The sequence below is a fragment of the Paenibacillus agricola genome (assembly GCF_011440305.1).
GTDB lineage: Bacteria > Bacillota > Bacilli > Paenibacillales > NBRC-103111 > Paenibacillus_S > Paenibacillus_S agricola.
The window spans coordinates 460,930-518,600 of record NZ_JAAOIW010000004.1; the positions used below are offsets into that span (position 1 = coordinate 460,930).

The window sequence follows — 57,671 nt, forward strand, 5'->3', positions numbered from 1 at the left end:
GCCTTCAAGCACCTTATAAGTCTCGCTGTCACCGGATTTTAAAACCGTTTTGCCATCTACGCTGTAGACATTCAGTGTTTGCTCGCTGTCGCCGCCTTTAATTTTCACGTCTGCACTAACTGCCTGGCTATCCTTATTTCTTTTGACCGTGGCATTGACCCCGACCAAGCTTTTGCCATTATCCTGCACAGTAACAGCGATCGCCTGCGTCATGCTTTTGGCGGACACCGTTGTTTTTATCGCGGTTTTGTAAGAATCATAGCCTGAGCTTTCCGCCATTCCTGCATATGCCGAAGTGATCAACAGAAAAGTTCCTACCGTAATTCCCGTTCCCATCAACGCTAATTTTTTGTTCATGCTTAAATTCCTCCTAAGTATCGTTTAGTAGCCTTATTTCCCCTACAGCTTTATTGTAAGCTACAATTCGCAACTGCCTCTAAAGCGTTCCTTAAGCTAAGCTAAAACAATTCTTAAAATTGTATAAACTTCCTACCAATCGAGGATAACCCCGAGACAGTTCGGCTTGTTCTCGACAATCATCTGCCAGGCAGCTGCCGCTTGGTCAACCGGAAAACGATGGGTAATTAACGATGATGTTTGCAGCCAGCCCTCGCTAATACCGTCTAATGTACGGTCCATACGCTCCTTCGTCCAACCGGATGGTGTGTGAAGCGTAATTTCCTGGTTGCGCAAAGTTTGGATATCGATAAGGCCGGATTCTCCAAGAAAACCTGCCGAAACCCAATGGCTTTCTCTTTTCATCCTGGATCGAAGCTCTGAGACTGTAGACATGGCTCCAACCGAATCCACCACAATCGAAATATGCCGATCATCTGCCCATGCCTCTTGGATTGCAGGATGTCGCATGTTAATTCCACGTATGTCTTGAGGCAAGTAGGCTAAACGTTCATCATGCCTGCCTAGCACGATAACTTCCGCTCCCCGGTGAAGCAAGGTTTGTGCAGCCCACTGCCCGACAAGTCCGTCTCCAATAACAACTGCGATATCTCCGGTATGTACGGGTGGGCGGCTACCACAATTGTAGCCTACCTGCGTCAGCACCATGCCTGCGTAATCCAGTGAAGGCTTCCCTTCTGGAAGCTTCCATACCTGATTAGCCGGTGTTACCGCTGGGCTAATATGGCCGGCATGCCGGAAAAACATGCCAGATACATGGCTAGTAGAAGCAAAAACACGGTCACCCGGCTGCAGATGATGAACCTCGGAGCCGACGGATCTGACAATGCCCACCTTCTGGTAGCCGGCAATGTTCGGAAATGGCCATGGATCAACGCCTTCGCGGTAAGCTTGCTCTCCAGCAATGCGTTCTCCCCTCAAATAAGAACTCTCCGTGCCGATACTGATCCATGAATGCTCCACATCGATAACTACATCCGTACTGCCAGGCTCCTGAACATCCACAATCTGTACAAAAACCTGCAGCTTATTAGTGAATACAACCGCTTTCGCTTTCATTGTTTATCCCCCTAAGTTTTTCTGCTTCATTAAAAGCTTGGACTGGTTTACCCCTTCAGAAGCGACCCCACATGTTGGCGCAAAAAAACAGCTATTCCACAAATTTTGTGCAATAGCTGCTTGCTTGTGTAATAGCTCTTATCGAAATCCATGTTCCCAGGCTTAACTCAAATCAAACTCCATCAGATCGCGTGCCATCGTAATTTTGCCAGTGAAAATATCTCTAACGCCCTTCATATATGCTTCCTCAGCCTCTTCGGTTTCCATAGGAGCGGGAATATGGTGGGTTAGCACCAAATGCTTCACACCGGCTTTTCGGGCGATTTCTGCTGCTTCTAGCGTCGTCGTGTGGTATTTGGCCGGGTTGGAAAGTCCGACCGCTTGCTCAGGGAATTTCTCGATTAACGCATCAAGCCATTCCTTATTGTAGGACTCGTGGATGAGTAGGTCGATGCCTTCACTGTAGGCAACCATGTTATCAACCGGAATCGTATCACCTGAAATAACAACCGCTTGCCCGTTATATTCAAATTTATAGGCTAATGCCGGATAAACGGGCTTGTGGTCAACCTCAAAGGCAGTAATTTTAATGCCATCGCTGTCAAACACGACACCTTCGTTGCATTGCACATATTCAATATTGGCGCCTACATCTGTCGATTTATTATAATTCACTCTTAAATTCACGTCAAAATCGAATGATTCCCGCATTTTACCGATAATTTCTTGGGTTGTGGTTGGCCCGTATACTTGCATGGGAACCTTGCGCCCCTCAAATACACGATCCGCAATTACATGCGTCCGCCAGCTACTAATGAATACATCAAAAAAACCGGAGTTATGATCACTATGATGGTGGGTGAACAGAACATCCGATATGCGTTGCGGCATGACCCCTGCCTTAATCATTTGATCAACTACGCCCCCGCCACAGTCAACTAAAAACGTTTTGGCACCTGCGAATACAACAGCTGCAGATTTGGCTCTGCCATAAAAGCTGCGAGGCGTTCCTGTACCTAACAAAATAACCTTCAAATGCTCATGAAAATTGGGAACCAGCTTTCCTTGCGGTTGAATAAACATTGAATTATGCACCTCGATAAGTTGATTTCGCGTTAATGCCCGCATGGCTTTAGTGTAGAGATATTAGGTCCCTTTTGTCAAACATGAAAATTGTCGGCCAACATCAGCTTGAGTGCTTGGACCGCTGCCGTGGGCTCCCCTTCTTTTAATGATACCATGAGTGATGTGGATCGAATCGGCCTTACCTATGGACTGATAGCTGCATGCCAGCTTCTGTGGCGGAAACACCTCTTGGCAAGCGGTTGAACAGCTTGCGCCCTACTGCCCGCTCCAACAGCTGAATATGCATGGTGATCTTGCTGGCGCAAGCTGGAGCTTTTTGCTGACACCTGTGCTGGTTGGAGCCTTGCTCTTGGTGCTGATTGGCTATATGTACCATAAGGCTATGAAAACCCATTATCCCAAACATTGGTGGTAAGTAGCCATGTAATCTTTGATAAATTTGCCCAATCTGTCATATTCCCTAAATCCCCGCATATACATAGACTAATGCGAATTTATCGGCAAGCTGCATAGGCGAAGGGATATAGGCGAAGGGATAGGTGAAAGACCATGTGGAAAAGTGTACTTAAGAAAAAAGAATGGGAACTTCAAGTCAATTCGGAGCGCAAATCAATTGCTTTACATATTTCCCAAGCTCCGGGCTCCAGCGAAATTGTATCCGTGCGTTTGAACGAATCGGAATTGTTCGAGCTGATGCATGCCTTTTTATCGATCAACCGATTATTCAATAATGAATCGATGTATGATGAGGAGCTTGAGCAGAAAGGCTCAGCTTCATAAGGCTATTACCAAGCCTTTGCGATCTTCATATTCATATGAATATATAAAACAGCTGGTTCTTTAGCTGTTTTTTTTGCATGTTAGGCTCAATCATAAAATCTATTGAAAGAATATTCTGCAAACTATTGACTGCGAACAAATGTTTGGTATAATGGGTTTAAGAACATTCGTTCGTAATATGAAAGGGGTGTAGGATATGAAGGTAACTAATGTAAGATTTATAGAACGTGATTTTTACAAACAAATGATTGAAACTAATAGCGATCTACTCACAAATAACCAAATCGAAAAAATTCTTAATACCGCTGACAGCTATTGGCTCGATCTCACATTCAAATTTTTTGAGGACGGGTCCTTAACGATCATCGATAATTATACAGAACTACATTTCCCTTTAAGCAACCTTAAAGGAGCTGCTTTCGACTTCTACGTCAAACAAAGAATCACAATGATTAGAGCCAATCTTGAAGCCAAGATATTGCAAACCGCATAGATAGGCCTGTTTACTCCCGTCAATCACCAGCATCCCCAACCTAACACTCCAAGCCGCGCCATTCATGAATTAATAGATGCTTGCTTTTAATCATAAAAGCCGACTACCCAAAGGCAGCCGGCTTTACTCTAACCTATTATCTATCGTTTATTGCTACTCGACTTGCCTTCTTGACTCTAAGCTTTTCCATTTATTGCCGCTCAACTCATCGCTCTCAATCACTTAGCTCATCACTTATCGATTTATCCACTTATCCTATTGCTAAGCTTTTTTATAGGATTACTTAAATCCAATGACACTGCCAATTCATCTCTGTACTGCATTTCCTGAACCAAATAATGAGCTACCGCATTATCAATATTCGTTCCGATAATCTGGTCAGCGATCACCTTAAGCTCCAGCTTTGCATTGCCCACAGCTACTTTCCGGCCTGCCTCCTGTAGCAGTCCAATATCATTGAGATTATCGCCGAAGGCAATCACCTCATCAGTCGAACAGCCAACGCTCCGCGCCCACATTTTCAACCCATTGCCTTTGTTCGCCTGAATGTCGCTGAACTCCAGAAAGTAATGGTCTTCAATGTACGTATCCGCCATGAAATGAATATGGATCCGTCCGGCATATGCAATTTGAACGGCATCTAGCAAAGGCTTAAGCTCATCATAATGACCAATATACGTAAGCAGAAGCGTTTGAATATTGTCGGGGCAGCTCAAGTCGACAATTTCCCTGAACCTGACATCACCAGGCCGGCTCATGACGAATTGCTTGTAGCCCATGCCCACCAAGGATTCATGGAGCACACGCTCCGCACCTTCTTCATCCAAGCCGAACAGCAACGGGCATAACCCAAACTGCTTGCCTAACCTGATCAATTCATTGGTCAAAGGCAAATCCAGAAAAACACCATCCAATACTACTTGCCCCACCGGATCATAAAGCAGCGCCCCGTTGTATAAGACCATCGGATACTTCCAAGGGATTTCACCAGCCACCGCTTGCGAGCTGGTATAGCTTCTTGCAGTCGCATAGCTGATTATATGGCCTTCAGCCAGTAGTTCTGTTAAAGTTTCCATTGTATAAGAAGAAAGGGTTGCATCTGGCTGTAGCAGCGTTCCATCCAAGTCCGTTAACGCATATATTTTTTTCATCATATATGTGCACTCCCCTTCCATATACAAAACCAACGCTCTCTAACAAGCGTTGGCTTCTGTGTTTATTTCACTAGTTGATTATACAGGGAAGCGTACTGCAGCGCCGATTTGCGCCAGCTGAAATCCTTCTTCTTGATATTGGATAAAATTTTACTCCAAACTAACGGTTCATTGTAAAGCTTAACCGCCCGGTTCACCGTATAAAGCATATCGTGGGCATTATAATAGGAAAAGCTAAAACCAGTGCCTATTCCGGTTTCGTCATCATAAGCAATAACCGTGTCCTTTAAACCGCCTGTTTCACGCACAATCGGTACGGAGCGATAACGCATGGCGATCAATTGCCCAATGCCACATGGCTCGAATTGCGACGGCATTAAGAACATATCGGAGCCCGCATAAATTTGCCGCGCCATCTTCTCATTGAATGTTATATGCGCCGACATCTTGTCCGGGTAACGGTCAGCTGCCCAACGGAATAATTGTTCATATTGGTATTCACCCGTTCCTAGAATAACCCATTGGGCGTCAAGCTCCATTAGCTCTTCAATAACATGGGCAACAAGCGAAAGCCCTTTTTGCTCCACTAGACGGGTAACAATACCAATCATCGGAATATCCTTGTTTACCGGAAGCCCCAGCTTTTCCTGCAGCTTCGTTTTGTTCAACTGTTTTTTGATAATGGAATCCCGATAATTCACTTCCAAATGCGGATCCGTCATCGGATCCATTTCCTCATAATCAATACCGTTCACAATTCCATGCAGCCTATGGCGCTGGCTTTTAAGCAGCCCATCCAAATTTTCGCCAAAATAAGGCGTTTGAATTTCCTGGGCATAGGTAGGGCTAACCGTTGTAATGACATCCGAGTACAGCAATCCGCCTTTTAAAAAGCTCGCTCCACCATGCAGCTCCAGCGCAAACCCGCCAAAATGCTCAGGTCCCAGCGTGAAGAAGTCCATAAACTGTTCTTGGCCGAACACCCCTTGATACTTCAGGTTATGTACGGTTAGCACGGTTTTAATATGGGCATATTCCGGCTGGTAGCTGAAATGGGCTCGATAAAGCACAGGTACCATACCCGTCTGCCAATCATGGCAATGAATAACATCCGGCATAAAATCAATATGGGGAATACAATCCAATACAGCCCGGCAAAAAAATGCAAACCGTTCCGCATCATCGTTATATCCATAGCAGCCACTTCTCAGAAAATAATTCTCATGGTCGACAAAATAGAAAGTAATGCCCTCATGCTCCAGCTTTAAAATCCCACAGTAAAGGTGTCTCCAGCCCATTTGCAGGGTGAATGTAGCTACGGTTTCCATTTTTTCTTTAAAATGTGCCGGTATCTCTCCATATTTAGGCAGTATCACTCTGACATCCATTCCCTGACGGACCAATTCCTTGGGAAGTGATCCGATAACGTCTGCCAAACCACCTGTCTTGGCAAAAGGTACGGCTTCCGATGCGGCAAATAACACTTTCATGGGGCTCCCACCACTCCTTGTAGGCGTGTACGGATCACCTGGATCACTTCACTCGCTTACCAAGGTCCGTACACGCTTATTTTCTCTATATAACTTTCGTTTTCGAAGCAATAAAGGGCGATTGCTTATCTCCAGTAAGCACACGGCCTCTGCTAATAAATACATCTTTATCTAAAATAGCATTTTCTATAATGACATTTTCTTCGATTTCGCAGTTTTGAAGGATAATACTGTTTTTGACATAAGCACCTTTGCGGATTTTGACACCACGGAATAAAATGCTATTTTCCACCTTGCCTTCAATGATGCAGCCGTTAGCGATCAAGGCATTACGCACCAAGGAATGCTCTGAATATTTGACAGGAGGTTCATCCTTAACCTTCGTATAGATGAGATTTTTTTGGAAAAACAGCTCTCTCCATACCTTCGGGTTCAATAGCTGCATGCTATGCTTGTAATAGCTTTGAATGGTATTTACAATTCCTGCATGCCCTTCGTGTAGATAGCCGTATACACCCAGCTTGTCGATGTTTTTCATGATGCCATCACGCACCAAATGGTCATAGCCTTGGGATAAGCAGGATTCGACCATATCTAGCAGCAATTCCTTACTCATGATATATATTTCCATCGAAATGTTATCGGTACGCAGACGGCCATTCTGGTCTTCCATTACGGTGACTTTGCCATCCTCTTTAACTGCCATCCGGCGGAATTTGGCGAATTCCTCATCGTCCGCATGCTTATAGACTACAGTAATATCGGCATTTTTCTCCAAATGGTAATCCAGCACATCATTCAAATCAATATTGCAGACGATATGGCTACGGGAAATCACCACAAATTCCTCACGGCCTCTATAAAAATAATCGCGGTGGCTATAAAATTGGAATAAATCCCCGCGGGACATACCCGTTGAATCCTGCATAACCGCAGGCAAGATGAACAAACCGCCACGTTTGCGATCCAGATCCCATTCCTTGCCGGAGCCCAGATGATCCATAAGGGAACGATATTTGTGCTGTGTAAAAACTGCTACATTTTCCAAGCCTGAATTGATCATATTCGATAAAGTAAAGTCAATTAACCGATATCTGGAACCAAACGGCACCGAAGCAACGTTCCGAGAATAGGTAAGCTCCTCCAGACCATCCGGCTCATTCACAAGATTGATTACACCCATCATTCGCTTCATTCCACTCACCCTTTCATGTTGGCCTTCGATGGTAAACTAATCAATTCGTTCCCGCCGATCAAGGTAATATCCTGATTGTCGCCAGGTTGCCCAATGACGCAGCCATCTTCTATAACTGTACCGTCACCAATAATGGCTTTATATATTTTTACATTATTTCCTATTTTTACGTTAGGCATGATGACGGAATCCTTAACCAAGCTATGCTCGCCAACCTCTACCCCATAAAACAAGACCGAATGGTCGATTTCACCAAATACACTGCAGCCTTCATTAACCAACGAACGGCGAATTTGGGCAGTTGGAGCGATATATTGGCCCGGTTGGCAAGGATTTACGGAATATATACGCCATTCCTTATCGTTCAAATTGAACTCTGGCTCTTTCTCAAGCAGATCCATATTGGCTTCCCATAAGGATTCGATGGTACCCACATCTTTCCAATAGCCTTGGAACGGATAAGCCATCAGCTTTTTTTGTTCGCCCAGCATTAAGGGAATAATGTCTTTACCGAAGTCTTTGCTGGAATCCGCATTGTCTTCATCCATGTATAGAAATTCCTTCAATACTTTCCAGTTAAAAATATAAATACCCATAGAAGCCAGGTTACTCTTAGGCTCTTTCGGTTTTTCAGCAAACTCTGTAATTCGGTTTTCATCATCTGTACTCATGAGACCGAAGCGGCTTGCTTCCTCCCATTTCACTTCAATTACGGCAATTGTTGCATCGGCTTCCGTATTTTTATGGAAATCCAGCATCACATCATAGTCCATTTTGTAGATATGGTCACCCGAGATGACCAAGACATATTCGGGGTCGTATTGATCAATATAAGCCACATTGCGGAAGATCGCATCAGCGGTTCCTTTGTACCAGTCTCCGCCTTTTTGCTCCATAAACGGCTGTAGCACCGTAACGCCACCATGCTTACGGTCAAGATCCCAAGGGGTTCCAATTCCAATGTAAGTATTTAAGACTAAAGGCTGATACTGCGTTAGCACGCCTACGGTATCAATCCCTGAATTGGTGCAATTGCTAAGTGTAAAATCAATAATTCGGTACTTGCCACCAAAGTGTACAGCTGGCTTAGCGAGTTTATTGGTAAGAACACCCAACCTTTTCCCTTCGCCGCCTGCAAGCAACATCGCTACACATTCCTTTTTACGCATTGACACTAACCCCTTTCTTTTTTTGTGGTGCTTGCTTTGCGGTGAGTCTTCACAGGCTTCAGCACAACAACCGCGAGTGGCGGGATGGTCAATTTGAGACTGTAGGGTTGGTCATGCCAAGAAATCATCTCTATCTTCAACTTCCCCATGTTCACTTGCCCGGAACCGCCATAGGCTGGCATATCGCTGTTGAAAATTTCGGAATATTCTCCTGAAAGCGGAACACCAATTCGATATTGCTCATGGACTACAGGAGTAAAATTGCAGATAATAATTAAAAAGTCATCCGGATCGCTTGATTTTCTCATAAAGGTCGTAATGCTCTGGCTGCTGTTATCCGCATCAATCCAAGAGAACCCTTCGGGCTGGTGGTCCAGCTCCCACAACGATTGTTCCTTCAGGTACAGATGATTCAAATCCCGTACGTAATGCTTCATAGAGCGATGGCTGTCATAATCAAGCATCTCCCAATCGAGATCCTCCAGATCCTTCCACTCATCGAACTGTCCGAATTCACTGCCCATAAACAGCAGCTTTTTACCCGGATGCCCGATCATATAACCAAGCAACAAACGCAAATTCGCAAACTTTTGCCAATAATCGCCTGGCATTTTGTTAAGCAGCGACTTTTTGCCATGCACCACCTCGTCATGCGACAGGGGAAGCACAAAATTTTCGTTGAAGGTGTACATGAATGAGAAGGTAAGCAGGTTATGGCTCCCGCGGCGAAAATATGGATCTATCTCCACATATTTAAGCATATCATTCATCCAGCCCATATTCCATTTGAAATTAAAACCCAAGCCGCCATCATGCACAGGTGTTGTGACTTTCGGCCAATTACTGGAATCTTCCGCCATCATCAGTGCATGCGGATAGTGGGCAAAAATTGTCGTATTCAGCCTTTTGAGAAATTCAACAGCTTCGGGATTCTCATCTCCACCGTGCTCATTGGTAATTCGTTCCCCATCCGGCCTCCCCAGATTCAAGGAAAGCAAGCTTGCCACCGCATCGACACGCAATCCGTCGATATGGAATTTATCCATCCAGAACAACGCATTGGAGATGAGAAAGCTGCTAACCTCCGGCTTCGTAAAATCAAACATAAGCGTGCCCCACTGAGGCTTTTCAGCTTTAGACGGATCATTGTATTCGTACAAGGGCTCGCCGTCAAACTGCCTTAACCCATGCTCATCCTTAACAAAATGCCCGGGTACCCAATCCATAATGACACCAATGCCGCGAAGATGGCAACGGTCTACGAAGTACATGAAATCCTGTGGGGTGCCAAATCGGCTTGTTACTGAATAATAGCCTGTAGCTTGATAGCCCCATGAACGGTCGTAGGGATGCTCGGCCAGCGGCAATAATTCCAAATGGGTGTAGCCCATATCCACCACATAATCGATTAATTCATCAGCAAGCTCACGGTATGTATAATACTCGCCGTCCTGCTTTTTTTTCCAGGTCCCCATGTGCACTTCATAAATGTTGAGCGGCCTGTTATAGACAGATTGTGTTTCTTTCTGTTTAAACCAGGCCCCATCCTGCCATTGGTAGTTTTCTAAAGAGCATACCCGAGAGGCGGTTCCGGGCTTCAGCTCGGAATAAAAAGCGTAAGGATCGGCTTTGAGTGCCGTTATCCCTTGGGCATTGACGATCTCATACTTGTAATACTCACCTTCTTGGACATCAGGAATGAACAAGCTCCAAACGCCCCATATACTCACTTTACTCATTTGATGCAAGCTACCATTCCAATTATTAAAATCTCCGATGACTCTAATCTCTAATGCATGTGGTGCCCACACGGCAAATCGGACGCCAGCCTTTCCCTCATTTTCGATGAAGTGGGCTCCCAGCAACCGGTAGCTTTGGTATAAGCTACCCTCATGAAACAAGAAAAGGTCGTCCGGACCGGGGATTAAGCTCATCATGGATCATCCATCCCCTTATATGGTTAATTGTAGCTTCTATAAAGACAAATACTACATCGGAGTGCAAATTCCTTTCTTCCCTTTCCAAATTCTTCGTAAATTCTAAAATAGCCTCTTAGTTTCTTAGAACCCTACTTCCTTTTACCCAAAAAAGCAGGAATTCCACGATTGAAGTGGAATATATTCTAGCTACACATAGAAAGGTGGATATTCGTAATGAATGACAAGGTTAAAGGGCTTGTACTAGGCCTTACTATCGGTGTTATGCTGACAGGATCAATCGCATATGCCAGTGGATCACAAATCGAAGTTTATTTCAAAAACATCAAGTATATGTTCGATGGCTATGAGAAGAATCCTACGCTTGAGCAAGGAGAAGGCTTTATTTACAATGGCACCACCTATGTTCCGCTCCGGTATATCAGTGAAACGCTAGGTAAAGAGGTGCAGTGGGACGGTGACACAGAAACGATCTGGGTTGGTAAAAAAGCCGATTTAAATGCGGTCGTTGCCACTTACCAAGGCGGTCAAGTCACGCGTGGTGCCTTCGAGAAATATTTAGCGATCACGCTCCTGTTAAATCCGGATAATGCCAAGTATGAGAATGACGAAGCCTTCAAAAGCTATATGCTGAAGCAAATGATTGGACAACACATACTCGCCAGTCGTTTGGCTCCAGAGGTTAAAGCATCACTTGCAGCAACTATCGAACAAAACATGGTTGATTTGAACAACTACTTGCAATCTAAAGGCGACACCAAAGCACTTTTGACTAAAGGCAATGTAGTGGATGCCGACCTGCGTAGCTATGTGGACATGGTTATAAGCGCACAGAAAGCATTGGAAGCTTCTGTAACGGAGGAAGATCTAAAAGCGTTGTACGCCACAGAGCTTAGCAATAAAAACGAGAACCTGATCTCCGCTTCCGTTCGCCATATTCTTATTAACGCTAACGATGAAAAAGGCGTTGCACGTACCAAGGAAGCCCTCGACCTGAAGCTGAAGGAAATTCAGGATAAGCTAAAAAGCGGTGAGGATTTTGTAGCTTTAGCCAAGCAATATTCCGAAGATCCGGGATCCAAGGAAAATGGGGGTTTATATGCAGATGCCAGCGTAGTCCAATGGGTTGATGGCTTTAAGCAGGCCGTAATCTCTCAGGAGCTGAACAAAGTTGGCGAGCCTGTACAAACGGAGTTCGGGTACCATATTATCCGTGTTGAATCCCGTGGCACACTTTCCTTTGACTCTGTGAAGGAAGGCCTGAAGCAGTCACTTGTATCGGAGCGCACCAAACAATATAATGAAAAAGATTTACCTGCACTGATTCAAAGTATCACATTGCCAAAACCATAAAAAATAGCAATAATGCCTGAAGGAAGGTTACTTATTATGTTTGCAGCACAGGATTGGAAAGATTACGAATTGCTTGATACGGGTGATGGCGAAAAGCTGGAGCGGTGGGGAAACATTATTCTTCGCCGTCCAGACCCACAAATTATTTGGCCGCTAGACCAAACCAATGGGTCATGGAGCCAAGCAGATGCCCATTACCATCGCAGCTCCAGCGGCGGCGGCCAGTGGGAAACTAGGAGCCAGCTGCCTGACCGTTGGACCATTGCTTATGATAAATTACAGTTTCATATTAAACCCACCAGCTTTAAGCATACGGGCTTATTCCCCGAGCAAGCTACAAATTGGAAATGGATGATTGATAAAATCCAGGGAGCCGGGCGCAATATAAAGGTTCTAAACCTGTTTGCTTACACTGGCGGCGCTACAGTCGCTTGCGCTTATGCTGGAGCAGAGGTTTGCCACGTTGATGCTTCTAAGGGAGTCGTGCAATGGGCAAAGGAGAACGCCCAGCTATCCGGGCTTGGCGATAAGCCTGTACGCTTTATTACCGATGACGTATTCAAATTTGTTCAACGCGAGCAGCGCCGCGGCAGCCAATATGATGCGATTATTCTGGATCCCCCCTCTTACGGGCGCGGCCCCAATGGTGAAACCTGGAAGCTGGAAACGGATTTGTACCCTTTTATCGAATCCTGCCTAGCTATTATGTCGAACCGCCCTTTGTTTATGCTAATTAATTCCTATACAACAGGAATTTCAGCAACCGTGCTCAAAAATATTCTTGCTCTGTCGCTAGGTAAAAAGCACGGTGGCACGATTACTTGTGGAGAAATCGGACTGCCGATTACCGCCTCCAAGCTTATGCTGCCATGCGGTATTTTAGGCCGTTGGGAGGCGTAGCCTTTGTCACGCGATTCCCATATATCTATTCCCATTTTGTATGAAGATAATCATGTGATCGTGGTCGTTAAGCCGGTGAATGTACCTACACAAGAAGATGATTCCCACGATCCTGACTTATTAACGCTTATTAAGCAGGATTTAAAAATCCGGTACGAGAAGCCTGGAGCTGTATACCTCGGCTTGGTGCACCGGCTTGACCGTCCAGTCGGCGGCGTTATGGTATTTGCCAAAACCTCCAAGGCTGCCTCCAGGCTTTCGGATTCCGTCCGTACGCGAACCATCCGCAAAACCTACACGGCCGTTATCCATGGAGTGCCCAAACAAGCGCAAGCTTCTTTGCGCCATTATTTGTTGAAGGATACCAGCACCAACATGGTCTCGGTCGTCTCTGCGCAAACAGCAGGCGCCAAAGAGGCGATCCTGGATTATGAGGTGCTCGCCCATCGCGAAGGCGTGTCCCTTGTCAGCGTCGAGCTGCACACGGGCAGGCCACATCAAATCCGCGTCCAATTCGCGGCGATTGGCTGCCCTCTTGTCGGCGACCAACGCTACGGTGCCCATATGACGAAGCCTGGGCAGCAAATCGCCCTTTGGTCGACGACGCTTGGCTTTGACCACCCGACGACCAAAGAAGCGCTTAGCTTTAGCTCTGCGCCTCCTGTGGAGTATCCATGGAGGCTTTTCCACCCTCCCTTGTAGGGAGGGATCCAAAGGGCTATGCCCTCTGGACTCCCCTTGGTGCGGCGGTTTGACTTTGGTGTTCTCGGGGCGCTTTCGTCCCTGCGGGACACGCTTGGCTATCTGCTTGAGAGTCATTCGCTCCTTTGGAACATCATTTACTTTAAAATCTAAAATGATATTTCCATAGATCCATATGCTTCTAGCAAACTCTCTATCACAAAAAACCATCTTTCCAAATGGAAAGATGGTTTTTTGTGATATCAGCTAGTACTAAGAACTTCTGTGTTAATAGTCTAGACGTTTTCTTGCATGATTGGGTGTAGCTTTTCATCTTTAGTGAACCAAAGCTTGTAGGTAAGCAAGCCAAGAAACATACTGCTTAACGACGCTGAGGCCATGAGGATAAGAACAATCAAAATTTGGTAACGAACGGCTTCAACGGGATCTGCCCCCGCTACAATCATCCCGGTCATCATGCCCGGCAGCTGCACCAGCCCAATTGTTTTCATGCCATCAATCGTAGGAATCATGCTGGATTTCACAGACCTTTTCAAAGTTTGCTGAATCGCTTGCCTAGCCGTCGCTCCGAGTGATAGCAACGCTTCAATCTCGCCCTTAGCTGCTTGAATTTGAAGCTGCATTTGATTTAAAAATAACCCCGATACTACCATCGCACTGCCAATAATCATTCCGCTTAACGGAATGATGTATTGGGGGGTTGGTTCAATAATCCGTAAACTCAGCAGCATCCCCATCGTAATCGTCTCTGTCGCAGCAATGGAGCAAATAACACGCCATACGATGCCTCTAAGGCCTTTACCTCTACGGCTTGCATTCCAAGCGGCAACTATAATCATTAGACCTACAATAAGTATTAAAAGTAAAGGCTGATTCGCATTAAAAACAAACTGCAGCACATAACCAACAAGCAGCAATTGTAGGGCAGAACGAATCGTGCCTATCAGTATTTCTTTTTCTAATCCGAGCTTTTGACGCATTGAAACCAACACAGTAACTGCAATGAACACCAGTGTAAAACCTAGGGCCGTAGTACTCATGCCTGTTCACCAGTCCCATCTGGTATTTGCAAAAAACCACGGGCCAGATCGGTTGCGGGACACTCGAAAAACGTCTTTGTTGGACTGTTCTCGCATAACGTGTTGTTGGCCATAAACCATATTTGGCTACTTGTCTGGCTGGCTTGTTCCAGATCATGAGTAATCCAAATCATCGCCACGCCTTCTTTATTGTGCCAATCCAGCAATAGCTGTTCAACTGCTTGCTTACTTTGTATATCCAGCGAAGCTGTAATTTCATCAAGCAATAGCACCTCCGGACGCAGCAGTAAAGAACGGACTAGCGCCAAACGTTGCTTCTCGCCACCTGATAAATCTGCCGCTCGCTTGTTCCAGTCCAAATCCTCCAGCTTAACCGCATGCAGTAGTTGCTTGGCCAATTTTATGTCCATTTCTTTTTTTTGCAGTCTGCTCACTGTCCGCAGATTGTCCTCCACGCTTCCAGCGAGCATTACTGCTTGTTGTGCTACATAACAGACCTTGGTTCTCCAATCATGCGGAAACCACTCACTTGAAAGCCGATTGCGATAGCGAACCGTCCCTTCATCAGCTGACTCCAGCATTCCGATTATTCGCAGCAAGGTACTCTTTCCTTGACCTGAAGCTCCTATGACAGAAATGATGCAAGGCTCATTGATTTGAGCGTTAATTCCAGAAAATAACGGGCTGTTCTCTTTGTGGTGGTGTTTGGTTAAGTTGGTAATATCGAGGAGCTTCACCCTCCCCACCCTCCCTTTTAGGGAGGGATCCAAAGGGCTTTGCCCTCTGGACTCCCCCTGTGATATGCAGACCGTGGTGTTCTCGGGGCGCTTTCGTCCCTTCGGGACACGCTTGGCTGTTGTGCTTCTGGTGCTGCTACAGGCTGCGGTATTCTCGGGGCGCTTCCGTCCCTTCGGGACACGCTTGACTGTTGTGCTTCTGGTGCTGATACAGGCTGCAGTGTTCTCGGGGCGCTTCCGTCCCTTCGGGACACGCTTGGCTGCTGTGCTTCTGGTGCTGATACAGGCTGCAGTGTTCTCGGGGCGCTTCCGTCCCTTCGGGACACGCTTGGCTGCTGTGCTTGGAGCCATTCGTTCCTATGGAACATTATTTACTTGTTATTACTTTTTTGTTTGTTTCTTTGATTGTACAAGCTTTGTGAGAGCTTCTGGCGCTCATGCAGACTGTCGTGTTCTCGGGGCGCTTCCATCCCTTCGGGACGCGCCTTGACTGTGTGCTTGGAGCCATTCGTTCCTGCGGTACATCATTTTCTATTGCAGCTAGGTTTAGTTATTCGCTATTATTCGAGACCATTTGCGTAAAATGCGGCATCGACTGTATGCTTCAATAGCGTGGCTATCGTGACTGGCCCAACGCCGGCGGGCACGGGGGTTATTGCACTTGCTTGATTGAAGCAGGCGGCAAAATCAACATCACCGATGTTGCCAGGATTGTAACCGGCATCAAGGATAACGGCGCCTGGCTTGATCCAATCACCTTGGACAAAATTCGGTTTGCCGACAGCGGCAACTACGATATCGGCCAAACGGACGATTGTAGGCAATGCATTCGTTTTCGAATGGCAGACCGTCACTGTTGCATTCCGGTTTAAAAGCATTTGGGAAACGGGCTTGCCGAGAATCGGGCTTCGTCCGATCACGACTGCATGCTTGCCCTCGATAGGCAAGCCATATGCATCTAGGATAGCAAGAATCGCCGCGGGAGTACAACAAGGAAAACGTCCAAAACCAAATGCCAGCTGGGCGAAGCCTGTTGTTGTCACACCGTCGACATCCTTCTCGATGCTGATGGCTTCAAAGGCTGCTCTCTCATCGATATGGGAGGGGACAGGATGCTGTAGCAATATTCCGTGTACCTGTGGATCCGCATTTAATTGTTGAATGGCCAGCACCAATTGCTCGGTAGTTGTCTGCTTATCCAAATAAATACGGCGGGAGTCGATTCCGAGCTTGTTACAAGCATTGCTTTTCATACGGACATAGGTTTCTGATGCGGGGTCGTTGCCGACTAGTACTGTAGCCAAACATGGGACTATCGAGCTTTTTGCCAATTGCTCCACTCTTTTTTTCAATTGCTCCTTGATCACTACGGCTACCTTGTTACCGTCCAATATCATCGGTTGTCTACTCATTTGCCGTTCACCCTTTCATATGGGTCGAAGTATTAACGCAAAAAGGCAAGGAGATCAACTCCTTACCTTTGCCCAGGCGTACGGCGAATGCTCTATGTGCTCCCCCATGGTTACCCATGCTCCGCCAGTTACACATAGCTTTATTGACCTTGAATATAACGCGATTTCTGTAAATAATCAACCTTTGCCTAGAGTTATTTTCTCTACTTTATTTAATTCCTCTTTATTTAATTCCTCGGCCTCTTGCTCGATCTGGCTGCGCGTAATTGGGGTTACGAAGGATAACTCCTTTTTAAGTGCAACGTTAATTTGCTCGATAGCCTCTTCTCGTTTGCCTTGCTGCTGTAAGTTTTGGGAATAGTAATAGTAGGGCTCTGCATATTTGGGTGTTTTTAACATCAATTTTTCAAACAGTGGCTGAGCTTCATCGGCTTGTCCCAACAAATGGTAGTTAAGCGCCAGATTGTCAAGAATGGTCAAGTCGCCTTCATTGTATGTATAAGCTTCAAGATTAAAGGCTAAGGCTTCATTCAAGTCACCATGCAAAATTTTAAAATAACCGAGGTTACCGTAGACAAGTGTGTTTTTGTACTCCTCAAATACTTGCTCCAGCAAAATAAGCCCTTCGCTTTTTTTGCCCTGCAGCCAGTAAGCTGTTGCTAAGTTGCACTGGGCTTGAACACGGGTGTCTCTGCTTTTAGTTGCTTTGATAAGCTGCCCAAGAACCTGCTCGGCCTGGACAGGATCGCCTGACCTCATCAATAAATAGCCATAACCGATTCGGTGTTTATCCGGGCAAGGCTTGCTTGTAAAAGCTTTTTTGTACCAGACAAGCGCCTTCTGCATCTCACCCTTAGCAAAAGCACGGCTGCCGATCAGTGCATAAATACTGGAACGCGACGTAAACAGCATAACTCCAACCAATACAAGAATCAGTCCCCAGCCTGCCAAAACATGAAGATTAAAAGCAATAATAATAACAATAATTAAAGCAATGATAAGTAAAAGCGGTTTAATTAAAGCCTTCATGCCGTTCCTCCAAAGCTGAGCTATTTTTACGGTTAGTATAGCATATTTACCTGTGAAAGACGCTACAATTTACAAAAGGGTTTTTACAGCCTGTGTAGGTAGGATAACCTACATGGAAAAACTAACTGGTGACATTAGCTACCCATAGCTACTCCCCGGCTTTAATCGGCTCTATGCATTAGCCACTTTACCCAGCAAATACACGAGCAGTTGCTGGTTATGTGAGGAGATCCGGCTTAAGTACTGCTGAAGAAAGCGCTCACGTATTTCCATACCTCTTTGGCATTCCGCCTTGCCCTTCTCCGAAACCTCCACCCATACGATACGGCGGTCCTTTTCATCGCGCGACCGGGTGAGCAAGCCAGCTTTCTCCATTCGATCCAGCAAGGTGGTTATCGCTGCAGGCGTTGTCGCCAAAAATTCTATAAAATCCGAAGGCTTCATTCGATCCCGTACCGTCAACAATTCCAAAACGGTTAACTGGCCTTCTGTTAAGGTTGGAGCCAATTGAACTTCCATGTGCATGTGTAAATCCTTCGAAAGCTTCCACCATAGCTTAGCAAATTCCTGGGTTATCATCTTGCCTCATCACTCCCATTCATACCTCACTTTTCCTCTAGTATACCATTGGAAATATGCAGTTTAAAGGTTAATACTATAAATACTTTAAGACATTAATCGATAAAAAGATGGAACTTCAGACGCCTTTCAACATATAGTGCAGCATAGGCATTCGTCTAGCGGCAGAGCTTGTCAGTTCTTGAGAGGAGCGATAATCGTATGGAAACCTGGAAGCAAAACATTGGAAATTTAGCTTTACAAAAGGGCATTCTAAACGACCCACAATGGCTCGAACGGTTGGACGATTCGATGCCAGTATGGGCCGTATTAGAGCTGCTGCTGAAACTATCCGATAAGCTGGAGCCGGAAACGAACAGCTATGATTAATCGGTTTTCATGATATTTGTAATTAAATCAGTTTTGGTAATTGGAATCACTTGCCTACCCGTGGACTTGCGCTGTTCAATCGGCGTTTTCTCCGATGAAAAGGAAAGTCGGTTGCCGCTTTGCAAAATTGCCGTTAGCAGCAGCTCGTCTTTGACGACAAATGCTTTAACAAGGCTCGCACCATTGGGCTTGACTCGTGGCCCTTCTTTAAATTCGAAGGTGAAGATCCCTTTGCCTCCACGCCCTTGGATTGGATAATCAAGAATAAGTGAGCGCTTCGCGAAGCCAAGGTCGGTCACAATAAGCAGCTCGCCCTCGTCGCCCTTGATCCATTCCGAGCTGACTACTTCATCATCATCCTTCATCTGGATGCCACGAACCCCCGCAGCAGCCCTTCCCATCGGGTTCACTTCATTTTCTTTAAACCTTATCGCCATACCTTGCTTCGTGACGAGCATAATATCCTCATCATTTGTAGATAGCTTGACTTCAAAAATGGCATCATGGTCGGCAACCTTGCAAGCAACAATACCGATGGAGCGGCTGGTCGCATAATCCTTCAGCTCAGTCCGTTTGACTTGCCCCTTGCGGGTCACAAACACTAGCGATTTACCTGGATCGGTAAACTCCTTAATCGGAATTACATTGATGATTCGGTCATCCTTAGGTACGGGAATAATGTTGACAATCGCCGTGCCGTTTTCCTTCCATTTGTACTCTGGCACGAGATGGACAGGAAGCATGTAATATTGACCTTTTTGCGTAAAAATAAGCAGCTTTTGTAAGGTACTGACTTCGAGGAGATGACGTAAATAATCCCCCTCCTTCATACCTGTCTTTTCAATTTCACCGCCTGAGCGCGTGAAGGAGAGCTTACTGGTCCGTTTAATATAGCCTTCATTAGATAAGCTGATATAAACATCCTCAGCTGTAACCATGACCTCTAGGTTAACCTTAAGCTCATCCACCTGATCTTGGATATCTGAACGGCGATCAATTCCGTATTTGGTGCGAATTTCTGTCATTTCAGTTTTAATGACGGATAGCAGCTTTTTCTCACTGCCTAGAATCGAACGCAAATAAGCAATCGCTTTTTGGACTTCCTTCAATTCCTTCTCGATCGAATGAATCTCCAGATTCGTTAAACGGTACAATTGCAGGATTAGGATCGCATCCGCCTGGCGCTCTGTAAAGCCGAACATAGCGACCAAATTGTTTTGGGCATCCTGACGATTTTTGGAAGCTTTAATAGCAGCGATCACTTCATCCAGAATGTTAAGTGCTTTGGCAAGCCCCTCTAGCACTTCCTCGCGGTCAACCGCCTTCTCCAAATCAAACTTGGTGCGGAAAGTGACAACTTCCTTTTGATGCGCAATGTAGGCCTTCAATATGTCGATTACGCCCAGTTGCCTCGGGGTTTTATTAACAATAGCGACCATATTAAAATTATAGACGACCTGCAGGTCGGTTTTTTTGAACAAATAAGCAAGAATACCTTGGGCATCGGCTTCCTTTTTCAATTCAACGACGATTCGCAGACCGTTACGGCCGCTTTCATCACGGACAATCGAGATGCCTTCAATTTTTTTCTCCAAACGAATGTTTTCCATCGCTGTGACTAAGCGCGATTTGACCACTTGAAACGGTATTTCCGTAATCACAATTTGCTGAAGACCGCCGCGGACCGTTTCGATTTCGGTACGGGAACGTAAATAAATACGTCCTTTGCCGGTGCGAAAAGCATCTCGGATGCCGTCCGAGCCCATAATGATGCCACCCGTTGGAAAATCGGGACCTCTCATCACCTTCATCAGCTCTTCAAGCTCTAAATCCGGGTTATCAATTAACGCCATACATGCATCAATAACCTCACGCAGGTTATGGGACGGAATTTCCGTTGCAAAGCCAGAGGAAATCCCACTAACGCCATTGACCAATAAATTCGGATAACGAGAGGGCAGCACAACAGGCTCCTTGGTCGAGTTATCAAAATTATCTTTAAAAAGCACTGTGCGCTTCTCAATATCACGCAGTAGCTCCATAGCGATCTCTGACAGGCGAGCCTCTGTATAACGCATTGCTGCAGGAGGATCATCATCCATCGAACCCCAGTTGCCATGTCCGTCAATGAGCATGTGGCCCATTTTCCAAGGCTGCGCCATCCGCACCATCCCATCATAAATGGAGGAATCACCATGCGGGTGATAGTTGCCCATCACGTCGCCAACGGTTTTGGCGGATTTGCGATACATCTTGTCCGGCGAATTGCCTGCATCGTACATAGCGTAAAGAATACGTCGCTGAACCGGCTTTAAGCCATCCCGCACATCAGGAATCGCGCGGTCTTGTATAATATATTTGGAGTAGCGACCGAATCGGTCGCCTACCACTTCTTCTAAAAATGCGGGTAAAAACTTCTCAGGTATCGTCACTTTTTATCTACTCCTCGAACTCGGTAAAGTCGACATTCTCGATAATCCAGCGCTTGCGCGGGTCCACTTTGTCCCCCATCAGCGTGGATACACGCCTTTCGGCTTTGGCCGCGTCCTCAATCTGCACTTGTAATAAAATTCTCGTCTCCGGATCCATCGTCGTTTCCCACAGCTGGATCGGATTCATTTCACCCAAACCCTTGTAGCGCTGCAGCTCGACGCCTTTGCCTAACGTTTTGGTCAGTTTGTTCAATTCATCGTCTGTCCATGCATAACGTACAGAGCTATTTTTGCCTGACTTCTTCGTTACCTTATATAAGGGCGGCTGGGCGATATAAATCTTGCCTGCATCAATTAAAGGCTTCATATACCGATAAAAGAAAGTCAGCAAGAGCACTTGAATATGCGCACCATCCGTATCCGCATCCGTCATAATGATGATTTTGCCATAATTACTTTCGCTAACATCAAATTCAGGACCAACACCAGCCCCGATCGCCGCAATAACTGCCTTATACTCGTCGTTCTTCATAATATCAGGGAGCTTGGCTTTCTCGGGGTTCATGGGCTTGCCCTTCAATGGCAATATCGCCTGATGCTTGGAATCGCGCCCTTGCTTGGCCGATCCTCCTGCCGAATCTCCTTCAACGATGAATAGCTCATTACGCTGGTGATCCTTCGATTGTGCGGGTGTCAGCTTGCCGCCCAAATTCGAGCTTTCGCTCTTGCCCTTCTTGCCGCTGCGTATTTCCTCACGTGCTTTACGTGCTGCTTCGCGTGCTCTCGCAGACAAGACGGCTTTTTTCATAATCATTTGGGCTGTCTGTGGATTTTCCTCGAGAAACACAGCCATCTTCTCGGATACGATCGAATCGACAACGCCGCGGGCGGATGAACTGCCCAACTGGTCCTTAGTCTGGCCGACGAATTCAACCTCGCCCATCTTGATGTTAATTACAACCATCATGCCTTCGCGTAAATCCGTACCGTCGAGGTTTTTATCTTTTTCCTTCAATGCCCCTGTCTTACGTGCATAATCATTCATTACGCGAGTGTAGGCCGTCTTAAAGCCCGTTTCATGCGTACCGCCACCACGGGTCGGAATCGAGTTCACGAAGGAAACTAATGTTTCCGTATAGCCATCGTTATATTGCAGCGCGATCTCTACCTCGATATCTTCCTTCTCGGAGGCAAAATGGATCACTTCATGCAGTACCGTCTTTTCCTCATTCAGGAAAGCGACGAACTGGCTGGCTCCGCCTTCATATTGGAAAGTCTCCTGCTTGTCGCTTCGCTCGTCCTTTAAGGAAACCTGAAGGCCCGAGTTCAGAAAAGCGATTTCCTGTAATCGCTCATACAATGAATCGTAATTAACCGCGATTCCCGCCTGGAACACTCTTTTATCAGGCTTGAAGGTTACCTTCGTACCGGTTTGCCTTGTATTGCCAAGCACCTCAAGTCCGCCTACTGGCTCACCCACGTGCTCAATGCCTTTATCATCCACCCAGTATTCGAAGCGTTGCTTATGGGTCTTGCCATCACGATAAATAATAACCTCAAGCCACTCAGACAACGCATTCGTTACCGAAGCACCGACACCATGCAGACCTCCGGATTTTTTATAGCCCGAGCCACCGAATTTACCGCCAGCATGGAGGATCGTGAATACCACCTGTGGTGTTGGAATTCCTGTTTTATGCATCCCGGTTGGAATGCCCCGGCCGTTATCTTGTACAGTTATCGATTGATCCTTATGGATCGTTACGTCAATTTTCGAACAATATTTCGCTAAATGCTCATCCACCGAATTATCTACGATTTCCCATACCAAATGATGCAATCCAGAAGCGCTAGTGCTCCCTATATACATACCCGGTCTTTTACGGACCGCCACAAGCCCTTCCAGCACTTGAATATCGTCTGCGTCATAATCCGTCCGCGTGGTTGTTTTGTTTGGAATTATATCCAGTTGCTCCGCCATCGCAGCCTCCCCATATTCTTAAAGCTCCAGATTTTGCGCATATACCGCTATTTATTCATGCCACACATGCGCATATCTGGTTTCTATTGTGCATTATAACATCTCACGTTATTAGTTCAACACATCTTTTTTCGTGAATACCGCAAAGGAGGCAATTACGGAGGCAAGTCCCCAAACCGTAAGCACCATCAATGAAAAGGATAAATTCATCCCTTTGATCGGCGGCATACTGCCTGTCAAGTAATCTGTAAGCCGCAAATTAACCATAAATAAATATTTGGCCGTCTCCCAAGAAGACACCATATTGGTCAAAATAGTACCTGAAATTAATACCGCCAGCATCAAGCCCATGCCTGCTGCTGTGCTGCGTACCATGACAGAAACCATCAGTGACATAATCGCTACGATCAGTGCAGAATACCAGACCAAGCCAAATTCCATAATTAAATATAACCATTGCTCTACAGGCCGGACAAATGTCGTGTCCACCTCGGAGCCAATAATGTTAAACCCGAAAAACACTGGCATATCCCAGCCGCCATACCCAAAGAAAAGCCCCGATATAAGATAACAAAGCAGCCCAGTGCTAATAACAACTAACGAGGTAAATAACACGAGGCTAATGAGCTTGCTCATTAACACCTTCCATCGCTGGACGGGGCGGGTTAGCAGCAGCTTGATTGTCCCTGTAGAATGCTCGGAGGAAACCAAGTCGGACGCAATCACCATAATCATCAGCGGAATAAACAAGCCTACTGCATTTTTAATAAATTCTCTTGTAAAGGTTACCCCGTTCGGCTCAGCAGGATTCACATCTTTATCCAAGTAATATTGGGCAAGCTTAACCTCGACCCTGCGAAATTGCTTCCATTCCTCGGGAACACGTGCGCTCCCGATACTTCGCGTATAGTCGACGATCTTTTGCCGTTGCTCAGCCCGCCAATCATTGGTTCCGAATTGCTTCAGGTTATTTTGTGCGACCTTCATCTGCGCATACGTAAACATCGGGATTAACGCCGCCAAAATGAGCAAAACCACGAGCAAACGCTTCTTTTTCAAAATTTTAATACATTCATTTACCACTAACGGATATAAACTAACCAATGCGCTCACCCTCCGTTAAGCTCAAAAATAAATCTTCCAGTGTCGGGCTTTTCGTCTCCACACCATATAGGAGCACACCGGCGACTGCCAATTTTTTTGTTATTGCCGGAATATCCTCTGCACGAAGCTGCGTAATAATGCTCGCCATCTGAAGCTCTTTATCCTCTACAGCGGCTTCTTCGGTCTGCAGCACCAGTACGTCTGGCTCCGTCTGCAGGATCGTCAATGCTAAATTCAAAGGGGATACCCGCCAAATTACGCGGCTCGCCGATTCATCGATCAATGCATCCACTTCCCCTACCTTAATGACCTCACCATGGCTAATAATGGCGACACGGTCGCACATTTGCTGGATTTCACTAAGCAGATGGCTGGATACGAACAAGCTAAGGCCTGTCCTTGCCAGCTGCTGGATAAATTCACGCATTTCCTTAATACCTTGAGGATCCAAGCCATTGGTGGGCTCGTCCAATATAAGCAGCTTTGGGCTGTTCAACAGTGCTTGGGCGATACCCAGCCGCTGCCGCATACCCAACGAATAGGTTCGCACCTTATCGCGTATCCGCACATCCATACCGACGATATCCACAACCTCCTGGATTCGTTTATCGCCCACTCCCGGTAGCATACGGGCAAAATGCTCCAGATTCTCCCAGCCGCTCAAATACGAATAAAGCTCGGGATTTTCTACGATACAGCCCACATATTGCAGCGCTTGGTTATGTTGCTTATGCACATCATAGCCGCAAATCGTAATCGTGCCCTCCGTTGGCGCAATGAGGTCAACAAGCATCCTTATCGTAGTTGTTTTACCAGAGCCATTGGGTCCAAGAAACCCAAATATTTCACCTGCGTACACTTCAAAGGAGATGCCTTTTATTATTTCTTTTCTTTTGATCGATTTCTTTACATTTTTGACCGATAAGACCACTTCTTTAGTTTTCTCCATATGTTCACCTCTCTAGACCCATTTTTCGCCTATGCTGTTAGTACCTGCCCGTACCGGCTACCTTAGGATATAGTTAATTCACGACCTGCGTAATCCGTTCCGCAATTCGTTCGTATCCATCCTGATTAGGGTGAAAATGATCCGTGTACAAATATTTATTCAAATTCAGCTCAAACAAATCCGAGGTGGGTACGACGATAACATTCGGGTAGCGGTGGGCAATTTCAAAGGCGGCTGCATTCCATTTTTGAATAACCAAAGACCCTTGGCGCGAAGGATCCATATCCAGAAATGGATGATATAAGCCTACATACACGATAGTTGCCGTGGTATTCAGCTTGGCGATCCGGTCCATGATTTCCTCTAGCCGCTTCAGCGCCTCCGGCATCCGATCCTCAGCACCCTTTGGATTAAAGCCTTCGTCTCCAGCCGTGTCCATTACACCTTGTCCGCCTTCAAATAAATCATTGCCGCCCGCTGTGAACAGGATCAAATCCGCTTGGGACAAGGAAGCCCCAATATCCTTTTTGGCATCCATATCCTTCAATATGTCATACGTCCGAAAGCCGGGAATGGCAAAATTATTAAAAATAAAAACAGGCTTGCCCAGCTGCTTTTCAAGCTTTTCCTTCGTCTGACCCACATAACCACGCCCTGATAAATCACCGGTGCCCGCAGTTAATGAATCACCGAACGCTACGATTTGAATTTTCTCTTTGGTCGCCAATGGCGATTCTTTAGGTTTCATCGTTTCCCCCGGAGACACAAGTTCACTATTAGTGGCAAGCGTCGGAAAAATAATCTGGTTGATTGCATATACAAAACCGAACATGCAAATAAGTGTCGACAGCAAAGCGGCCAACCCGACCGTCCGCCATAAAAATCGAGTGGATAACAAAACGACTCCTCCCCCTTCTGTATTCGTCAATCGATTAGGACTCCATTTTAGAGTAGCGGTTCACGAGAGAATTTGCAAATCCATGTCAAATAGACCGAAACCTAAGGGTTATCGGTCTTCTGTAGCTAGGATTGGAATCTCCCTTAAGCCTTAACTCGCTTGACTCAGAAAATCCAGTGGGTTTTCCTGCTTATCACCTTTGCGGATTTCAAAATGCAGATGCACCCCCGTTGCCTGCCCTGTATCGCCCATAATCCCGATTTTGTCCCCTTTTTGTATACGTTCGTCTACATCTACAGAAATTTTACTTAAATGCCCATAAAGTGTGCTGTAGCCATTGTGATGGTCAATGATGATACAGTTGCCGTAGCCCGTTTTCCAGCCAGCAAAGCTAACTGAGCCATGATCCGATGCCATAATGCCCGATTGCTCGGATTGAAGATCCATGCCTGGGTGGAAGCCGCCCCAGCGAGAGCCATATCCACTCGTCAGTTTAGCTCTATATACGGGCCAGACAAATTGGCCATTGCCAATGCCCGGAATGCGCTTAGTCCCTTTTTTCACAAGGGCTTGTGTGGCGGGGCGGACGATTGTTTCTTCAATCTGTTCTTCTCGAATAAGTTCCCCATCAATTCTTGTCGTTTGGATTTTCATTTGTTTGAGCCCAGGGACACCGGCCGTGACCACTTCTTGGACTCCGGTCGCCAAAGCAGCATCCTCGATATATTCGTTGTTAAACGGAACTTCTGCAGATACGATCCGCTGCTCAATCGTTTTAAGAGACAGTAACGGCCGTAGTACCGTTAAATCCAATTCTTCGCCAATTTGCAGCTTATGATGGGCAACTTGAGGATTATTGCTATAAATAACCGCTTGATCCAGCTTAAATTTGGCAGCAATGCAAGATACACAATCCCCGGGCAGCACCTTGTACAATACGGGCAAGCTTTCACCAGCAGCTAGTTTATTTAATAGAGCTTCCTCATCCGAGACTGCTTCAGTGCCCACATCCATAGCGGTGAGCTCAATTTGCTGGACGAACTGTACCTCGTGGAGGAGCTCTTGCTCGACGAGCCTTGGCAGTTCCCTTCCCTGATCAACCGTTAAAATATGGACAGCAGCCTTGCTGGCAATTGGATATGCATCTCCATCTGTATCTGCATATACTTTCGCTTCCTCAGCTGTGACTGCACCCGCAATCTTGCCTTGAGCAGCTAGAGCAGCGACTTTATCCTGCTTGTACCGTTCCAATAAAGCCATGGCAGCCGCTTCGTTTCTGACCATACCCAGTGGCTTGCCATCAATCCGAATCTGGATGCCGCGCTTATTATCCTCCCGCATCTTGTCCAATTCTTCGTTTATCGCCTCTTCATTGGCAAGTCCCTTAACCGGCTGGTTTAGCTGCTTCTGCTCATCCTTTCGGCTATCAATTACATGAAACCAGCCAAGCATAATAAGCATAGCCAAGCAGGTACAGCCCACCCATAACCTTGTGAATTTATTCCAGCTTGTTGTGTAATCCACTTGTACCTCCCGTTTGTGCGGTGTAATGGTGGAGAGTAAACAACCTTTGTTAGTTTATTCAGGCAGTTTGCTAAATAGCACAACATTATTGGGCAAAACCCTACAGCGGGCTTTGGCAAGGACTTGGATATGTGGCTTCCGAATCTCTAAAAAAAAAGGCACCCCGCAAAGGGCGCCTTTCCTGAATATGGCCAAGCTTGGAGAACATCCGAATAATTTCCGAATGAATAAGCGAGCTTGCAGATTGGGTGATCCCCTAAATCAATGCTCAGCCCAGCTATCTAGGTATTGCTTCTGTTCATCGGTCAGCTTATCGATTGTTACGTTCATGGAAGCCAATTTATAACGGGCAACCTGCTCGTCAAGATCGTAAGGAACATTAACAACCTTTTGACCGATTGTTTTGTAATTATCGTTTACATACTTCAAGGACATTGCTTGTAAGGCAAATGTCATATCCATAATTTCTGCCGGATGTCCATCGCCTGCAGCCAAATTGACCAAACGGCCTTCTGCGATCAAATACACCTTGCGACCGTCTTTAAGCTTATATTCCTCGATATTGCGGCGAACGGTACGCTTGGATTCCGAAAGCTCATCCAATTCTGGCTTGTTCACTTCGATATCGAAATGGCCCGCATTGGAAAGAATAGCGCCATCCTTCATCACTTTATAGTGCTCGCCGCGGATAACATCACGGTTACCTGTAACGGTTACGAAGAAATCGCCGATTGCGGCTGCTTCTACCATTGACATTACAGCATATCCGTCCATGTAGGCTTCAACTGCACGAATGCCGTCAATTTCCGTAACTACTACGTTAGCGCCAAGCCCCTTTGCACGCATAGCAACACCTTTACCGCACCAGCCGTAGCCAACTACAACAACAGTTTTACCAGCTACAACCAGATTCGTTGTACGGTTGATGCCATCCCATACAGATTGGCCTGTACCATAACGGTTATCAAACAAATATTTGCAATACGCATCGTTAACCGCAATCATTGGGAATTGCAGCTTGCCGTCTTTTTCCATCGCTTTCAGACGTAAAATGCCTGTAGTCGTTTCTTCGGCGCCACCGCGAACGTTTTTCAGCAAATCCTTGCGCTCGGAATGCAGCATCGAAACCAAATCGCCGCCATCATCGATAATAAGATCCGGTTCGGTTTCCAAGGTTTTGATCAACAATTCTCTATATTCTTGCGGATCTGGGTTGTACTTGGCAAATACGGTAATACCGTCTTCTACCAAGGCTGCACAAACATCATCCTGGGTGGACAACGGATTGCTTCCGCAAATAGCTACTTCAGCGCCACCCGCTTTAACCACTTTGGCCAAATAAGCCGTTTTGGCTTCCAAATGCAAGGAAATCGCTACTTTAAGCCCTTTGAAAGGCTGTTCTTTTTCAAACTGCTCTCTAATTCGGTTCAAAACCGGCATATGGGCATTTACCCATTCGATTTTCAGGTGGCCTTCTGGTGCTAAAGCTAAATCTTTAATAATACTACGATCTTTCGTGTTCATTAAATTTCCTCCTTAGAGTTTTCGCAGAAAACTTACATCGTAAGCATCCACTTTTGAGTTTTCGCAGAAAACTTACTTCGTAAGCATCTACCTTTGAGTTTTCGCTTACCTTACATATAACAAACCTTGTGTTGGCCATCTGGGACTATATCGCTATCCAGAATTTCATAAAGCCATGCATCTCCATATTTATTAAGATATGAAAAAATGTTATAAACGCGTTCCTGGGGCTTGCCCATAGGAACAACGGATAAGCCGATACGCTGGAATTGGCGAAGGGATGCATCGAATTGTGAACGAGCCGCATCGGTTGCCTTTTGCTCCAGAAATTGAATTTGCTCCATTATCTTGCTCAAGTTGGTTTCTCCAAGCTTGCCAACACCCGGGTTAATACTAGCAATAAGCTCCACTAGCGGCTGGTAGCCTTCCTTGAAACGCGACCTGACTTCTTCAAATCGCTCCTCAAGCTTTAAGGTATCCTGGGAACGGAGCCATTCCTCTTGTTTGCCTTCCAGCCGGTTAAGCACGTCATCCAGGGACAAGCCGTACTTCGCCATATTTTTCTGGATCGTTCCTTCAAGCAAGGTAAACTCCATACGCGGAATCACAATCGGCATTTTATTGCCTACTTTATGGAAGGCTTCTCGGGTAATCGCCCAATACGCTACCTCACCAGGACCGAGTACCGTCCCTAGCACCGGAAACAAATAATCCTGCATCAATGGTCTGGTCATTACGTTATTGCTTAGTCGCTCCGGTGAATAGGCAGCCCATTCCAGCAATTGCTCGCGGGAATAAATCCGCTCTTTTTTACGATCGGTAAAAGGTCCGCTCGCACCATCGGCATATAACAAAATGCGCTCTTCATCATCTACAACGAATAGATTGGCATTATGCTCATGAACTTCAACCTGGGAAGCATAACCTAATGCTTCGACCTTGGCTTTGCCGCTTTGCACAGCATTATTCAATATATCATGCTCCCGAATCAATCGCTCAAACATCGGGGCTTCCAGCTGACGGACGAGCGGGTCATCGGAATTGATAAGCACCAGACCATAGGTGCCAAATAGCTTAGCAATAATACGTGCAAAAAAGTCTACTAAGGTATTCGATTCCGCCGCTATCCTATGCAGCAAATCCATCCATCCCGGCTTGAATTCGGTTGGAATGAGTGATGCGTCCAATAGCTCAAGCGCCGTAACCCATTGCTCTTGAGCAATCTTCAGGCTGCTAACCGTGCTACGCTTACCTGTGGGATGCTCGATCTTGATTTTGCTGACCTGCATATCCGAGGATAAATAATACATATGGTTCACTTCTTCAAAATCATGGTCTTCGCCAGCAATCCAAAAAACCGGAATGACAGGTCTGCCCAGCTTCTCCGAAGCCAGCTTAGCTGAACGAATCAGGGTAATCGCCTTATAAATCACAAGCGATTGTCCCGTAAATAAGCCTGCTTGCTGCCCACCAACGATACAAAGCGTTTCCTGCTGCTTTAACTTCCCAATGGCTTTAATAGCTTCAGGAGCATTGCCAATGGCTTTATTGTAAGCCTGCAAAACCCCAGCGAGCTGCCCGCGGTCTGCTAATATTGCATCCTCACGATCCAACCAAGCTGCGCGTTCTCCCCAAGATGATTCCTGCCAAGGGTTATAATCAAACAAGTCGCTTACCTTGCCGAAATCTTGAATGTAATCCTCCGTTAAAGGCAGGCTGGATTTCCAATGAATCGATTCCACTTTCAACAACGGAAGCCGCCTCGCTTTATTTATAAATTATGTATCTACTTGATTGTACACATGTTCAATGAAATCGTCAAAAGCATAACCGGCAAAATACAACAATTTTCAAGCCTACGTTTCAAAACCGACTCTTTTGGGGTATTTTATATAAGCACAGCAATCTAAAGAATCACTATCCGGGAAGGGAGTTTTTACTTATGGTACAAGGAGTAAAAGACCAACAGCTTCAGGAAAAAATTCTAAAGGCGCTCGATAGCCATCCCATTTGTTCATTCGCAACGATTGAGGGCAATAAACCTAAAGTCCGTTACATGGCGCTCTTCAATGACGAGCTAACCATTTATTTGGCTACGAATAAAAAAACACATAAGGTTGAAGAGCTTCAACAAAACCCTAATGTCCACATCTTAACTGGCTTTGACGGGAAACCTTCGTCGATCATTTTACAGATTGAAGGAACCGCCAAGCTTTCCCAGAATGAAGAGCTGAAGGAAAAGCTGTGGCAAAAAGATTTTGATCAATGGTTTGATGGCAAGCGTGACCCTAATTATGCTGTCATTGAAATCACACCAACTATGATTGAATATACGGACGGCGAAGGCAAGCCCGAGGTTTGGCAAGGCTAATCTATTTCCCCAGCATAGCTGGCAAACAGACCGTGTCCCATGGGGCGCGGTCTTTCCATATATTTTTTGTTACTTTTGGCTTAAATCCGATGGCCGTTCTGAATGCTGCACCTTATCTATCGCATAAGATAATTCACGGAAAACATCCGTTTCCATTTGCGATCTCAATTGCGTTTTGGCAAAAACCTCACCTTGCTGCGTAGATACATATTTAGCAGGCAAACGATTTAATACAATTGCCATCACATCGCTTTGCTCTTTCTCTACAAGAGTCAAACCACCTGCTTGATGTTGCATCAAATCTTTTAGGCAGCTCTTCACTATATCTTCCATTAGGTTATGTACTTCCATAAATTAATCCCCCTCTAGCTAGTTATCATATATGTGACAATGGCGATACAAAGAAGAAGTATGTAACTGGCCGATAAAAAAATAAAACTAAACCGCAGCAGCGTTTTTGCCAGCTTCCAGGGATTTACTTTACCCTTAGTCCGATTCTGCAGGCTGCCGACCAGTCCACATACAATTAATAACACCAGAACAACCGCCCAAAAGCCGAAGTCTGTTTGAAATATTCGTTTGCTGACCAAGGACACGGAGCCTATTAAAAACAAGGCGGTTACATCGATCGATCGATGCGTCGCTATTCGTTTATCACGTGTAAATCCGTATACAATCCCCCATACTAACAAAAATGGGATGAAGGGTAGCACAGCCATTAGACTATACACCATTTGTAGCCAATCTACCAACCCGCTCATAGCAGACCACCTGCTTTATTTTATATTATTTCCCATTGCTGTTCAATGGAACGAATCATATAGTACAGAGCGGCGTGTGTGGGAAGCGGTAACGCTATTTGCTGGGCTTCTCTTAATAATCCGCCGGTGATGGCTTCGATCTCGGTTAATCTGCCAGCCTTTATATCCTGTAGCATGGAAGATTCGTTATCGGCGGTACGGGTACAAACGATTCCAATTTGCTCCCATAAATCAGCAGAAAGTTGTATCCCCAATTGCTCCGCCAACATTGAGCCTTCCTCATATAAAGTGCGCATTAATGGCAAAAGCGCAGGTAAGTCCGGAAGCAACCCGTTACGAAGCTGTAAAATAGCGGTTAGAGGATTAATCACTGCATTGATTAACAGCTTGTCCCAAACTTTGCTATTGATGTTGTTCGACATCAAAGCGCTGAATCCTGCATCAATCAACAGATTGTGCAGAATGTTTCCGATATGCACATCGTCCTGCGAGATGCTAGAGCCATAGTGGCTGCCAAGCCATGTGGTTCCCTTCCCTGTATGCTTGACATGGCGCGGTGAGCTTTTAAATGCTCCTTCCGTCGTTACGGCACTCCATATTTGCTCCATGGGGATATATCGGCGCAGTACCTCGATATGGCCAATTCCGTTTTGAAAGCAGACCAAATGTGTCGATGGTGGGGTCAGCTGCTTGGCTAACTGCTGCGCGAGTAGGTCTGTAATGGCTGTTTGTTTTAGCATAAGCCATAAGTACGTCGGTTCTACAGCAATTCCAGGAGATCTGTCCGATTCCGTCCTTGGACCCAGCTCCTCAAAGGTATAGGCTGGAATATGTAAAAGCTGATTGATATCCAAGCCGTCTGGTCCCTTTTCTGTCAGGATTAAGCCCAATCTATCGATCTCTTCTGCTTGCTCAAAGCTACGCGTTACCAGCTCAACCTTTTGCCCTGCAAGGAACAACCGCGCGGCAACCATCATGCCTAATGCACCTGCACCAATTATCTTTATTTTCATGTGCTCCTCCCCTCTATTTTTATAACCCAAGCTGAGCTAAATTTATCATAGCAGACTGCCAGACACAAACAAAACCCTGCAAGCAAGATGCCTGCAGGGTACCTCTCAATCTATTCTCTCTAAATTACCATTGGCATCCATTTTAAAACGTGCCTTATGCTCATCCTCTTCCTCCACAAGAAAAGCCAGCTTACGGGCACGGTCCATAATTTGGATCAACGCTTTATAATCATCATTGACGACACGATAATCGGTTTCAACTACATTGACCTGCTTGTTTAATACATCGTTATCTTTGCGCAGCCTATCAAGCTCATCCTGCTTTTCATATAACTCTTTTTCCAAGTGGCGGATGTGCCTGGACATTTCCTGGTAGCTGCCTTTCCATTGGCGCAAAAAACGAATAACAGCTTCCATCGAGATCGATTCCTCGGTGAACGATTCATTGACTCTGCTTCCGACCCCATGCTCTAGCAATGCCGTGTGGCTAGATACGGCCGCATAAGTGGAATGCTTTTTTAGCTGATTGCGTTTTTGGCGCTGGGTTTTGGCATTTTGAATCGCATCCTCATACTTTTTCCTAACATAGCTGTTCCAGCGAAAGCCACAGGCAGCTGAAGTTCTACCTATTTTCTCGCCCACCTCTTCAAAAGCGGATAGCTGTGTGCTGCCTTCACGTATATGTCGCAGCGTTACTTCCGCTAGCATCAAATCATCCTCTTCGCTCCAAGCATCCTGTCTGATTACTGTCATACAATAGCAGTCCTCCTAGCCCTGGTTAATCAAACATCCATCTATCAAAGTAAGACGTGGAATGTTGCGTTATTTAATCTCTATGCCCATAATAGAATTCATAGAATCGTTTTCTACTATTTTGTATTGCCATTTTTAGTGGGACTCATACGTTGGGCCCTTAAATCGCCCCTAACTTAAATGTTTAAATTTCGTCACTGTTTGGACGTTTACACCAAAGGACTGTGCGGGTATAATATTGAATAGTGAACTAATGTAAGAAACTTTGGGGAATACTAGCTTTCGAAGTCAATTTTCTTTGAAAATTTAGTTATCGCTTACGAAGTAAGTTTTTCTTGGAAAAACTAATAGGGGGTGCAAATATGGATCGGATGTTTCGCGTTCTTGGATTTTGGACGCTCATTATCGGATTAATGGCTTTAGCTGGCGGGATGGTTCCCATGGCCATGATCTTCTTCGCTCAAACCGTAATCTTCATGCTCTTGGGCTATTTGGGATTATCCGAACGTACCTACATATTGCTTTTCTGGGGGTACATGGTTATTTCATTTACCGGTTTTACGTATTGGTCTTTCTTCAGAATGTCCGTCTAATCGGCTTTGGATGTTTAACCAGTGTAGAACGAGGGAAAAAAGGTGAACTGCTTTTACAGCGGTTCACCTTTTTTCTGTACCAACACCTTAAACAACTCGCTCATCTGGTCGCTCAGCAAAAGCTGACGGACGGCACGGTTGCGCCGGGCAGCAGGGCTAAAAGGATCGGTTGAGCTCGTATTTTGCAGCTTGTCCAACAAGCCGTTACTGACCAAAAATTGCTTTTGCGTCAATAAGATTTCAGCCTCTAAGCCTACATCAAGCCCCGCCTCTGCAAGCGCCGTGAAATTGACATGGGCAGTAAGGTCCTGCAGTCCCGGCGCAGCGTAAGGGTTATCCGCGGCTGTATGGTTCTGGTAGCACATCAGTGTTCCATTCATACGGTGCTCCGCAACGATTTCTTCCGCACAATCGCCATAATCAATGCTCAGCAGTTGTCCATTGCCCAGGGCATGGCCTATTCGGCTTATCCAATGCAGAGCCTCAAGATTAATTTCCAGACGTTGCCGATGATGCAGCTGTACAGGGATATGTTGAAGGTACTTCCTAAGTGGGCTCTCCGCATGAATAGCAACCAGTTTTTCCTGAAAGCAGGCTTTTGTTTCCTCCCACTCTACCCAGATCTCCATGGGCTCATCTTTCAGCATCTGAATACGATGTACAGGTAAGGCATCAACAAATTCATTTGAGAAAACGATGGTATCCGTCCATGGCCCTCCAGCCAACCATTGCTCCTCCGACATCCACCTGACACGTCCCGCCGCCTCATGCTCCAATAAGCTTGTTGCCTGCAGACTTTGATGGTGAGGGCTAATCTCCACAGAAATATAGTGGATTCTCTCATAGACATCCGAATAATTGAGCTTAAGCTCATCAAGGAGCTGCTTGGCCAATCCCCCATTGCCCCCACCCCATTCCACACAGGTGAGACGCTTTATGGAACCATTGATACGTGCTTGTCCCGCCATATATTGGGCTAATACCTCACCAAACAGCCCCCCAATCGACGTACTTGTATAAAAATCACCTTTTTTTCCAACCTTCTCTTTATCACTGCAATAATATCCATAATCAGGATGGTACAAGCACAGCTCCATATACTCGCGAAAGGAAATAGCCTGTTCGGAGCTCATCTTCATACGTTCTATAATCACTTCTTGAAGCCTTTGATTCTCTACCACAAACGTACACCACCATCTAATAAAATAATTTAGTTGTTCGATTAACGAGGATTAAGGGTAAGGATATAAAGCACTCGATTAAGTAAAGACAAACGAGCCCAAAGTCGTTATAATAGGTTAGATCCTAAATTGCAGCAGAATTGGAAGGAGTACATAGCTTTGTCCAGACTACAATCAATAAGACACAAATTTCCTACTTTTGCCCCACTTTTATTATCGATCAGCTTTCTACTACTCCTAAACGGATGTACAGACTATAAACAGTTGAAAACCGATCTCCTGTCGGCGGTCTCCAAGCAAGAGCAAGTGAAAAGCTATCAATTTAAAGGCTCAATTGAGCTTAAAGCAGACGGTTCTTTAATGGGAGGAGCTACTAGTCCAATGGCTGCCGCGATGTTTGCTTTTCTTAAAGAGAGCAAAGTCGAATATAGTGGTTTAACCACACTTGAGCCTGCACAAATGGAAGCAGCCTTCAAAGTGACCCCTACAGGTAGCAGCAATATCGATATTCCTGTTCTAATTAAGGATAACAAATTGTTTTTCCATATTCCAGCCTTAAATAAAGACGAGGAGTATTTGATGCTCCCCATCCAAAATAAGCAAGGTGCTGCGGCAGCGATTCCGGCAGATGCCCTCAAGAATCCAGGACAGCTAGCTACCAGCCTCAATACACTGTTAGTAAGCGGCATTAATCCTGAATGGCTGCAAAATTCCAAGGATCCCGTTCAGTTGCCTGATGGATCCAGCTCCAAAAGGATTACACTGGACATCAACAAAAAGAACGAGCAAGCATTTAATGATTATTGGAGCCAATCACTCCCAGGCCTAATGGACGTATTTAAATCAAACGGGCTTATTTCTGCGACAGCCCTGGATGCCTGGCAAAAAACGTTAAAACAAGTTCAGTTCCGCACGCCATCCACCATCTCTTTTTTAATTGATGAGCAAGGCTTTATCCATGAACAAAATTGGAGCCTGAGCTTTACGGCCAACGGAAGTACGAATATCAATCATCTGGCCTGGACGCAAACTTTATCCGATTTGAACCAAACACCAGCCTTTACGAAAGAAGTTCCAGCCAAACAGAAATCCGTTGAAGACCTTCTTAAGCTTATCAATCCGGCAGCAGCCAAAAAATAAATGTTTCTTCTTTACTCTCCTACTTCTTCCTCGGAAGAAGTATTTTTTTATCCTTTTTCTCATACAGTTGTGTTAGTCTAAAAGAAGACCGTCAGGGTTTTAGTATAGGAGGAAACATCCATGAGGTCTTTATATCGTGTAGCTGGTATCCTTTTATTGTGTGTATGGCTAGGTGGATCCCCTTGGCTCCGTGTATACGCGGCTAATGACGATGAGATCAAACTTTTGATGCAAAAAGGGTTAACCGTCTTTGAAATAGACCAAGAGCTAGCGAGAATACAAGTTGAGGAAAAAAGTCTCGTTCAGCAATCAGCTGTAACTGAGCAAGAGCTTGAACTGCAAACCATCAGGTCTGAACAAACCAAACGCCATGCAGCCAAGGTGCTTCGTGCTTACTATATGGGGGATCGTGACTCCCTTTGGATGCTGCTGTTCACCATCTCTTCTTTTAAAGATGCAATTGCTACGCTTGATTACTTACAGATGATTATTAATAATGACCAAGAGTCATTAAAGAGGCATAGTGACAACCAGCAGCAGCTAACCACAATAAAACAATCCTTAGCTACCTCCCAAGCCGCTCTTCAGCAAACCAAAGCACGCTACCTTTCCCAAAGGGAACAGATGGTCAGGCTGCAAGGCGAGATTGACGAAAATTTATCCAAGCAGCAGGAATCCACACTCATCCTTCAGCAAATGGCACAGCTAACCTTATTGTGGCAGGAAAAAGGAGTACCTTTATTTAAAACCTATTTCCAAGCGCTTTCGATAGCTATGAAGCAGCTGCCGGAAATTATTTCAGCGGATAACAACGGAGGAGGAGCGAAGCATTTAATTATTAACGGCTTCCAGTATACCTTTCAAATCACTGACGGGGAATTAAATGAATTTTTGCGTTCAAAAAACAAATTGTTCCACAATATGACCTTTCGTTTCACCGACACCGAGGTGATTGCTTCTGGCGTCCAGGAAGGTATGGAAATTAGTATAAAAGGCAAATATTCGATGGTGGCGAGTGGTGAAGGGGCAAATAAAGGCAAGGCCTTTATTCGCTTTACGATCACCGAGCTCCTATTTAATGGCTTTGAATTGCCACATTCCACGATTGCAGCGATGGAGCAGGAAATTGACCTGGGCATCTATCCACAAAATTTGGCACCTTTTTTAGTGGTAACTGGACTGAAGCTGGAAACAGGCAAGTTAAGTATTCTGCTCAAAATGGTATTCTAACTCTAATAGGTGACGACAAGGATGTGTAGTCGATGGGAAATCAACGAAATGATGTGCGGGATCTACAAGATAACGTGGCTGAAACCAAATATGCGCTATTGATGGAAACGGCTGATCAGGTGGATGGCGAGACATTTATTGACATATGGGAACATTTGTCTGGCCAGTCTAGCGGTAAAGCAGAATTGTTCGACCATGACGCGGATTTACTCATTTTCTCTACAGTCCATGACTGTGAGGCGGCTCAATTGCTCATCGAAGCCTATTTTATGCGGCCTCTCGAAACCTTGCTACTCCTGCTGCTTCCTGACAAAGCGGATCTACGCAAGGAATTTACGGATTACGGCTTTATAAGCCACTCCAGCCATCCATACGTTTATGCGGATAGCGCTTTCTTATTTTCTATCCAAGGAGATGATCCGGGTGCCCAGCCCTATCAGGCTTTTGAGCAGATGGACGAGCATTTGCTGGCTTCATTCAGTAAAAACAAGGTATCGATCTTTATAGCTGACAGGCAGTCAGATGAGCTTATGAAACGGATTGCCCGAGCTTATCGCTGCTCGATAACACAGCTTTATCCATCGGTAGATATTTAGCAAATCTGCCGGTCGTGTTCTTTTCCAGCCACGTCATTGTAACCTGCCAAGATTATAAGAAAAACCGTCCGAAGACATCGGACGATCCTTTGATGTGCTGACCGCTACCTTTGTAATGCGAGGATATGGGTATGGGATTCCGGTCGTGTTGAAGTTCGTATTCCTTGAATTTATGGCTTCCAGCGGTTGGAACACGAACTTCAAAAGGCGAACGCTATCGCTCCTCCACCCCATACCCATTTGTCCCCTTTCATTCTTTTTGAGTTTCCTCCCACTTCTTACCCCAAGGTCTTCAATCTTGTATTCATAACCGTGAACCCCTTTGTAGTACTCCGGATACATGCTGCCTCTGCAATCGAAAATATTTGCTTGAGTAGGTTCGATTCTTAAATAAAAAAAACGCAGATAGAACTGGCTTTTAGCCGGTTCTACCTGCGCCTTTTTGCTATCGACAGCGAGACAATCCGCTTTCTATTTACCGAACGACCATCATTTTTAGCCGCGGCTTCTATTAGAGCAAATCTGCCGCAAGCTGCGCCAGATGGGAACGTTCCCCACGCTCTAGCGTAATATGACCGCTTATATTTTGATCCTTAAACCGCTCCACCACATAGGTCAATCCATTGCTGGATGCATCCAGGTATGGATGGTCAATTTGGTCAGGGTCGCCAAGCAGGACGATCTTGCTGTTTTCTCCTACGCGGGAAACGATGGTTTTGATCTCATGCTTCGATAAATTTTGTGCTTCGTCAATAATAATAAACTGACCGGGTATGGAACGGCCGCGAATATAGGTAAGGGCTTCAACCTGAATGCTGCCCAGGCCCGCCAAAATTTTCTCAATATCGCCTGGCTTTTTTGTATCAAACAAAAACTCCAGGTTATCATAAATCGGCTGCATCCACGGACGAAGCTTCTCGTCCTTCTCGCCTGGCAGGTAGCCGATGTCCTTACCCATCGGAACCACGGGCCTCGCAATCAGCAGCTTCTTGTATTTACGCTCATCCTCTACCTTCATAAGCCCTGCAGCCAATGTAAGCAGCGTCTTCCCCGTTCCGGCTTTGCCTGTTAAGGTGACGATTGGAATATCGTCATTAAGCAGAAGCTCAAGCGCCATCCGCTGTTGCGCGTTACGGGCGCCTATTCCCCATATCGGGTCATTGCTTAAGAATAAAGGTTCTAGCTTTTTGCCATCGGCATTCAGCTTAAGCAAAGCCGATTTGGAGGTACCCATCTCATCCTTCAAAATAACAAATTCATGCGGATGTAAGGGGTAAGCCAAATTCAACGAGCTTACGTTCAGCGTACGGTACGTATAAAACTCATCGATTACCGCAGGGTGGGCAAGTATCGTTAAATAGCCCGTGTACATATCCGGCATGTTGACGATCCGGTCTGTTAAATAATCCTGAGCGGTTAAGCCCAGTACATCCGCTTTAATACGGACTAGCATATCTTTACTAACAATCGCCACCGGCCTCGGCTCGGCTTTTTCCTGTTCTTCCATATGATAATTCAGGGCGACTGCCAGGATTCGGTTATCATTAGACGATTCTGCAAAAGTTTCTTGCAGCTTGGCAAAGCTGCGGTGATTTAATTCCACTTTTAATTTGCCGCCGCTTGGAAGCGGTATGCCTTCAAATAATCGACCCTGGGTTCTTAACCCATCCAGCATTCTTGAAATTTGTCTGGCATTACGCCCCAGTTCATCAGCATTTCGTTTCTTCGTATCAATCTCTTCTAGTACAGTTGCCGGGATAACGACCTCATTATCTTCAAACGCATAAATCGCATTCGGATCCTGTAACAGCACATTTGTATCCAGCACAAATATTTTTTTCATAGTAAGTCCCTCCCAAGTATGGTATTTCGTTCAATAACACATAGGAATCTGCTAGAAAGGACAAACTAAATTAAATTAGTAAGAGAAAGAAAGGAACGATAATTAATGAGACTATTGGTATTTAGTATCCTTTTGCTAGGGGTTTTGGCTGGCTGTAACAATTCTTCGCACGATGGAGCAGCACCTGCCCCTACGAATGAAACTAGCCAACAATTCCAGGCAAACCAAGCTGCTACCCAGAAAAAAGAAATTGTCGATAACCAAGCCATTGCCGAGCATTTGGAGCAGCTTGCCACTAGCATCCCACAGGTTGAAAGCGCCAAATGTGTCGTTATCGGCAATACAGCCGTTGTAGGCATTAACCTGCCAGGGGATATGGACCGTGCCAAAGTGGGCACCATTAAGTTATCTGTTGCTGAAGCCTTAAAAAAAGATCCTTATGGTGTTGATGCGATTGTAACCGCAGATATGGATCTATCCACCCGAATCAGCAAAGTCCGTGAGGAAATCCGAATAGGCCGGCCGGTTAGCGGTTTTGCCGAAGAAATGTCGGAAATTATCGGCCGTATCATTCCCCAGCTTCCAAGGGATGTAAGCCCCGTTCCCTCACCCAATAGTGAGGAGAACCAAATGTCGAATACGAACCTGTAAGCTCATAATGTGACAAAAAAGCCTAGATGCTTCAATCTTCTAGGCTTTTTTCATCGCAGCAAACACTTGAATATCCAGCTTCTCTGCTGCACGCTTATCATAGGTTTTTTCGTATTCGGGCGCTACAGAAATACGCGAGCCATAAAACATAGCGTCTCGAACCGACGTAATTTCAATATCTAAACAGGTTAATTTAAAGGGAACCTCTGGTAAAGCATCCGTTACAATCCGCGCGCTTCCATAAATAGCATGGACCGAGCCTACACCTACATAAGTCAAACTGAGTAATGGATTGCTTTTCAGATTGTTTAAAATCCGCGAACGTTGATCCACCGCAAAACGAACAGTACCCAGTTCTGTTGCATACAACCAAGAAATAGCATTCATACTTGGTGCGCCGGTTTCGAAGTCGATCGTACTAAGCAGCGCAAATGAGTCTTGTTGCAACGCTGCAAACAGTGGCTCCGGCAGTGCTGTGATGGTTTCTGCCATAGTTACCCCTCCTACAATATTACGTTTGGCAAGCTATGTTGCCACTCTATTATATCATAGGAGTTGCCCATCAACCACAGACAGTTGTGGATGTTGTCCTAGAGCCCAATTCCCCCTCCTATTCCTGAGGGGCTTCTGGCACCAGATAGCTATCATTGTTGTAAATCGGGTTCGAATTAATATCCGCCAGCAGCTGCTCCGCTGACTCCCTACTGAACATCAGCTTTTTGCTTATGCCGTCCAACTCATATGAAATATAGATCATTTCCTCATCCGTAATAGCTGCAAAGTCGGTCAATTTATGGTCGTCCCGCAAAATCTCCTCAAAAAAAAGCCGCGTTTCCTCCGCTGCATGATCATCCGTTCTCGCCTCAGCAACAATTTTGATTTGCAGCCAATTGAATAACGCATCTTCCAGCCTCAAACTAATCATCCTCCCGCAGCAAAATCATTTGGTTGCCTTGCTCTACCCAGTCCTGCATCGCCTTTAACCAGCTATCCTCCAAAGCTAAATCCAGCTCCGGTATAACCGCAATATTAAGCCTGGCGATATCGAGCCATTCTGTCATCTCTTTACGGTTAGGCAGCCGTCCCAAATAAGCCTCTGCACAATGGGAAAGCTCCAGGGCATCCTGACCAAATATAATCGGCTCCTCAATATAGTCGAGTTCAAATGGAAGCTCATCCACCCCACAAGCCGCTTCCGCTTCCTCACTCAGCAGCATATGAGATTTGAACAACAACAACATCCCTGGGTTCACAGCTTTCAGCAAAAACAAAAAGCGGTCCCTCGCATCCTCTGGCTCCAATGCAATACGCCCTGCTCCCAAAATCGTCTTTTGCCCTTCAATCCGAACGGGTGTAAGCCAATATATGCTCATCGCACTCACCTCAATACTAGCTATTGCTTCTTATTCAACCTGCGATCCTGAAAAAAATAACGAACCCGCACCATCAGCATCAATCCAATAGCTACCGCCAAGCAAGGTACAATCGGAAGCGCGCCCAATTGAAAAAGCAGCAGCATCCCAGCGCCTAACCCAAGCATTACATAAATAATTGCTTCCTTTAGAATCGGTAACCGGCGGGTCTTAAACACCTTATTATAAACATAAGTAATCATAACATAAATTAAAATAAACGTTATGAATGGGTACTCGCGAAACCATTCGGTCATGGGTAGTCCTCCTTTGAATAATTACGTTGGATTATGTCGCTACACAGCTGGGAGATACATATTGGATCATGTCGCTGCGCAGCTGGGATATTCCTCCGATTGCTGATGTTCAAGGATTTCTTCAATTTGAAAACATTTAGAGGTAGAAATCCATGAACAAAGGCACCGCTTCGCTATCTTCAGAACACCCCAGCCACTCCGCTAGTGATACAACGTATTATTAAAAACTGGATTCAAGAATTTTAAAGCCCTCAAATCATCATAAAACCTCAAATCTTAAGTTTAAGAATAAGACCATTTTACATGTATTCATTTAGCTAATAAAACCATTTTATGTGTTCTTGCCAGCATTTCCTGGTTAATCATTCCCGTCATTCCCGTCCGCATTTCCCTACATTTTAAAAAGAAAGCTCTGAATAATCAGAGCTTTCCTTAATTCTTATTCATTTATCTCCACAGCTCTAAAGACTGTGCTGTTTAAAGCTTTTATTAAAAGTAAGGCGTGTCCAGAGGGACGAAAGCGATTCCCACCACCAAAGCCCCTCCAAACCCACCAACCGTCCCTCTTCCCACAAAGCTCTTGCAGGAGAACAACAGTCTAGCGTGTCCGAAAGGACGAAAGCGATGTTCATCACGTACTTCCCTAGGTACATTCCCACTACCGCTCTCCACAACAAAGGGAGTCCAGAGGGTAAAGCCCTTTGGAGCCCTCCCTATAGGGAGGGTTTGGGAGGGTGTCCCTTATGCATTAGCTTCAGCAGTTTTACGTTGCTTAGCCGCACGTTCGCGTTCGCTCTTGTTCAGAAGCTTTTTGCGAAGACGAATCGACTTCGGTGTAATCTCACAAAGCTCATCATCATTCAAATATTCCAGTGCTTGCTCTAGTGTATACAAGCGTGGAGTTTTCATTCTTACGGTATCGTCTTTACCCGCGGAACGAATGTTGTTCAACTGCTTTTCTTTACAAATATTTACGATAATGTCGGTATCACGAGTATGCTCACCAACGATCATACCTTCATAAACCTCAGATCCCGGCTCTAAGAACAGAAGACCACGATCTTCTACGGAAAGGATACCGTATAAAGTAGTTACTCCGGCTTCACTCGAAACAAGCACGCCTTCATGACGTCCGCCAACACCAGCGCCATAGTAAGGACCATAGCTGTCAAATGCATGGTTCATTACGCCGTAGCCACGAGTCATGGACAAGAAGAATGTACGGTAGCCGATCAATCCACGTGCAGGAATCAAGAACTCCAAACGTACATTGCCTGATCCATTGTTAATCATGTTAACCATCTCGGCTTTACGTGCGCCAAGACTTTCCATAACAGAACCCATGCTTTCTTCTGGCGTATCGATAATAAGAAGCTCTACTGGCTCCATCTTTTGACCATCGATCATTTTAATAATGACCTCTGGCTTCGATACTTGAAGCTCAAAGCCTTCACGGCGCATATTTTCGATCAGAATACCCAAGTGAAGCTCTCCACGGCCTGATACGACAAATGCATCTGGGCTGTCTGTTTCTTCAACACGTAAGCTTACATCGGTTTCAAGCTCTTTAAACAAACGCTCACGTAATTTACGGGATGTAACCCATTTGCCTTCGCGTCCAGCAAAAGGACTGTTGTTCACAAGGAACGTCATTTGCAAAGTTGGCTCATCGATTTTTAATACTGGTAATGCTTCCGGATTATTCGGATCAGCGATAGTTTCGCCGATATTAATATCTTTAATACCGGAGAGTGCAATAATATCACCAGCCCCAGCTTGTTCAATTTCAATTCTCTTCAAGCCTACGAAGCCAAACAGCTTTTCAATACGGGCTTGTTTAACAATACCCTCGCGGTTAATAACAGCAACGGTTTGTCCTTGTTTAACAATACCACGGTTAAGACGACCAATAGCAATACGCCCTAAATACTCATTGTAATCCATAAGGGTTACCAAAAATTGCAATGGCTCATCAATGCTTTCTGTAGGTGCAGGGATCTTGCTGACTACAGTTTGAAAAATAGCTTCCATGTTGTTCTCTTGCTTCTCGACCTCTGGCTCCATACTTGAAGTTCCCATAAGTGCCGAAGCGTATACGACTGTGAAATCCAATTGCTCATCTGTTGCACCTAGCTCTATAAACAGATCCAATACCATATCCACAACCTCAGATGGGCGGGCAGCAGGACGGTCAATTTTGTTTAAAACGACAATCGGCTTCAAGTTTTGCTCTAATGCTTTGCGCAAAACGAATTTGGTTTGTGGCATGGTACCTTCAAAGGCATCAACGATCAATAGAACGCCGTCTACCATTTTCATAATACGTTCAACTTCACCGCCGAAATCGGCATGTCCCGGAGTATCAACAATGTTGATTAAATAATCTTTATAGTTGATGGCTGTATTTTTTGCCAAAATAGTAATACCACGTTCGCGCTCCAGATCGTTAGAATCCATAGCCCGTTCTTGAACTGCTTCATTAAGTCGGTACGTTCCCGATTGCTGAAGCATTTTGTCTACTAGTGTTGTTTTGCCGTGGTCAACGTGTGCAATAATCGCGATGTTGCGGATTTTGTCTCTTGAGTGCATGATTTCCCTAACCTCTCCTTGTTGACCCTCTCGCCCTACTCACCAAGGAGTGGCTGGAGCCCGTTCATAAAATAAGCGCCGGACATAAGCGCCGACGCTTGACATTTACCTGAATTATACCCGTAAAATGAATAAAAAGCAAGGTGCGACATGTCATTATACTTCAAACGCTTTCATTAGTCACGTTTTACTGAGATTTTTCGCTTAAAAATGATGTACTTTAGGCCGCAGCCATAATTTTCTCCATAAGCCCGCACCTATCACGATCAGCGTCGCCGCAATAGGAATGATCCAATGAGGGAAGCTTGAATCCAGCAAATCGATTACGACCTGATCCTTCAGGAACATCTCTCCGGCCGTATAGCCAAGCAAAGCCGCGCCTAAATATACGAATATCGGGTATTTCGTCAATAAGCTCATTACGATCGTGCTACCCCAAATAATAATGGGCACACTAAGCCCAATCCCCAATACAATGACAGCCATATTATTGTCTGCTTTAGCCGCTATCGCCAGTACGTTATCAAGACTCATCACAAAATCGGCCACGATAATCGTCCAAATGGCTTTTCCAAGTGTCGCGGCTCCCTTAATATCCGCCACCCCTTCATCTTCAATAAGAAGCTTGATTGCTATCCAGAAGAGCAGGATCGAGCCGAAGGCTTGGACAAAAGGAACGCTGAGTATAGATACCGCAATAATTGTCAAAATCACGCGCAACGCGATGGCGCCAAAGGCTCCCCACCAAATGGCAAGCCTTCGTTTGTCCGCAGGCAGATGTTTACTGGCCAGCGCGATCACCACGGCATTATCGCCACTAAGCACGATATTAATCAGCATAATTTGCAGGAATAACAAAAACCAATCAAGCATCAGTCGCTACCTCCTGAACACTTCACGGATAAAGACCTCACTGTCCCAATAGAATCTCCGTCTTGGAAGACTTCCAGCTTTAAAATAAAGAAGCGAATTGTTGCTTATCCTCTGCCCCTATCCATAGCTGCTCGGTAAGCCTAACCGCTTCATCCACCTCTGCATCCAGCCAAACCATGCTTTTTTCGATGCTTTCTACAATACGAAGGCTTGGATTGGTGCTCGGATGCGGCGGCATGAATAAGGTGCAGCAGTCCTCGTAGGGCTGGATCGAGATCGAGAAGGTATCGATCGTTTCAGCAATTCCGATTATTTCCTGCTTGCCCGTTGTAATTAACGGTTGAATAATCGGAAGCTGGATCGCCCGCCCTATCACATTCATACTGCCCAATGTTTGGCTGGCAACCTGCCCCAAGCTTTCGCCGGTTACGATAGCCATCGCCCCATTAGCCTCAGCCAGCTTTTCCGAGATCCGAAACATGGCGCGGCGCAGCAAAGTAATAAACAAGTCTTCGCGGTACACCTCGTGGATTCGGGTTTGGATGCTTGTTAAGGGAACCATATGCAGCTTGATCTCGCCAGCATAGCCACACAGCTTTCCAGCCAGCTCCTTAACCTTCTGCTGCGACCGCTCACTGGTGAAGGGATAGCTGTGAAAATGAATGGCTTCCAGCTTGAGGCCTTGGCGAAGCGCCAAAAAACCGGCAACAGGGCTATCGATTCCGCCCGATAACATCAGCATCGCCTTACCGTTGGTGCCGTAGGGAAATCCACCCATCCCTTTCACATTTTGCGAATAAATAAAAGCTAATTTCTCACGGAGCTCGACCTTAAGCTCCACCTTGGGATGGTTGACATTCACTTTCAGGGTTGGCATTGCCTTGAGCACATAACCTCCCACCAGCTTGTTCATTTCCTGAGAATCATAAAGAAAGCTTTTATTGACCCGCCGGACTGTCACCTTAAATTCGGCCTGCTCGTCCTCCAGGCCTTCCATAGCTGCCAAGGAGGTCGCTTGTATGGCCGCTAGCTCAAGCGGAGCCGTGAATACTGGGCTAAAGGATGCAAGGCCCAGTACCTTCTTTAAGCACGCCTGGATCGCCTCATAGGGCTCCTCATTTAAGTGTATGTAGATACGGCCGAATTCTAGTACAAAAGTAAGCTTGGGGTACGGCAATACAGCTTTTTTCACCTGCTCGAATACAACCTTCTCAAAGCGGCTGCGGTTTTTACCCTTTAACGTTAGCTCTCCGAGACGAAGCATAATAACATTGGGTTTCATGAAGCTACCTCCTTCTTCTGTTCTGCGGTCTTGGCTGTTGGGGAACAATAGAGGCTTTTAGCCGCTCTACGACCCTTTGTAGCCGCTCGCAAAAATATTCCGCATCATCCATCGTTTGTTCCAGCGAATAGCTAATACGGATGCCACTCGCTGCCCTGGCATCGTCAAAGCCCATCGCCTTGAGCACACGGCTTGGCTCACTCGATGAGGAAGAGCAAGCCGAGCGGCTCGACACATAAATCCCATGCTCCTCTAAAGCATGAACAAGCACCTCAGAGCGCATACCCGGAAATGAAAAATTGACGATATGAGGAGCCATTTCTGTTGGAAGCTCCGCTCCATTAAGCTGGAGCTCGGGTATTTCCCGAATTCCTTCGACAATCCGCTCACGCAGACGGCTAGTCTGTGCATAAAATGATGGCTGTGCCTCTGCAGACATCCGTATCGCCTTCGCCATGCCAACAAGCGCAGGCACATTCTCCGTGCCTGAGCGCTGCCCGCTTTCCTGGCCGCCTCCCCATAATAAAGCTGGAAGCTCCAGCCCTTGCCTAATATATAAAAATCCGGCACCCTTCGGGCCACGTAGCTTGTGTGCAGAGCAAGAAAGCAAATCAATCCGTAGCTCGGCAGGATAAAACTTAGGAAGCTTCCCGATAGCCTGCACCCCATCCACATGGAACAGGATCGTATTCGACCGCTTCTTCAGCATATCTCCAATACGAGCTATCGGTTGGATACGCCCCATTTCATTATTCACCGCCATAATACTAACCAATATGGTATCGTCGGTTAAAGCCTTCTCCAGCTCTTCTAGCTTCACCATCCCTGTAGAGTCAACCGGCAAATATGTCACTTGATAGCCTTGGCGCTCAAGCTCTTGAAAAGCAACATAAGCCGACGCATGTTCAATCTGCGTTGTGATTAGATGGTTACCGCGGTGCCGATAGCGGCGAGCGACCGACTGAATCGCCCAATTATTGCTTTCTGTGCCACCTGATGTAAAGCGGATTTCATCAGGCTGGCAACACAAGCCGTTCGCTATAACAGCTCGGGCCTGGCTCACCAGCTGCTCCGCCTCTACACCCATACGATGCAGGGAAGACGGATTGCCGTAATGCTTTTTCATGACTTCCGCCACCGAATCTACGACTTCATCGTACGGTGGTGTCGTTGCCGCATAGTCCAAATATAACATGCTTGTCCTGCCCTCCTCATCCCTACAATGCCCAATAATCGTCCACAAAAATAAGACCTAAGCAAGCCCTTTTTAATAAAAGGAGGCTTGCAGTAGGTCTTGGGGTTATCTAATCGTTATCCCTCATAATTGCGCTGCAAATTCAAAACCTTCGTTACATATTTCTGTGTTTCTTTAGGAAGCTCGCCCAATCTCTCTGCGAGATCTTGGTCATTAGCTATACCTAAGCGATCAATCCGCCCCGAACCTGCATTATAAGCGGCCAATGCTACACCTTGGTTGCCATCATATTTCTTCAACAGGTTCGATAAATATTTGGTTCCACCTTGGACATTTTGAGCGGGGTCAAACGGATCGTCAACACCTACGCTTCTGCCCGTTGCATCCATCAATTGCATCAAGCCTTTGGCTCCTGCATGTGAGACAGCCTTGGAATTAAAGGAGGACTCGGCATCGATAACCGCCTTTACCAAGCTTGGCTGCACATGGTTACGGCTACTGGCGTCATGAATCAGTTTATCCAAATCAGTTGCTATAGGTTTTTCGGCAGTTTTCTCTGACTGATACGAGCTGGCAGCAGCAAACAATGGATTCAAGCTTGCCGGCTTCAACGAAACTTTAGCTGCAAGGGCTGGTCCGAGATCTGCAACTGTCGAAACCTGTCCGATTCCACCATTGCCCGTTTGAGCGAGGATATCATTTAACAATTCGTTAAATCCATCCTGATCACTGCTTGTAGAAGCTCCCTTGCCGTCCTGGAACATATCCATTTTGCCTAAAAGCTGCATACGCAATAATTCCTTTAACATTCGAGGGTCAATATTACTCATAGAAGACAAGCTCCTTATTTTTACAGGTTGATACCTTATTGTACACTTAATTGACCAAGCCATCCACATAATTTCGCAAAAAAAACCAATAAAAAAACAAGCCCGAAGGCTTGCCGCTAAAAATGTTGCTAAGGTCTTACTGAGAGCTTACTGAAACTTTGCTCAAATATTGCTGAAATACATGTTAAATGAATGAATGTTAAACCATTAAAATTGCGGGAACTATTTCTTCTTAGGCTGAAAGGTGTGGCAGCAAGTTCCTTTTACATCCATTGCATGATCCATATGGTCCACAGAAATGGAACCAGGCTCTGCGGCAAATTCATCCGAATAATCGGCATGGGCATGTTGGTCAATATCGATCATAATCGATGCTGCCCGGCATTTGTTGTCCTTCGCCCAATATTCACAATTCGCTACACTACAGCTTACTTCTGGCATGTTCATCACCCCCATATTAATGTCCCCGGGCAATGTTGTGCCTATACTAACGAGCCAGCTGGAAATTTAGGATCAAAAGCCTCCTTTTCCAAATAAAAAAAGATGCCATAATAGCATCTCTTGTGTTTTTGCAATGGCAGAATGATTAAACGCGCTCACCCTGCATACGCTTTTGTGTAATATAATCGGTTTCATAATAAGTTAAATCTTCACGCAAGGTTTCAAAAATTTTCGAAAGCTCAATCGTCAGGTCACGCACCTCGCGGTTGGGCTTTTTACGGAAACGTATTGCATCTTGTCCCGTATAGGCATAACGACCATCCTCGGAATAAGCTTCATTTTTAGGATAAAAGAAATTATTTACACAAGTATGGTATACCTCATAAAGAACTTTTTCTGCATATTCCGAATTAAAAGTAGGGCGGCGCAGACTGACACCCAGCTTCTCATAAGAAACCTCACAGAATACAAGCAAATGTCTTGTATCTGATAAATATCCTTTGTAAAACTCATCCATATCGGGATTCGACTCAACATTGAGCCCTTGAATGGAATGCTCATTTAAAAACTTTTCCATTTTCCCAGTTGCTTCACTTAGCTTGTATTTCGTAGATTCACATAAATTTTTCACATTAAGCACAGTCACGGCTAGTGAGACCTCCTCTATTCACAACATCATTTTGTAGTAGTCCGACCTATCTTTATCCTACCATAAATTGAAACGAAAAGTAATACGGAAAGTGCCTGAGCTCAAAAATTGGAAAGGGCACGATTCCCGGTAGTAAAAAATAGATGCAGGGAGACGATAAAGATAAACGAAATAATGGAGGTGTCGTCTTTTGTGGAAATACGGTTTATCTTTTGCTATCGTACTGGCTCTAGGCATATTTTTATTCCCCCGCAATGAAAAAGAGCCCCACTTCGAGAGCTATTCACCGGTAGCCGAGATGCAGGCCAAGCAAGCCCTGCTGAAGCAGGACTTGCAGATAACCGCGGAGCTATGCCGCAGCCAATGCTCTTTTCAGCTGGAGGCAATGGCCCAAGCTCCGGATCTGGAGCCAGCGGATGCCAAGCTCCAGGCTATGAAACAATTGCAAGCCGAGCATCCGCACATGGAGCAATTGCTGTGGACAAGCCGCTCGCAGCCGATTGGCGAGGCATTAAGCTCAGGCAGCCTTTCTGAGCACGTGCGTACTCTTGCCGACCCTTATATCGCGCAAGCTCAAAAACAGATCGAGCAAGGTGGCGGCGCTTATCAATCTCCCTCCTTTGAGAGTGAAGGTAGCACCTTTTTCGCGGTTGGCGTTCCTGGCAAAGATTCATCTGCACTCTTGGGCGTAGTCCGGCAAAACATTTTGCCGCAGGTTGAAAGCCACCAGCTTAATAATTTGCGCATAGTCAATTATCCGGCCAACAACCATTACAAAATTGAATCCGTGGATGCCCAAACCTTGCAAGATATCGATGTTAAGCATCCCGAGCATAACCAAGGCACCAGCCATTATCACATCAACCAAGTAGTTGTCCGCTTCAATAAACTGCCAAGTGAGGCAGACCTGCAGCGGATGCAAGCCGATATTGGAGCCGCGAAGCCTTATCGTAAGCTGGGCTACACGTATATATTCGAATCCAGCCATATGGAAGCCAAACAGCTTATGAATTATTTTCATAATTGGGATATCCAATATGTCGAGCCGCATTTTTTATATTTAACTAATACTGCTGTTCCTACTGCCTCTGAAACGGGAAGAACAGCCAACGATGTGATTGCAGCACCTGTAGCACCTAACGACTCGTTATACCAGCGTTACCAATGGAACCTGCCGCTCGTCGATACAGAGCTAGGTTGGACCATTACTAAAGGCTCCAAGGATGTTATTGTTGCCGTCGTTGACACGGGTGTTGACCTCGACCATCCGGATTTGGTCAATCAGCTTGTGGGCGGCTATAATGTCGTCGACGTCGAATTGCCGCCTATGGACGATGTTGGCCACGGCACCCATGTTGCAGGCGTGATTGGCGCTATTATTAACAATCGAATCGGGGTAGCGGGCATGAGCTGGTATAACCCGATAATGCCGATTAAGGTGCTCGACCATACCGGTGCAGGCAGCACATATGCCGTGGCCCAAGGCATTATATGGGCAACCGATCACGGCGCCAAGGTGATCAATTTGAGCCTCGGCAATTATGCCGATGCGAATTTTTTGCATGATGCGATCCAATACGCTTATGACCATGATGTGGTGCTCATTGCCGCCAGCGGCAATGATAATACCGAACAAGCGGGTTATCCCGCTGCTTACCCGGAAGTATTTGCCGTTGCTGCGGCAGACGCTCAGCGCAAGAAGGCGACGTTCTCCAATTACGGTGACTACATCGATGTAGCCGCGCCAGGGGTTAGCATCGCCAGCACCTACCCCCATAATCAATATGCTTCCCTGTCTGGCACTTCCATGGCCAGCCCGCATGTTACGGCATTGGCAGCACTCATCCGCTCGGCTAATCCCAAGCTAAGCAACCATGAAGTCATGCAAATAATGCGGGATACTGCAACCGATGCAGGTCCGGTTGGCAAGGACAAATATTTTGGCTATGGCATCATTGATGTGGCCGCTGCCTTGAGAAGCGCAGCAGGTATTAAAAATAAAGAAGCTGCTAGTGCAGAATCTGGAGGATCCACAACGATCGGTACGGATAATGGTAATAATGTCTGGGGAACGTGGCTCCAAAGATTACTCGGTCAATTGCAAACCGAATAACCGGTTATGAATAAATGCTTGGATTTATCCATGAGAATGCGGCCATGCACAGCCATGAGGACGCACTGACAGGCATCTGCAGCCAGCGACTTCCCAATTTATGCACAAAAACCGCCCCGAGGGGCGGTTTTTTCATTGGTAACAGGAAAGCTTGCACTTAAGCCGGGTTCTGTACTTCCAGTGGTTGTATCGGGTACCACCCTCCCACCATTGAAGCAACAATCATCTATCTAGGCCAAGCATTGCTACTTGGCTCAAGCGACCAACCCGAACGCATCCCGGGCAAGGATTGTCCCTTGGGGGGACCTGCGTTCCATTAGGTCTTGCACCAGATGGGGTTTACCAGGAAATAAGTCACCATATCTCCTCGTGGTCTCTTACACCACGGTTCCACCCTTACCTGTGCGCGGAATACATTCCACGCCATCGGCGGTCCATTTCTGTGGCACTAGCCTTCAGCTCGCGCTGACTGGACGTTATCCAGCATCCTGCCCTACGGAGCCCGGACTTTCCTCTCGTGATTGCTCACCAGCGATTGTCTGTCAAGCTTTCCTGATGTGCAAATGATAGTATACAGCGAATTCCGCAAAAATACAACTGTACAGCCAACAAAAATTCAAAAAAAGTTTATGAATATGGATTATTATGTAAGAATCACCTAGTAAAGCAAGCCAATTAGACAAACTGGAAGGGCTCGGTATTCACTTCGGATTCAAAAACGCCGGTTGCCGACTTTTTCTCCTGAAGCTTGCCACGTAAATATTCAGCAACGCCATGCTTTAATATCTTCTCTACATTATGCCCCGGATCGATTAGGCATAAGCCTGCCGCTTCTGCGTCTTGGGCGGTATGATAATCGATATCCCCCGTTATAAGCACATCGGCTCCAGCAAACAAAGCATGCTTTACATATCTGCCGCCTGAGCCACCAAGTACAGCAATCTTCTGTACCAGCCTTTGCTTGTCTCCTACAAGACGAACAGCAGGCACGTTATAAGCAGCCTTAACAAGCTCGCATAATGCATCTAAAGCCATAGGCTCGGGCAGCTTGCCCACCCTTCCCAAGCCCAATGAACGCCCTGGAAGATCTAGTGTGTATACATCATACGCCACTTCTTCATAAGGATGGACTTTGAGCATCGCTTGGATCGCCTTTTTTTCCAGGCTTTGCGGAACAATCGTTTCCAGCCGCACTTCATTGACATGCTCAAGCTTCCCTTGCGTGCCGATAAAGGGCGCGCTTCCCGCTTCCGGGAGGAAGGAACCAACTCCAGCTGTATGGAAGCTGCAATGGCTATAGGCACCGATCGATCCAGCACCTGCCTTGAACAATGCCTGCCTGACGGGCTCTAGGTGCTCCTCGGGTACAAATACAACAATCTTTTTAAGCTTATCCGTATGTAATCGCTCCAAGGGTGCCAGCCCTCTCAAGCCAATGGCGTCTGCCATCATATCGTTAACCCCACCCACAGCCACATCGAGATTGGTATGGGCAATATAGACCGCAATATCATGTTTAATCAGCTTTTCATAAAGCCGCCCAGCGACGGTATCGGTTTGTAAATGCGATAAAGGCCTGAATATAATCGCATGGTGGGCAATAATTAAATTAGCTCCGATACGGATGGCTTCATCTGCCACTTCATCATTTACATCTAGTGCGATAAGCACATTTTTAATTTCTTTAGAGAGCGTGCCCAATTGCAAGCCGATCTTATCATCGGGGACTGCATAATGCTTAGGTGCCAGCTCCTCCATCAATTGGATTACATGGGGTCCTTTTGCAAGCAAGCTATAACCTCCTTGATTTGCTTAAGCTCTTGTTGCAATTCCTGCTCTTTAATCCGTGACTCAGGCTTTGCCGAACGCGAAAGTCTATGTAAAATCATGTTTAGTTTATCCAGCTCCCAATGCCACTTGTGAAACCAGGCCGGAACCGGCTTATCCAGTAAAAAAGGTCCCATCGTTAATAGCAGTTCGCGATCCACCTCCACGCCATCAGTGAGCGTTCGTGGTTCATATAGCTCGGCATTGGAGCTTTTCGCCAGATTCGATGGTATAGCTGTTAGTATTTCATAAATTTTGCCGTCTTCTTCAAGAATCTGCTCATTAATAAGGATCCAATCTTTCTTTAATAACCAAGATCGCACATTATATTCACCAACATTGGGCTGCAAAATAAGCAAGCTTACGCCTGACAGCTTCTCCTGGCCTGCCTCCAAAATGTCGGCAATTAAGGTTCCTCCCATCCCCGCTATCGTCACCACATCGACCTCGCCTGCCGTTATCACTTCCAGTCCATTCCCAAGCCGGACATCAATCACCGCACTAAGCCCAGCAGCACTTACCTGCTTAGATGCAGCTTGGAAGGGACCCTCATTGACTTCTCCGGCTACCGCCTTAGAAATCCGTTGTTGCTCAGCCAAAAATACGGGCAGCAATGCATGATCTGAACCTATGTCAGCCAATCGGCTTCCTTTCGGTACTCCATTAGCTATCATTTCCAAACGTTTTGATAATCGCAGCATTTTTAGGCAACCCACTCTGTCCATTTTTTTCGAAATCCAAATAACAAGCTTGCTTCGATAAACATCTTGCTTATCAGTACAATTTGCACGGTGTTTTCACCGTAAATCTCATCATAAAGCATAGCATATAATTCCGGCATAAACCAAACGATACAGCCCAGCATAAGAAATACAGTGCCCATTTGCTTGCTCTTCTCCTGGATCATCCAGCCCATCCAACCAAATACAAAACTTAGCGGCACCCAACTGAGCTCAAGGGTAACCCAGCTTGCCAAATCCAATTCATGGTGCAGCAGCCAGCCATAGCAAAATACCAGCACAACCCAACCGCATAATTGGAATAACATAAAGCGGGATAGCAGACCTGTCAGCAACCAGACCAAACTGCATATCGCCACATAACCAACAACCAAGACCGGTGCTTGATAGCCATGAAGCTTAAGTAAAAACACACCTATAAATAGCAGAAACAACGAGGCTAAACCAAATAAAATTTGCGCACGCAGCGGCTCCTTGGATCGTTGCAGGCTTCCTACGGTGTAACAACAAAAAAGCAGGAACATCGAAAGGCCCATTTGCATTGGTAATTCAAAAGCGGTAAAATTGAGAGCAGAGTAAGAGAGCAAAGCCATAATAATAAAAATCATTATCCATACTTTCCAGTTACTGTTCTTAATTGTTGCAGGAGAAACTCCTAAAAATCCTGAGCTGGCACGCGGCTTCTCTGTTGCATCCTCCAAATAAAGATTTAATAAAAAGTCACAATAATGCTCAGGCAGCAGCTTGCTTTTTCGCCAGCGCTCGATTTCCATAATCAGCACTCTTCTTTTTTCATCCATCTCAGCCGATCACCTCTTCAACTACTTAAGAACAACCAAATTCATTTAATCTTAGTATTTATCGGTAAGCCGGAAACAAAAAATTAGACCTGACTGCAATTGCAGCAAGGTCTAAAAGGAAAGTTGTATACCTGTTATATACAATTATTCTAAGAAATCCTTCAGACGTTTACTGCGGCTAGGATGTCTTAGCTTGCGTAAAGCCTTGGCTTCGATCTGGCGAATTCGTTCACGTGTAACACCAAATACTTTGCCTACTTCTTCAAGTGTTCTAGTACGTCCATCATCCAAACCGAAGCGCAGGCGCAGCACGTTCTCTTCGCGCTCTGTCAACGTATCCAATACGTCCTCCAGTTGCTCCTTCAGCAGCTCATAAGCTGCAGCGTCGGCAGGAGCAAGGGCTTCCTGATCCTCGATAAAGTCTCCCAGATGAGAGTCATCTTCTTCCCCAATAGGCGTTTCAAGTGAAACGGGCTCCTGGGCGATTTTCATAATTTCACGAACCTTATCCGTGCTTAAATCCATTTCTTTGGCGATTTCTTCCGGCGTTGGTTCACGTCCCAGCTCTTGCAGCAATTGGCGGGATACCCGAATCAGCTTATTGATGGTTTCCACCATATGTACCGGAATCCGAATGGTTCTTGCTTGGTCGGCAATAGCCCGAGTTATTGCTTGACGAATCCACCATGTGGCATACGTACTGAACTTAAAGCCTTTGTCGTGGTCAAACTTCTCAACAGCTTTAATCAAGCCCATATTGCCTTCTTGGATTAAATCCAAGAACAACATGCCGCGCCCAACATAACGTTTGGCTATACTAACTACCAAGCGCAGATTGGCTTCGGCTAAACGCCGTTTGGCTTCTTCATCGCCCAGCTCGATTCTTTTGGCCAAGCCAACCTCATCTTCCGCCGAAAGTAAAGGAACTCTGCCAATCTCTTTCAGATACATACGAACTGGATCATTGATTTTAATGCCTGGAGGCAACGAAATATCGTCCTCAAAATTAAAATCGTCATGCTCTCTGTCACGATCCCGGTCACGGTCAATTGGACTGATCTCACTGTCATCGTCAGATTCATTGCCTACATCAATACCCATCTCCGAAAGCTGCTCAAAAAATTCGTCGATCTGCTCTGGATCTTGATCAAAAGGAGCTAGCTTCTCCACGATATCTTTATAAGTTAAAGAGGAGCGTTTTTTCCCCAATTCAATTAG

Annotated in this window: 58 protein-coding genes, 1 other RNA gene and 1 riboswitch (2 of these 60 only partly in view); of the genes, 15 read left to right on the forward strand and 44 right to left on the reverse strand. The window is 45.8% G+C overall.

Annotated features, from left to right (window positions below; translation table 11 throughout):
• From G9U52_RS13600 to G9U52_RS39950, 4 genes are all read right to left on the reverse strand, one after another.
• Positions 1–357, reverse strand: partial view of a hypothetical protein gene (locus G9U52_RS13600; RefSeq protein ID WP_166150293.1) — the start only. 582 nt of this gene lie to the left of the window's left edge; only the first 357 of its 939 coding nucleotides appear in the window; the start codon lies at positions 355–357; its stop codon lies off the left edge, out of view.
• A gap of 132 nt (positions 358–489) precedes the next feature.
• Positions 490–1,476: an alcohol dehydrogenase catalytic domain-containing protein gene (locus G9U52_RS13605; protein ID WP_166150295.1), complete on the reverse strand. Its 987-nt coding sequence runs from the start codon at positions 1,474–1,476 to the stop codon at positions 490–492.
• A 162-nt stretch (positions 1,477–1,638) separates the two neighbouring features.
• Positions 1,639–2,559 (reverse strand): MBL fold metallo-hydrolase, encoded by a 921-nt coding sequence (locus tag G9U52_RS13610; RefSeq protein ID WP_166150298.1) that lies wholly within the window; start codon positions 2,557–2,559, stop codon positions 1,639–1,641.
• Positions 2,560–2,740: 181 nt separating this feature from the next.
• Positions 2,741–2,848: a LysR family transcriptional regulator gene (locus G9U52_RS39950; protein WP_243767313.1), complete on the reverse strand. Its 108-nt coding sequence runs from the start codon at positions 2,846–2,848 to the stop codon at positions 2,741–2,743.
• Here G9U52_RS39950 and G9U52_RS40875 point away from each other — a divergent pair.
• The 3 genes from G9U52_RS40875 to G9U52_RS13625 all read left to right on the forward strand — a co-directional run bounded on the left by G9U52_RS40875 (position 2,843) and on the right by G9U52_RS13625 (position 3,835).
• The gene (locus tag G9U52_RS40875) at positions 2,843–2,977 is read left to right on the forward strand and encodes a hypothetical protein (RefSeq protein ID WP_279538619.1); all 135 of its coding nucleotides are present in this window, start codon (positions 2,843–2,845) and stop codon (positions 2,975–2,977) included. The two genes, G9U52_RS39950 and G9U52_RS40875, sit on opposite strands and share 6 nt — an antisense overlap.
• Before the next feature lie 134 nt (positions 2,978–3,111).
• Positions 3,112–3,342, forward strand: coding sequence for a hypothetical protein (locus G9U52_RS13620; protein ID WP_166150302.1), 231 nt, complete (start codon positions 3,112–3,114; stop codon positions 3,340–3,342).
• 196 nt (positions 3,343–3,538) lie between these two features.
• Entirely contained in the window at positions 3,539–3,835 is a 297-nt protein-coding gene (locus tag G9U52_RS13625; protein ID WP_207952946.1) for a hypothetical protein, read from the forward strand.
• A 242-nt stretch (positions 3,836–4,077) separates the two neighbouring features.
• Here G9U52_RS13625 and G9U52_RS13630 read toward each other — a convergent pair whose 3' ends face one another.
• The 5 genes from G9U52_RS13630 to glgB form a co-directional block, all read right to left on the reverse strand.
• The gene (locus tag G9U52_RS13630; protein ID WP_243767314.1) at positions 4,078–4,989 is read right to left on the reverse strand and encodes an HAD hydrolase family protein; all 912 of its coding nucleotides are present in this window, start codon (positions 4,987–4,989) and stop codon (positions 4,078–4,080) included.
• 62 nt (positions 4,990–5,051) lie between these two features.
• Positions 5,052–6,479, reverse strand: a complete 1,428-nt coding sequence (gene glgA / locus G9U52_RS13635) for a glycogen synthase GlgA (RefSeq protein WP_166150304.1) — start codon at positions 6,477–6,479, stop codon at positions 5,052–5,054.
• A gap of 85 nt (positions 6,480–6,564) precedes the next feature.
• Positions 6,565–7,665 (reverse strand): glucose-1-phosphate adenylyltransferase subunit GlgD, encoded by a 1,101-nt coding sequence (glgD, locus tag G9U52_RS13640; RefSeq protein ID WP_166150769.1) that lies wholly within the window; start codon positions 7,663–7,665, stop codon positions 6,565–6,567.
• Between the two features lie 14 nt (positions 7,666–7,679).
• The gene (locus G9U52_RS13645; protein ID WP_166150306.1) at positions 7,680–8,843 is read right to left on the reverse strand and encodes a glucose-1-phosphate adenylyltransferase; all 1,164 of its coding nucleotides are present in this window, start codon (positions 8,841–8,843) and stop codon (positions 7,680–7,682) included.
• A gap of 5 nt (positions 8,844–8,848) precedes the next feature.
• A complete protein-coding gene (gene glgB / locus G9U52_RS13650; protein WP_166150308.1) occupies positions 8,849–10,780 on the reverse strand; it encodes a 1,4-alpha-glucan branching protein GlgB in 1,932 nt (643 codons plus the stop codon).
• 216 nt (positions 10,781–10,996) lie between these two features.
• Here glgB and G9U52_RS13655 point away from each other — a divergent pair, with 216 nt between their 5' ends.
• From G9U52_RS13655 to G9U52_RS13665, 3 genes are read left to right on the forward strand one after another with little or no spacing between them, the layout of a single operon-like run.
• Positions 10,997–12,133, forward strand: a complete 1,137-nt coding sequence (locus G9U52_RS13655) for a peptidylprolyl isomerase (protein ID WP_166150310.1) — start codon at positions 10,997–10,999, stop codon at positions 12,131–12,133.
• A gap of 36 nt (positions 12,134–12,169) precedes the next feature.
• Complete coding sequence (locus G9U52_RS13660; RefSeq protein ID WP_166150312.1) at positions 12,170–13,033, forward strand: class I SAM-dependent methyltransferase; 864 nt, start codon at positions 12,170–12,172, stop codon at positions 13,031–13,033.
• A 3-nt stretch (positions 13,034–13,036) separates the two neighbouring features.
• Complete coding sequence (locus tag G9U52_RS13665; RefSeq protein WP_166150314.1) at positions 13,037–13,735, forward strand: RluA family pseudouridine synthase; 699 nt, start codon at positions 13,037–13,039, stop codon at positions 13,733–13,735.
• 275 nt (positions 13,736–14,010) lie between these two features.
• On the opposite strand, the gene G9U52_RS13670 is transcribed toward G9U52_RS13665, so the two are convergent.
• A complete protein-coding gene (locus G9U52_RS13670; RefSeq protein ID WP_166150316.1) occupies positions 14,011–14,775 on the reverse strand; it encodes an ABC transporter permease in 765 nt (254 codons plus the stop codon).
• Positions 14,772–15,512: an ABC transporter ATP-binding protein gene (locus G9U52_RS13675; RefSeq protein WP_311764859.1), complete on the reverse strand. Its 741-nt coding sequence runs from the start codon at positions 15,510–15,512 to the stop codon at positions 14,772–14,774. Before G9U52_RS13675 ends, G9U52_RS13670 begins: the two co-directional genes overlap by 4 nt.
• Positions 15,513–15,576: 64 nt before the next feature.
• On the opposite strand from G9U52_RS13675, the gene G9U52_RS39955 reads away from it, so the two are divergent.
• Positions 15,577–16,002, forward strand: a complete 426-nt coding sequence (locus G9U52_RS39955; RefSeq protein ID WP_243767317.1) for a hypothetical protein — start codon at positions 15,577–15,579, stop codon at positions 16,000–16,002.
• A gap of 70 nt (positions 16,003–16,072) precedes the next feature.
• Here the strand turns inward: G9U52_RS39955 and G9U52_RS13680 are convergent, their stop codons facing one another.
• The 3 genes from G9U52_RS13680 to G9U52_RS13690 form a co-directional block, all read right to left on the reverse strand.
• A complete protein-coding gene (locus tag G9U52_RS13680; RefSeq protein WP_166150321.1) occupies positions 16,073–16,924 on the reverse strand; it encodes a bifunctional 5,10-methylenetetrahydrofolate dehydrogenase/5,10-methenyltetrahydrofolate cyclohydrolase in 852 nt (283 codons plus the stop codon).
• A 63-nt stretch (positions 16,925–16,987) separates the two neighbouring features.
• A riboswitch (ZMP/ZTP riboswitch) is annotated at positions 16,988–17,066 on the reverse strand.
• Between the two features lie 35 nt (positions 17,067–17,101).
• Positions 17,102–17,953 carry a tetratricopeptide repeat protein gene (locus G9U52_RS13685; protein ID WP_166150323.1) on the reverse strand — a complete coding sequence of 284 codons (852 nt, stop codon included), beginning with the start codon at positions 17,951–17,953 and terminating at the stop codon, positions 17,102–17,104.
• Positions 17,954–18,124: 171 nt separating this feature from the next.
• Entirely contained in the window at positions 18,125–18,532 is a 408-nt protein-coding gene (locus tag G9U52_RS13690) for a MarR family winged helix-turn-helix transcriptional regulator (RefSeq protein WP_166150325.1), read from the reverse strand.
• Between the two features lie 201 nt (positions 18,533–18,733).
• Between G9U52_RS13690 and G9U52_RS13695 the strand changes: the two genes are divergently transcribed.
• Complete coding sequence (locus G9U52_RS13695; RefSeq protein WP_166150327.1) at positions 18,734–18,901, forward strand: hypothetical protein; 168 nt, start codon at positions 18,734–18,736, stop codon at positions 18,899–18,901.
• Here G9U52_RS13695 and gyrA read toward each other — a convergent pair.
• From gyrA to bshC, 8 genes are all read right to left on the reverse strand, one after another.
• Entirely contained in the window at positions 18,898–21,333 is a 2,436-nt protein-coding gene (gene gyrA / locus G9U52_RS13700; RefSeq protein WP_166150329.1) for a DNA gyrase subunit A, read from the reverse strand. The two genes, G9U52_RS13695 and gyrA, sit on opposite strands and share 4 nt — an antisense overlap.
• A 7-nt stretch (positions 21,334–21,340) precedes the next feature.
• Positions 21,341–23,314, reverse strand: coding sequence for a DNA topoisomerase IV subunit B (gene parE, locus G9U52_RS13705; protein WP_166150331.1), 1,974 nt, complete (start codon positions 23,312–23,314; stop codon positions 21,341–21,343).
• 111 nt (positions 23,315–23,425) lie between these two features.
• On the reverse strand, positions 23,426–24,418 hold the full coding sequence (locus tag G9U52_RS13710) for an ABC transporter permease (RefSeq protein ID WP_166150333.1): 993 nt from the start codon (positions 24,416–24,418) through the stop codon (positions 23,426–23,428).
• Positions 24,411–25,367 (reverse strand): ABC transporter ATP-binding protein, encoded by a 957-nt coding sequence (locus G9U52_RS13715; protein ID WP_166150335.1) that lies wholly within the window; start codon positions 25,365–25,367, stop codon positions 24,411–24,413. The genes G9U52_RS13710 and G9U52_RS13715 overlap by 8 nt, the downstream gene beginning before the upstream one ends.
• Before the next feature lie 73 nt (positions 25,368–25,440).
• Complete coding sequence (locus G9U52_RS13720; RefSeq protein ID WP_243767318.1) at positions 25,441–26,295, reverse strand: GDSL-type esterase/lipase family protein; 855 nt, start codon at positions 26,293–26,295, stop codon at positions 25,441–25,443.
• A gap of 120 nt (positions 26,296–26,415) precedes the next feature.
• Positions 26,416–27,789 (reverse strand): LysM peptidoglycan-binding domain-containing M23 family metallopeptidase, encoded by a 1,374-nt coding sequence (locus tag G9U52_RS41360; protein ID WP_166150337.1) that lies wholly within the window; start codon positions 27,787–27,789, stop codon positions 26,416–26,418.
• Positions 27,790–28,050: 261 nt separating this feature from the next.
• Positions 28,051–29,313: an adenosylhomocysteinase gene (locus G9U52_RS13730; protein WP_166150339.1), complete on the reverse strand. Its 1,263-nt coding sequence runs from the start codon at positions 29,311–29,313 to the stop codon at positions 28,051–28,053.
• A 110-nt stretch (positions 29,314–29,423) separates the two neighbouring features.
• Complete coding sequence (gene bshC, locus G9U52_RS13735) at positions 29,424–31,055, reverse strand: bacillithiol biosynthesis cysteine-adding enzyme BshC (RefSeq protein ID WP_311764869.1); 1,632 nt, start codon at positions 31,053–31,055, stop codon at positions 29,424–29,426.
• 200 nt (positions 31,056–31,255) lie between these two features.
• Here bshC and G9U52_RS13740 point away from each other — a divergent pair, with 200 nt between their 5' ends.
• Positions 31,256–31,684, forward strand: coding sequence for a pyridoxamine 5'-phosphate oxidase family protein (locus G9U52_RS13740; RefSeq protein WP_166150341.1), 429 nt, complete (start codon positions 31,256–31,258; stop codon positions 31,682–31,684).
• 69 nt (positions 31,685–31,753) lie between these two features.
• On the opposite strand, the gene G9U52_RS13745 is transcribed toward G9U52_RS13740, so the two are convergent.
• The 4 genes from G9U52_RS13745 to G9U52_RS13760 form a co-directional block, all read right to left on the reverse strand.
• Positions 31,754–32,035, reverse strand: coding sequence for a late competence development ComFB family protein (locus G9U52_RS13745; RefSeq protein WP_166150343.1), 282 nt, complete (start codon positions 32,033–32,035; stop codon positions 31,754–31,756).
• A gap of 14 nt (positions 32,036–32,049) precedes the next feature.
• A complete protein-coding gene (locus G9U52_RS13750) occupies positions 32,050–32,445 on the reverse strand; it encodes a DUF3397 domain-containing protein (RefSeq protein ID WP_166150345.1) in 396 nt (131 codons plus the stop codon).
• A gap of 20 nt (positions 32,446–32,465) precedes the next feature.
• Complete coding sequence (locus G9U52_RS13755; protein ID WP_166150347.1) at positions 32,466–33,458, reverse strand: ketopantoate reductase family protein; 993 nt, start codon at positions 33,456–33,458, stop codon at positions 32,466–32,468.
• A gap of 105 nt (positions 33,459–33,563) precedes the next feature.
• Positions 33,564–34,211, reverse strand: a complete 648-nt coding sequence (locus tag G9U52_RS13760; protein WP_166150349.1) for an RsfA family transcriptional regulator — start codon at positions 34,209–34,211, stop codon at positions 33,564–33,566.
• A gap of 362 nt (positions 34,212–34,573) precedes the next feature.
• Here G9U52_RS13760 and G9U52_RS13765 point away from each other — a divergent pair, with 362 nt between their 5' ends.
• A complete protein-coding gene (locus G9U52_RS13765) occupies positions 34,574–34,804 on the forward strand; it encodes a DUF2626 domain-containing protein (protein ID WP_166150351.1) in 231 nt (76 codons plus the stop codon).
• 53 nt (positions 34,805–34,857) lie between these two features.
• On the opposite strand, the gene G9U52_RS13770 is transcribed toward G9U52_RS13765, so the two are convergent.
• Positions 34,858–35,985: a class I SAM-dependent methyltransferase gene (locus G9U52_RS13770; RefSeq protein WP_311764860.1), complete on the reverse strand. Its 1,128-nt coding sequence runs from the start codon at positions 35,983–35,985 to the stop codon at positions 34,858–34,860.
• A 264-nt stretch (positions 35,986–36,249) separates the two neighbouring features.
• Between G9U52_RS13770 and G9U52_RS13775 the strand changes: the two genes are divergently transcribed.
• From G9U52_RS13775 to G9U52_RS13785, 3 genes are all read left to right on the forward strand, one after another.
• Entirely contained in the window at positions 36,250–37,125 is an 876-nt protein-coding gene (locus G9U52_RS13775) for a hypothetical protein (protein WP_207952947.1), read from the forward strand.
• Positions 37,126–37,245: 120 nt separating this feature from the next.
• Positions 37,246–38,355 carry a hypothetical protein gene (locus tag G9U52_RS13780; RefSeq protein ID WP_166150355.1) on the forward strand — a complete coding sequence of 370 codons (1,110 nt, stop codon included), beginning with the start codon at positions 37,246–37,248 and terminating at the stop codon, positions 38,353–38,355.
• Between the two features lie 32 nt (positions 38,356–38,387).
• Complete coding sequence (locus tag G9U52_RS13785; RefSeq protein WP_166150357.1) at positions 38,388–38,951, forward strand: hypothetical protein; 564 nt, start codon at positions 38,388–38,390, stop codon at positions 38,949–38,951.
• Between the two features lie 511 nt (positions 38,952–39,462).
• On the opposite strand, the gene G9U52_RS13790 is transcribed toward G9U52_RS13785, so the two are convergent.
• Entirely contained in the window at positions 39,463–40,794 is a 1,332-nt protein-coding gene (locus G9U52_RS13790; RefSeq protein ID WP_166150359.1) for a PhoH family protein, read from the reverse strand.
• 105 nt (positions 40,795–40,899) lie between these two features.
• On the opposite strand from G9U52_RS13790, the gene G9U52_RS13795 reads away from it, so the two are divergent.
• Entirely contained in the window at positions 40,900–41,445 is a 546-nt protein-coding gene (locus G9U52_RS13795) for a YhcN/YlaJ family sporulation lipoprotein (RefSeq protein WP_166150361.1), read from the forward strand.
• 39 nt (positions 41,446–41,484) lie between these two features.
• On the opposite strand, the gene G9U52_RS13800 is transcribed toward G9U52_RS13795, so the two are convergent.
• From G9U52_RS13800 to G9U52_RS13850, 11 genes are all read right to left on the reverse strand, one after another.
• Entirely contained in the window at positions 41,485–41,937 is a 453-nt protein-coding gene (locus G9U52_RS13800; RefSeq protein WP_166150363.1) for a pyridoxamine 5'-phosphate oxidase family protein, read from the reverse strand.
• Between the two features lie 118 nt (positions 41,938–42,055).
• Positions 42,056–42,361 (reverse strand): hypothetical protein, encoded by a 306-nt coding sequence (locus G9U52_RS13805; RefSeq protein WP_166150365.1) that lies wholly within the window; start codon positions 42,359–42,361, stop codon positions 42,056–42,058.
• 1 nt (position 42,362) lies between these two features.
• The gene (locus tag G9U52_RS13810; protein WP_166150367.1) at positions 42,363–42,818 is read right to left on the reverse strand and encodes a hypothetical protein; all 456 of its coding nucleotides are present in this window, start codon (positions 42,816–42,818) and stop codon (positions 42,363–42,365) included.
• 20 nt (positions 42,819–42,838) lie between these two features.
• A complete protein-coding gene (locus G9U52_RS13815; RefSeq protein ID WP_166150369.1) occupies positions 42,839–43,114 on the reverse strand; it encodes a YlaH-like family protein in 276 nt (91 codons plus the stop codon).
• 741 nt (positions 43,115–43,855) lie between these two features.
• Positions 43,856–45,703 carry a translational GTPase TypA gene (gene typA, locus G9U52_RS13820; RefSeq protein ID WP_166150371.1) on the reverse strand — a complete coding sequence of 616 codons (1,848 nt, stop codon included), beginning with the start codon at positions 45,701–45,703 and terminating at the stop codon, positions 43,856–43,858.
• A 204-nt stretch (positions 45,704–45,907) separates the two neighbouring features.
• A complete protein-coding gene (locus tag G9U52_RS13825; protein WP_166150373.1) occupies positions 45,908–46,576 on the reverse strand; it encodes a TerC family protein in 669 nt (222 codons plus the stop codon).
• 79 nt (positions 46,577–46,655) lie between these two features.
• Entirely contained in the window at positions 46,656–47,858 is a 1,203-nt protein-coding gene (thiI, locus tag G9U52_RS13830; RefSeq protein WP_166150375.1) for a tRNA uracil 4-sulfurtransferase ThiI, read from the reverse strand.
• 4 nt (positions 47,859–47,862) lie between these two features.
• Entirely contained in the window at positions 47,863–49,053 is a 1,191-nt protein-coding gene (locus G9U52_RS13835; RefSeq protein WP_166150377.1) for a cysteine desulfurase family protein, read from the reverse strand.
• Between the two features lie 116 nt (positions 49,054–49,169).
• On the reverse strand, positions 49,170–49,883 hold the full coding sequence (locus G9U52_RS40880; protein WP_279538620.1) for a lytic transglycosylase domain-containing protein: 714 nt from the start codon (positions 49,881–49,883) through the stop codon (positions 49,170–49,172).
• A 222-nt stretch (positions 49,884–50,105) separates the two neighbouring features.
• Positions 50,106–50,324 carry a DUF1540 domain-containing protein gene (locus G9U52_RS13845; protein WP_166150379.1) on the reverse strand — a complete coding sequence of 73 codons (219 nt, stop codon included), beginning with the start codon at positions 50,322–50,324 and terminating at the stop codon, positions 50,106–50,108.
• Positions 50,325–50,469: 145 nt separating this feature from the next.
• Entirely contained in the window at positions 50,470–50,970 is a 501-nt protein-coding gene (locus G9U52_RS13850; protein WP_166150381.1) for a YpuI family protein, read from the reverse strand.
• Between the two features lie 193 nt (positions 50,971–51,163).
• On the opposite strand from G9U52_RS13850, the gene G9U52_RS13855 reads away from it, so the two are divergent.
• A complete protein-coding gene (locus G9U52_RS13855; protein WP_166150383.1) occupies positions 51,164–53,086 on the forward strand; it encodes a S8 family peptidase in 1,923 nt (640 codons plus the stop codon).
• Between the two features lie 142 nt (positions 53,087–53,228).
• Here G9U52_RS13855 and rnpB read toward each other — a convergent pair.
• The 5 genes from rnpB to rpoD form a co-directional block, all read right to left on the reverse strand.
• An RNA gene (gene rnpB, locus G9U52_RS13860) (RNase P RNA component class A) lies at positions 53,229–53,637 on the reverse strand.
• A gap of 124 nt (positions 53,638–53,761) precedes the next feature.
• Positions 53,762–54,877 (reverse strand): Nif3-like dinuclear metal center hexameric protein, encoded by a 1,116-nt coding sequence (locus G9U52_RS13865; RefSeq protein WP_166150385.1) that lies wholly within the window; start codon positions 54,875–54,877, stop codon positions 53,762–53,764.
• Positions 54,853–55,638: a tRNA (adenine(22)-N(1))-methyltransferase gene (locus tag G9U52_RS13870; RefSeq protein WP_311764862.1), complete on the reverse strand. Its 786-nt coding sequence runs from the start codon at positions 55,636–55,638 to the stop codon at positions 54,853–54,855. Before G9U52_RS13870 ends, G9U52_RS13865 begins: the two co-directional genes overlap by 25 nt.
• Entirely contained in the window at positions 55,617–56,453 is an 837-nt protein-coding gene (locus G9U52_RS13875) for a hypothetical protein (protein WP_166150389.1), read from the reverse strand. The genes G9U52_RS13870 and G9U52_RS13875 overlap by 22 nt, the downstream gene beginning before the upstream one ends.
• 144 nt (positions 56,454–56,597) lie before the next feature.
• On the reverse strand, positions 56,598–57,671 hold the 3' portion of the coding sequence (gene rpoD, locus G9U52_RS13880; protein WP_166150391.1) for an RNA polymerase sigma factor RpoD. 63 nt of this gene lie beyond the right edge of the window; 1,074 of the gene's 1,137 nt are visible here — the last part of the coding sequence; its start codon lies off the right edge, out of view; it ends in the stop codon at positions 56,598–56,600.

What these genes read in the sequence shown, in the direction of transcription:
- G9U52_RS13695 (WP_166150327.1), top strand. Translation starts at nt 18,734, where the DNA reads ATGGAAACCTGGAAGCAAAACATTGGAAATTTAGCTTTACAAAAGGGC.
- G9U52_RS13630 (WP_243767314.1), bottom strand. Translation starts at nt 4,989, where the DNA reads ATGATGAAAAAAATATATGCGTTAACGGACTTGGATGGAACGCTGCTA.
- G9U52_RS13715 (WP_166150335.1), bottom strand. Translation starts at nt 25,367, where the DNA reads ATGGAGAAAACTAAAGAAGTGGTCTTATCGGTCAAAAATGTAAAGAAA.
- G9U52_RS13785 (WP_166150357.1), top strand. Translation starts at nt 38,388, where the DNA reads ATGGGAAATCAACGAAATGATGTGCGGGATCTACAAGATAACGTGGCT.
- G9U52_RS13625 (WP_207952946.1), top strand. Translation starts at nt 3,539, where the DNA reads ATGAAGGTAACTAATGTAAGATTTATAGAACGTGATTTTTACAAACAA.
- G9U52_RS13680 (WP_166150321.1), bottom strand. Translation starts at nt 16,924, where the DNA reads ATGAGTAGACAACCGATGATATTGGACGGTAACAAGGTAGCCGTAGTG.
- G9U52_RS13660 (WP_166150312.1), top strand. Translation starts at nt 12,170, where the DNA reads ATGTTTGCAGCACAGGATTGGAAAGATTACGAATTGCTTGATACGGGT.
- G9U52_RS13605 (WP_166150295.1), bottom strand. Translation starts at nt 1,476, where the DNA reads ATGAAAGCGAAAGCGGTTGTATTCACTAATAAGCTGCAGGTTTTTGTA.
- typA (WP_166150371.1), bottom strand. Translation starts at nt 45,703, where the DNA reads ATGCACTCAAGAGACAAAATCCGCAACATCGCGATTATTGCACACGTT.
- G9U52_RS13780 (WP_166150355.1), top strand. Translation starts at nt 37,246, where the DNA reads ATGAGGTCTTTATATCGTGTAGCTGGTATCCTTTTATTGTGTGTATGG.
- G9U52_RS13875 (WP_166150389.1), bottom strand. Translation starts at nt 56,453, where the DNA reads ATGGATGAAAAAAGAAGAGTGCTGATTATGGAAATCGAGCGCTGGCGA.
- G9U52_RS13800 (WP_166150363.1), bottom strand. Translation starts at nt 41,937, where the DNA reads ATGGCAGAAACCATCACAGCACTGCCGGAGCCACTGTTTGCAGCGTTG.
- G9U52_RS13730 (WP_166150339.1), bottom strand. Translation starts at nt 29,313, where the DNA reads ATGAACACGAAAGATCGTAGTATTATTAAAGATTTAGCTTTAGCACCA.
- G9U52_RS13745 (WP_166150343.1), bottom strand. Translation starts at nt 32,035, where the DNA reads ATGGAAGTACATAACCTAATGGAAGATATAGTGAAGAGCTGCCTAAAA.
- G9U52_RS13825 (WP_166150373.1), bottom strand. Translation starts at nt 46,576, where the DNA reads ATGCTTGATTGGTTTTTGTTATTCCTGCAAATTATGCTGATTAATATC.
- G9U52_RS13610 (WP_166150298.1), bottom strand. Translation starts at nt 2,559, where the DNA reads ATGTTTATTCAACCGCAAGGAAAGCTGGTTCCCAATTTTCATGAGCAT.
- G9U52_RS13740 (WP_166150341.1), top strand. Translation starts at nt 31,256, where the DNA reads ATGGTACAAGGAGTAAAAGACCAACAGCTTCAGGAAAAAATTCTAAAG.
- G9U52_RS40875 (WP_279538619.1), top strand. Translation starts at nt 2,843, where the DNA reads ATGCATGGTGATCTTGCTGGCGCAAGCTGGAGCTTTTTGCTGACACCT.
- G9U52_RS13795 (WP_166150361.1), top strand. Translation starts at nt 40,900, where the DNA reads ATGAGACTATTGGTATTTAGTATCCTTTTGCTAGGGGTTTTGGCTGGC.
- G9U52_RS13810 (WP_166150367.1), bottom strand. Translation starts at nt 42,818, where the DNA reads ATGAGCATATATTGGCTTACACCCGTTCGGATTGAAGGGCAAAAGACG.
- thiI (WP_166150375.1), bottom strand. Translation starts at nt 47,858, where the DNA reads ATGAAACCCAATGTTATTATGCTTCGTCTCGGAGAGCTAACGTTAAAG.
- G9U52_RS13620 (WP_166150302.1), top strand. Translation starts at nt 3,112, where the DNA reads ATGTGGAAAAGTGTACTTAAGAAAAAAGAATGGGAACTTCAAGTCAAT.
- G9U52_RS13845 (WP_166150379.1), bottom strand. Translation starts at nt 50,324, where the DNA reads ATGCCAGAAGTAAGCTGTAGTGTAGCGAATTGTGAATATTGGGCGAAG.
- G9U52_RS13835 (WP_166150377.1), bottom strand. Translation starts at nt 49,053, where the DNA reads ATGTTATATTTGGACTATGCGGCAACGACACCACCGTACGATGAAGTC.
- G9U52_RS13655 (WP_166150310.1), top strand. Translation starts at nt 10,997, where the DNA reads ATGAATGACAAGGTTAAAGGGCTTGTACTAGGCCTTACTATCGGTGTT.
- G9U52_RS39955 (WP_243767317.1), top strand. Translation starts at nt 15,577, where the DNA reads ATGCAGACCGTGGTGTTCTCGGGGCGCTTTCGTCCCTTCGGGACACGC.
- G9U52_RS13670 (WP_166150316.1), bottom strand. Translation starts at nt 14,775, where the DNA reads ATGAGTACTACGGCCCTAGGTTTTACACTGGTGTTCATTGCAGTTACT.
- G9U52_RS13765 (WP_166150351.1), top strand. Translation starts at nt 34,574, where the DNA reads ATGGATCGGATGTTTCGCGTTCTTGGATTTTGGACGCTCATTATCGGA.
- G9U52_RS40880 (WP_279538620.1), bottom strand. Translation starts at nt 49,883, where the DNA reads ATGAGTAATATTGACCCTCGAATGTTAAAGGAATTATTGCGTATGCAG.
- G9U52_RS13870 (WP_311764862.1), bottom strand. Translation starts at nt 55,638, where the DNA reads ATGGACAGAGTGGGTTGCCTAAAAATGCTGCGATTATCAAAACGTTTG.
- glgB (WP_166150308.1), bottom strand. Translation starts at nt 10,780, where the DNA reads ATGATGAGCTTAATCCCCGGTCCGGACGACCTTTTCTTGTTTCATGAG.
- glgD (WP_166150769.1), bottom strand. Translation starts at nt 7,665, where the DNA reads ATGATGGGTGTAATCAATCTTGTGAATGAGCCGGATGGTCTGGAGGAG.
- G9U52_RS13690 (WP_166150325.1), bottom strand. Translation starts at nt 18,532, where the DNA reads ATGATAACCCAGGAATTTGCTAAGCTATGGTGGAAGCTTTCGAAGGAT.
- G9U52_RS13815 (WP_166150369.1), bottom strand. Translation starts at nt 43,114, where the DNA reads ATGACCGAATGGTTTCGCGAGTACCCATTCATAACGTTTATTTTAATT.
- G9U52_RS13645 (WP_166150306.1), bottom strand. Translation starts at nt 8,843, where the DNA reads ATGCGTAAAAAGGAATGTGTAGCGATGTTGCTTGCAGGCGGCGAAGGG.
- glgA (WP_166150304.1), bottom strand. Translation starts at nt 6,479, where the DNA reads ATGAAAGTGTTATTTGCCGCATCGGAAGCCGTACCTTTTGCCAAGACA.
- G9U52_RS13750 (WP_166150345.1), bottom strand. Translation starts at nt 32,445, where the DNA reads ATGAGCGGGTTGGTAGATTGGCTACAAATGGTGTATAGTCTAATGGCT.
- G9U52_RS13790 (WP_166150359.1), bottom strand. Translation starts at nt 40,794, where the DNA reads ATGAAAAAAATATTTGTGCTGGATACAAATGTGCTGTTACAGGATCCG.
- G9U52_RS39950 (WP_243767313.1), bottom strand. Translation starts at nt 2,848, where the DNA reads ATGCATATTCAGCTGTTGGAGCGGGCAGTAGGGCGCAAGCTGTTCAAC.
- G9U52_RS13685 (WP_166150323.1), bottom strand. Translation starts at nt 17,953, where the DNA reads ATGAAGGCTTTAATTAAACCGCTTTTACTTATCATTGCTTTAATTATT.
- parE (WP_166150331.1), bottom strand. Translation starts at nt 23,314, where the DNA reads ATGGCGGAGCAACTGGATATAATTCCAAACAAAACAACCACGCGGACG.
- G9U52_RS13755 (WP_166150347.1), bottom strand. Translation starts at nt 33,458, where the DNA reads ATGAAAATAAAGATAATTGGTGCAGGTGCATTAGGCATGATGGTTGCC.
- G9U52_RS13760 (WP_166150349.1), bottom strand. Translation starts at nt 34,211, where the DNA reads ATGACAGTAATCAGACAGGATGCTTGGAGCGAAGAGGATGATTTGATG.